General features: G+C 71.7%; 46 protein-coding genes and 1 CRISPR repeat array (1 of these 47 running past the window's edge). Of the genes, 33 read left to right on the top strand and 13 right to left on the bottom strand.

Annotated features, from left to right (window positions below; genetic code table 11):
• Window positions 1-2,816, top strand: the 3' portion of a protein-coding gene (locus R9X44_RS12595; protein WP_319814277.1) for a carbohydrate-binding protein. Its footprint begins 22 nt before the window's first position; 2,816 of the gene's 2,838 nt are visible here — the last part of the coding sequence; its start codon lies beyond the left edge, outside the window; the stop codon is at window positions 2,814-2,816.
• Window positions 2,817-2,873: 57 nt separating this feature from the next.
• Window positions 2,874-4,958 carry a ThuA domain-containing protein gene (locus R9X44_RS12590; RefSeq protein ID WP_319814276.1) on the top strand — a complete coding sequence of 695 codons (2,085 nt, stop codon included), beginning with the start codon at window positions 2,874-2,876 and terminating at the stop codon, window positions 4,956-4,958.
• Between the two features lie 38 nt (window positions 4,959-4,996).
• Here the strand turns inward: R9X44_RS12590 and R9X44_RS12585 are convergent, their stop codons facing one another.
• Together R9X44_RS12585 and R9X44_RS12580 are read right to left on the bottom strand one after the other, a co-directional pair.
• Complete coding sequence (locus R9X44_RS12585; RefSeq protein WP_319814275.1) at window positions 4,997-5,806, bottom strand: DeoR/GlpR family DNA-binding transcription regulator; 810 nt, start codon at window positions 5,804-5,806, stop codon at window positions 4,997-4,999.
• A gap of 139 nt (window positions 5,807-5,945) precedes the next feature.
• Complete coding sequence (locus R9X44_RS12580) at window positions 5,946-6,620, bottom strand: DeoR family transcriptional regulator (RefSeq protein WP_319814274.1); 675 nt, start codon at window positions 6,618-6,620, stop codon at window positions 5,946-5,948.
• Window positions 6,621-6,864: 244 nt separating this feature from the next.
• On the opposite strand from R9X44_RS12580, the gene R9X44_RS12575 reads away from it, so the two are divergent.
• A complete protein-coding gene (locus tag R9X44_RS12575) occupies window positions 6,865-7,572 on the top strand; it encodes a TetR/AcrR family transcriptional regulator (protein ID WP_319814273.1) in 708 nt (235 codons plus the stop codon).
• A gap of 104 nt (window positions 7,573-7,676) precedes the next feature.
• Here the strand turns inward: R9X44_RS12575 and R9X44_RS12570 are convergent, their stop codons facing one another.
• The 4 genes from R9X44_RS12570 to R9X44_RS12555 are packed head-to-tail and all read right to left on the bottom strand — an operon-like array spanning window position 7,677 to window position 12,439.
• Window positions 7,677-8,825 (bottom strand): Gfo/Idh/MocA family oxidoreductase, encoded by a 1,149-nt coding sequence (locus R9X44_RS12570; protein WP_319814272.1) that lies wholly within the window; start codon window positions 8,823-8,825, stop codon window positions 7,677-7,679.
• A 25-nt stretch (window positions 8,826-8,850) separates the two neighbouring features.
• The gene (locus R9X44_RS12565; RefSeq protein ID WP_319814271.1) at window positions 8,851-9,909 is read right to left on the bottom strand and encodes an ABC transporter substrate-binding protein; all 1,059 of its coding nucleotides are present in this window, start codon (window positions 9,907-9,909) and stop codon (window positions 8,851-8,853) included.
• 23 nt (window positions 9,910-9,932) lie between these two features.
• The gene (locus R9X44_RS12560) at window positions 9,933-10,928 is read right to left on the bottom strand and encodes an ABC transporter permease (protein WP_319814270.1); all 996 of its coding nucleotides are present in this window, start codon (window positions 10,926-10,928) and stop codon (window positions 9,933-9,935) included.
• Window positions 10,925-12,439, bottom strand: a complete 1,515-nt coding sequence (locus R9X44_RS12555; protein WP_319814269.1) for a sugar ABC transporter ATP-binding protein — start codon at window positions 12,437-12,439, stop codon at window positions 10,925-10,927. The genes R9X44_RS12560 and R9X44_RS12555 overlap by 4 nt, the downstream gene beginning before the upstream one ends.
• 538 nt (window positions 12,440-12,977) lie before the next feature.
• Between R9X44_RS12555 and R9X44_RS12550 the strand changes: the two genes are divergently transcribed.
• Genes R9X44_RS12550 through R9X44_RS12520 form a run of 7 tightly spaced genes read left to right on the top strand, consistent with a single transcriptional unit; the run spans window position 12,978 to window position 19,840 of the window.
• Window positions 12,978-14,129 carry an inositol-3-phosphate synthase gene (locus R9X44_RS12550; protein WP_319814268.1) on the top strand — a complete coding sequence of 384 codons (1,152 nt, stop codon included), beginning with the start codon at window positions 12,978-12,980 and terminating at the stop codon, window positions 14,127-14,129.
• Window positions 14,126-14,989 carry an SCO3242 family prenyltransferase gene (locus tag R9X44_RS12545; RefSeq protein ID WP_319814267.1) on the top strand — a complete coding sequence of 288 codons (864 nt, stop codon included), beginning with the start codon at window positions 14,126-14,128 and terminating at the stop codon, window positions 14,987-14,989. Before R9X44_RS12550 ends, R9X44_RS12545 begins: the two co-directional genes overlap by 4 nt.
• Window positions 14,986-15,822, top strand: a complete 837-nt coding sequence (locus tag R9X44_RS12540) for a sugar phosphate isomerase/epimerase family protein (RefSeq protein ID WP_319814266.1) — start codon at window positions 14,986-14,988, stop codon at window positions 15,820-15,822. Before R9X44_RS12545 ends, R9X44_RS12540 begins: the two co-directional genes overlap by 4 nt.
• Entirely contained in the window at window positions 15,819-16,457 is a 639-nt protein-coding gene (locus R9X44_RS12535) for an EboA domain-containing protein (protein WP_319814265.1), read from the top strand. Before R9X44_RS12540 ends, R9X44_RS12535 begins: the two co-directional genes overlap by 4 nt.
• Window positions 16,457-17,320, top strand: a complete 864-nt coding sequence (locus tag R9X44_RS12530) for a TatD family hydrolase (protein ID WP_319814264.1) — start codon at window positions 16,457-16,459, stop codon at window positions 17,318-17,320. The genes R9X44_RS12535 and R9X44_RS12530 overlap by 1 nt, the downstream gene beginning before the upstream one ends.
• A gap of 1 nt (window position 17,321) precedes the next feature.
• Complete coding sequence (gene eboE / locus R9X44_RS12525; RefSeq protein ID WP_319814263.1) at window positions 17,322-18,470, top strand: metabolite traffic protein EboE; 1,149 nt, start codon at window positions 17,322-17,324, stop codon at window positions 18,468-18,470.
• A complete protein-coding gene (locus tag R9X44_RS12520; protein ID WP_319814262.1) occupies window positions 18,470-19,840 on the top strand; it encodes an alkaline phosphatase family protein in 1,371 nt (456 codons plus the stop codon). The genes eboE and R9X44_RS12520 overlap by 1 nt, the downstream gene beginning before the upstream one ends.
• A 16-nt stretch (window positions 19,841-19,856) precedes the next feature.
• Here R9X44_RS12520 and R9X44_RS12515 read toward each other — a convergent pair whose 3' ends face one another.
• Window positions 19,857-21,026, bottom strand: a complete 1,170-nt coding sequence (locus R9X44_RS12515) for an ROK family protein (RefSeq protein WP_319814261.1) — start codon at window positions 21,024-21,026, stop codon at window positions 19,857-19,859.
• Window positions 21,027-21,298: 272 nt separating this feature from the next.
• Here R9X44_RS12515 and R9X44_RS12510 point away from each other — a divergent pair, with 272 nt between their 5' ends.
• On the top strand, window positions 21,299-22,321 hold the full coding sequence (locus R9X44_RS12510) for an ABC transporter permease (protein WP_319814260.1): 1,023 nt from the start codon (window positions 21,299-21,301) through the stop codon (window positions 22,319-22,321).
• 35 nt (window positions 22,322-22,356) lie between these two features.
• Window positions 22,357-23,442, top strand: coding sequence for a polyprenyl synthetase family protein (locus tag R9X44_RS12505; RefSeq protein ID WP_319814259.1), 1,086 nt, complete (start codon window positions 22,357-22,359; stop codon window positions 23,440-23,442).
• Between the two features lie 35 nt (window positions 23,443-23,477).
• On the opposite strand, the gene R9X44_RS12500 is transcribed toward R9X44_RS12505, so the two are convergent.
• A complete protein-coding gene (locus R9X44_RS12500; protein WP_319814258.1) occupies window positions 23,478-24,626 on the bottom strand; it encodes an ROK family protein in 1,149 nt (382 codons plus the stop codon).
• Window positions 24,627-24,761: 135 nt separating this feature from the next.
• Window positions 24,762-26,798, bottom strand: coding sequence for an NPCBM/NEW2 domain-containing protein (locus tag R9X44_RS12495; RefSeq protein WP_319814257.1), 2,037 nt, complete (start codon window positions 26,796-26,798; stop codon window positions 24,762-24,764).
• Between the two features lie 276 nt (window positions 26,799-27,074).
• On the opposite strand from R9X44_RS12495, the gene R9X44_RS12490 reads away from it, so the two are divergent.
• The 3 genes from R9X44_RS12490 to R9X44_RS12480 all read left to right on the top strand — a co-directional run bounded on the left by R9X44_RS12490 (window position 27,075) and on the right by R9X44_RS12480 (window position 30,084).
• Window positions 27,075-28,052 carry an NAD(+)/NADH kinase gene (locus tag R9X44_RS12490; RefSeq protein WP_319814256.1) on the top strand — a complete coding sequence of 326 codons (978 nt, stop codon included), beginning with the start codon at window positions 27,075-27,077 and terminating at the stop codon, window positions 28,050-28,052.
• 75 nt (window positions 28,053-28,127) lie between these two features.
• Window positions 28,128-28,565: a MarR family winged helix-turn-helix transcriptional regulator gene (locus R9X44_RS12485; RefSeq protein WP_319814255.1), complete on the top strand. Its 438-nt coding sequence runs from the start codon at window positions 28,128-28,130 to the stop codon at window positions 28,563-28,565.
• A gap of 79 nt (window positions 28,566-28,644) precedes the next feature.
• Window positions 28,645-30,084, top strand: a complete 1,440-nt coding sequence (locus R9X44_RS12480; protein WP_319814254.1) for an MATE family efflux transporter — start codon at window positions 28,645-28,647, stop codon at window positions 30,082-30,084.
• A gap of 42 nt (window positions 30,085-30,126) precedes the next feature.
• Here the strand turns inward: R9X44_RS12480 and R9X44_RS12475 are convergent, their stop codons facing one another.
• Window positions 30,127-30,927: a hypothetical protein gene (locus R9X44_RS12475; RefSeq protein WP_319814253.1), complete on the bottom strand. Its 801-nt coding sequence runs from the start codon at window positions 30,925-30,927 to the stop codon at window positions 30,127-30,129.
• Window positions 30,928-31,230: 303 nt separating this feature from the next.
• Window positions 31,231-34,365 carry an AfsR/SARP family transcriptional regulator gene (locus R9X44_RS12470; RefSeq protein WP_319814252.1) on the bottom strand — a complete coding sequence of 1,045 codons (3,135 nt, stop codon included), beginning with the start codon at window positions 34,363-34,365 and terminating at the stop codon, window positions 31,231-31,233.
• A 293-nt stretch (window positions 34,366-34,658) separates the two neighbouring features.
• Here R9X44_RS12470 and R9X44_RS12465 point away from each other — a divergent pair, with 293 nt between their 5' ends.
• The 3 genes from R9X44_RS12465 (at window position 34,659) to R9X44_RS12455 (ending at window position 36,847) form a co-directional block, all read left to right on the top strand.
• The gene (locus tag R9X44_RS12465; protein ID WP_319814251.1) at window positions 34,659-34,922 is read left to right on the top strand and encodes a hypothetical protein; all 264 of its coding nucleotides are present in this window, start codon (window positions 34,659-34,661) and stop codon (window positions 34,920-34,922) included.
• A 177-nt stretch (window positions 34,923-35,099) separates the two neighbouring features.
• Complete coding sequence (locus tag R9X44_RS12460; RefSeq protein ID WP_319814250.1) at window positions 35,100-36,326, top strand: hypothetical protein; 1,227 nt, start codon at window positions 35,100-35,102, stop codon at window positions 36,324-36,326.
• The gene (locus R9X44_RS12455; protein ID WP_319814249.1) at window positions 36,323-36,847 is read left to right on the top strand and encodes a hypothetical protein; all 525 of its coding nucleotides are present in this window, start codon (window positions 36,323-36,325) and stop codon (window positions 36,845-36,847) included. The genes R9X44_RS12460 and R9X44_RS12455 overlap by 4 nt, the downstream gene beginning before the upstream one ends.
• 2 nt (window positions 36,848-36,849) lie before the next feature.
• On the opposite strand, the gene R9X44_RS12450 is transcribed toward R9X44_RS12455, so the two are convergent.
• Together R9X44_RS12450 and R9X44_RS12445 are read right to left on the bottom strand one after the other, a co-directional pair.
• On the bottom strand, window positions 36,850-38,976 hold the full coding sequence (locus R9X44_RS12450; protein ID WP_319814248.1) for an ATP-binding protein: 2,127 nt from the start codon (window positions 38,974-38,976) through the stop codon (window positions 36,850-36,852).
• Between the two features lie 306 nt (window positions 38,977-39,282).
• Window positions 39,283-40,350 (bottom strand): hypothetical protein, encoded by a 1,068-nt coding sequence (locus R9X44_RS12445; protein WP_319814247.1) that lies wholly within the window; start codon window positions 40,348-40,350, stop codon window positions 39,283-39,285.
• A 1,024-nt stretch (window positions 40,351-41,374) separates the two neighbouring features.
• Between R9X44_RS12445 and R9X44_RS12440 the strand changes: the two genes are divergently transcribed.
• From R9X44_RS12440 to R9X44_RS12370, 15 genes are all read left to right on the top strand, one after another.
• The gene (locus R9X44_RS12440) at window positions 41,375-42,142 is read left to right on the top strand and encodes an SDR family NAD(P)-dependent oxidoreductase (protein ID WP_319814246.1); all 768 of its coding nucleotides are present in this window, start codon (window positions 41,375-41,377) and stop codon (window positions 42,140-42,142) included.
• Window positions 42,143-42,169: 27 nt separating this feature from the next.
• A complete protein-coding gene (locus tag R9X44_RS12435; protein ID WP_319814245.1) occupies window positions 42,170-43,138 on the top strand; it encodes an NADP-dependent oxidoreductase in 969 nt (322 codons plus the stop codon).
• Window positions 43,139-43,169: 31 nt separating this feature from the next.
• The gene (locus tag R9X44_RS12430) at window positions 43,170-43,964 is read left to right on the top strand and encodes an enoyl-CoA hydratase/isomerase family protein (RefSeq protein WP_319814244.1); all 795 of its coding nucleotides are present in this window, start codon (window positions 43,170-43,172) and stop codon (window positions 43,962-43,964) included.
• A gap of 225 nt (window positions 43,965-44,189) precedes the next feature.
• Complete coding sequence (locus R9X44_RS12425; RefSeq protein WP_319814243.1) at window positions 44,190-46,283, top strand: hydantoinase/oxoprolinase family protein; 2,094 nt, start codon at window positions 44,190-44,192, stop codon at window positions 46,281-46,283.
• The gene (locus tag R9X44_RS12420) at window positions 46,280-48,523 is read left to right on the top strand and encodes a hydantoinase B/oxoprolinase family protein (RefSeq protein WP_319814242.1); all 2,244 of its coding nucleotides are present in this window, start codon (window positions 46,280-46,282) and stop codon (window positions 48,521-48,523) included. The genes R9X44_RS12425 and R9X44_RS12420 overlap by 4 nt, the downstream gene beginning before the upstream one ends.
• Window positions 48,523-49,341: a hypothetical protein gene (locus tag R9X44_RS12415; RefSeq protein WP_319814241.1), complete on the top strand. Its 819-nt coding sequence runs from the start codon at window positions 48,523-48,525 to the stop codon at window positions 49,339-49,341. The genes R9X44_RS12420 and R9X44_RS12415 overlap by 1 nt, the downstream gene beginning before the upstream one ends.
• Window positions 49,338-49,589 (top strand): hypothetical protein, encoded by a 252-nt coding sequence (locus R9X44_RS12410; protein WP_319814240.1) that lies wholly within the window; start codon window positions 49,338-49,340, stop codon window positions 49,587-49,589. The genes R9X44_RS12415 and R9X44_RS12410 overlap by 4 nt, the downstream gene beginning before the upstream one ends.
• A 1-nt stretch (window position 49,590) precedes the next feature.
• Window positions 49,591-51,102, top strand: a complete 1,512-nt coding sequence (locus R9X44_RS12405; protein ID WP_319814239.1) for a sugar ABC transporter ATP-binding protein — start codon at window positions 49,591-49,593, stop codon at window positions 51,100-51,102.
• Window positions 51,099-52,070 carry an ABC transporter permease gene (locus R9X44_RS12400; RefSeq protein ID WP_319814238.1) on the top strand — a complete coding sequence of 324 codons (972 nt, stop codon included), beginning with the start codon at window positions 51,099-51,101 and terminating at the stop codon, window positions 52,068-52,070. Before R9X44_RS12405 ends, R9X44_RS12400 begins: the two co-directional genes overlap by 4 nt.
• Before the next feature lie 62 nt (window positions 52,071-52,132).
• The gene (locus tag R9X44_RS12395) at window positions 52,133-53,113 is read left to right on the top strand and encodes a sugar ABC transporter substrate-binding protein (protein ID WP_319814237.1); all 981 of its coding nucleotides are present in this window, start codon (window positions 52,133-52,135) and stop codon (window positions 53,111-53,113) included.
• A gap of 7 nt (window positions 53,114-53,120) precedes the next feature.
• Complete coding sequence (locus R9X44_RS12390) at window positions 53,121-53,921, top strand: IclR family transcriptional regulator (protein WP_319814236.1); 801 nt, start codon at window positions 53,121-53,123, stop codon at window positions 53,919-53,921.
• Window positions 53,922-53,944: 23 nt separating this feature from the next.
• Window positions 53,945-54,691, top strand: a complete 747-nt coding sequence (locus R9X44_RS12385; RefSeq protein ID WP_319814235.1) for a dienelactone hydrolase family protein — start codon at window positions 53,945-53,947, stop codon at window positions 54,689-54,691.
• Entirely contained in the window at window positions 54,688-55,539 is an 852-nt protein-coding gene (locus R9X44_RS12380) for an alpha/beta fold hydrolase (RefSeq protein WP_319814234.1), read from the top strand. Before R9X44_RS12385 ends, R9X44_RS12380 begins: the two co-directional genes overlap by 4 nt.
• A complete protein-coding gene (locus tag R9X44_RS12375; protein ID WP_319814233.1) occupies window positions 55,539-56,414 on the top strand; it encodes an alpha/beta fold hydrolase in 876 nt (291 codons plus the stop codon). Before R9X44_RS12380 ends, R9X44_RS12375 begins: the two co-directional genes overlap by 1 nt.
• Entirely contained in the window at window positions 56,411-57,100 is a 690-nt protein-coding gene (locus R9X44_RS12370) for a class II aldolase/adducin family protein (RefSeq protein ID WP_319814232.1), read from the top strand. Before R9X44_RS12375 ends, R9X44_RS12370 begins: the two co-directional genes overlap by 4 nt.
• A gap of 53 nt (window positions 57,101-57,153) precedes the next feature.
• A CRISPR array of direct repeats spans window positions 57,154-57,670; the repeat unit is 29 nt; unit sequence GGGAACACCCCCGCGTGCGCGGGGAGCAG.
• Between the last annotated feature and the right edge of the window lies 1 nt (window position 57,671).

The following is a 57,671-nucleotide window of genomic DNA, read 5'->3' as shown; positions in this document are numbered from 1 at the left end:
GGTTCCTCCCCACCCGCGCGGCGCTGCGGCGCAGAGCGATGGGCCTCGCACTCCTCCTGGTCGGAGCCTCGCTCGCGGCGGTCACCGCCTCGCCCGCCGAGGCCCATCCGATCAACGCGGCGGACTTCCAGCAGGTGACGCTCGCCAAGGGCGTCGCGGAGACCGGCGAGCCGATGTCGCTCGCGATCCTGCCCGACCGCTCGGTGCTGCACACCGCGCGGGACGGCACGCTGCGCCGCACCGACGCGAACGGCACGACCTCGGTCATCGCGACGATCCCGGTCTACAACCACGACGAGGAGGGACTCCAGGGCGTCGGCGTCGACCCGGGGTTCGCCAGCAACCGGCACATCTACCTGTACTACGCCCCGCCGCTGTCCACCCCCACGGGCGACGCTCCGGCCACCGGAACCAACTGGTCCGCCTGGCAGGGCGTCAACCGGCTGTCCCGGTTCACCCTGAACGCGAACTACACGGTCAACATGGCGAGCCAGGTGAACGTCCTCGACGTTCCCGCAGACCGGGGCATCTGCTGCCACGTCGGCGGCGACATCGACTTCGACGCGGCGGGCAACCTCTACCTGTCGACGGGCGACGACTCCAACCCGTTCTCCTCGGCGGGGTACTCGCCCCTTGACACACGGGCCGACCGGAACCCCGCCTACGACGCCCAGCGGACCTCGGGCAACACCAACGACCTGCGCGGCAAGATCCTCCGGATCAAGGTCAACGCCAACGGCACCTACTCGATCCCTTCGGGGAACCTCTTCGCGCAGGGCACGGCGAACACACGTCCCGAGATCTACGCGATGGGCTTCCGCAACCCGTTCCGGATGAGCGTCGACAAGGCGACCGGCGTCGTCTACGTCGGCGACTACGGGCCCGACGCGGGCTCCACCTCGGCGACGCGCGGCCCGGCGGGACAGGTCGAGTTCAACCGCGTCACCGGCCCGGGGAACTACGGCTGGCCGTACTGCACGGGCACCAACACCACGGCCGAGACCTACAACGCGTGGAACTTCGCCACGGACACCGGCGGAGCCAAGTACAACTGCGCGGGCGGCGCCACCAACAGCTCCCCCCGCAACACCGGGCTGAGCACGCTGCCCCCCGCCAAGCCCTCGTGGATCCGCTACGGCGGCGACGCCGGCAACCCGCCGGAGTTCGGCGGCGGCTCGGAGTCGCCGATGGCGGGACCGGTCTACCGGTACAGCGCGGCGAACCCGTCGCCCACCAAGTTCCCGCAGAGCTTCGAGGGCCACTTCTTCGCCACCGAGTTCGGCCGCGGCTGGATCAAGCCGATCCACGTGGCGGCCGACGGCGGCCCCGGCGAGATCTCGAACTTCCCCTGGACCGGCAAGCAGGTCATGGACTCCGCGTTCGGTCCCGACGGCTCGCTGTACGTCCTTGACTACGGCACCGGCTACTTCAACGGCGACGCCAACTCCGCGCTCTACCGCTTCGACTACGTCGCGGGCGGCAACCGCGCCCCCGTCGCCGCAGCCGCGGCGACCCCGCTCACCGGCCAGGCACCGCTGAACGTGACGTTCAGCTCGGCGGGCTCCGCCGACCCCGACGGCCAGGCCATCACCTACGCGTGGAACTTCGGCGACGGCGCGACCTCTACGGCGGCCAACCCGTCACACACGTACACCGCCAACGGCACATACAACGTGACGCTCACGGTCCGGGACCCCGACAACGCGACGGGAACGGCGAGCCTCCAGATCGGGGTGGGCAACACCGCGCCGACGGTCACCATCAACACGCCGTCGGACGGGCAGCTCTTCTCCTTCGGCGACACGGTGCCCTTCCAGATCACCGCGTCCGACCCCGAGGACGGTTCGGTCAACTGCGCCCGCGCCAAGATGACCTACGTGCTTGGCCATGACAGCCACGGCCACCAGATCACCTCGCAGAACGGCTGTTCCGGCTCCCTCACCATCCCGGTCGACGGCGAGCACGACGAGGCGGCGAACATCTTCGCGGTCTTCGACGCCGAGTACGCCGACAGCCAGGGCCTGATCACCCGCAAGCAGACGATCCTCCAGCCGCGCCACCGCCAGGCCGAGCACTTCAAGAACTCCGCGGGGATCGCGACGTTCGACAAGGCACAGGCCGAGGGCGGCAAGACCGTCGGCGACATCCACAACGGCGACTGGATCTCCTTCGACCCGTACAAGATCAACAACGTGACGTCCTTCAGCGCCAGGGTCTCCTCGGGCGGTGTGGGCGGCACCCTGCAGATCCGCGCGGGCTCCCCGACCGGCACGGTGCTGGGCTCGGCGACGGTCCCGGTGACCGGCGGCTGGGAGACCTTCACCAACGTGTCCGGCGCCATCACCAACCCGCCGGCCGGCACGACGACGCTCTACCTCACCTTCTCCGGCGGCTCGGGCGCACTCTTCGACGTCGACGCCTTCACGTTCACCACGAGCGGCGCCGGGACCGTCACTGGCCTGGCGGGCAAGTGCCTCGACGTCCGCGCGGCGGCCACCGCCGACGGAACACAGATCCAGATCTACACCTGCAACGGCACGGCCGCACAGTCCTGGACGCGATCCGGGGACACCGTGCGCGCGTACGGCAAGTGCCTCGACGTCAACGCCGCGGCGACGGCCGACGGCACCAAGGTGCAGCTGTGGACCTGCAACGGCACGGCAGCCCAACGCTGGACACAGCAGGCGAACGGCTCGCTGGTGAACCCCAACTCCGGCAAGTGCCTCGACGTCTCGGGCAACAACTCCGCCGACAGCACCCCGGTCCACCTGTGGACCTGCAACGGCGGCGCGAACCAGAAGTGGACCTTCAACTAGCCTGACCCGCGGGGGCGTCCCGGCGACGCCCCCGCTCCCCAAAGGGAGAGTTCGTCCATGCACCGACACCTCAGGACGGCGCTCGGCGTCGTCACGGCCGCCGTCACAGCCCTCGCCCTCGCCACCGCCCCCGCCCCGGCGAACGCGGCGGACGCCCCCTACGACGTGCTCGTCTTCTCCAAGACCGCGGGCTTCCGGCACGACTCCATCGCCGCCGGCACCCAGGCGATCCGCGACCTCGGCGCGGCGAACAGCTTCACCGTCACCGCCACCGAGGACGCCGCGAACTTCACCACCGGCAACCTCGCCCAGTACGAGGCCGTGGTCTTCCTCAACACCACGGGTGACGCGCTGAACGGCGCGCAGCAGACCGCCTTCGAGTCCTACATCCGGGGCGGCGGCGGGTACGTCGGCGTCCACGCGGCCGCCGACACCGAGTACGACTGGCCGTTCTACGGCGGTCTCGTCGGCGCGTACTTCGCCTCGCACCCCGCCATCCAGCAGGCCGACATCAAGGTGGAGAACCGGGCGACCGCGGCGACCGCCACGCTTCCGCGCGTCTGGACCCGCACCGACGAGTGGTACAACTACCAGACCAACGCCCGCTCCACCGCCCGGGTGCTGGCGACGCTCGACGAGTCTTCCTACTCCGGCGGCTCGATGGGCGGCGACCACCCGCACGTCTGGTGCAAGACCTACGAGGGCGGCAGGTCGTTCTACACCGGCGGCGGCCACTCGAGCTCGTCCTACGCCGAACCCCACTTCCGCTCGGTGCTGCTCGGCGGCATCCGCTACGCGGCGGGCCGGAGCAAGGCCGACTGCCGGCCCGAGGTCGGCTACACGCCCCTGTACGACGGCTCGACCACCGGCTGGTCGCAGGCGGGCCCCGGCTCCTTCACCAACACCGACGCGACCCTGAAGTCGACCGGCGGGATGGGCCTGTTCTGGTACAGCGCCAAGCAGTACACCTCGTACTCGCTGCGGCTCGACTGGAAGATGGACGGCGACGACAACTCGGGCGTCTTCCTCGGCTTCCCCGCCTCCAGCGACCCGAACTCGGCCGTCAACAACGGCTACGAGGTCCAGATCGACGCCACCGACACCGCGGACCGCACGACCGGCGCGGTCTACAGCTTCAAGGGCGCGGACACCGCGGCCCGCGACGCCGCCCTGAACCCGCCGGGGGAGTGGAACGCCTACGAACTCCTCGTGGAGGGTGAGCGCCTTCAGGTCTTCCTCAACGGCGTCAAGATCAACGACTTCACCAACACCGACCCGGCGCGTGACCTCGCCGGATACATCGGCCTCCAGAACCACGGGTCAGGCGACGACGTCTCGTTCCGCAACGTGCGGATCAAGGAGCTCGGCGGGCCGTCCGGCACCATCCAGGCCGAGGACTTCTCCGCGCAGAGCGGCGTCGAGCCGTTCACCAAGGCGGGGGCCAACGGCGGCCGCACCCTCGGCTACATCGACCCCGGCGACTGGGCCGCCTACAACAACGTCGCCGTCGGCGGCGCGACCTCGTTCCGGGCGAGGGTCGTCTCCGGCGGTCCCGGCGGCACGATCCAGGTCCGCACAGGCTCGCCGACGGGCCCGGTCCTCGGTTCGGCTGCGGTGCCCAACACCGGGAGCTGGACGACCTTCGCCGACGTCACCGCCCCGCTGACCGGCGTCCCGGCGGGCAACGCCAACATCTACCTGACCTTCACCGGATCGGGGTCCGGCCTGTTCGACGTCGACGACTTCACCTTCGTCCAGGCGCCGTCGACCAACCGGGTGACGGGCCTGGCGGGCAAGTGCCTCGACGTCCGCGCGGCGGCCACCGCCGACGGAACACAGATCCAGATCTACACCTGCAACGGCACCGCCGCGCAGTCCTGGACCCGGGTGGGCCAGACGGTGCGCGCCCTCGGCAAGTGCCTCGACGTCAACGGCGCGGGAACGGCCGACGGCACGAAGGTGCAGCTGTGGACCTGCAACGGCTCCGGCGCACAGCAGTGGACGCACCAGGCGAACGGCTCGCTGGTGAACCCCAACTCCGGCAAGTGCCTCGACGTCTCGGGCAACAACTCCGCCGACAGCACCCCGGTCCACCTGTGGACCTGCAACGGCGGCGCGAACCAGAAGTGGACGTTCTCCTGATTTCCGCCTAGGCCGGCGGGTGCGTCCGGTGGAGACCTCTACAGGTCTTCTTCATCCGAAGGGATGACCAGCTCGCACCTGCCGGCCAACACCGAGCGGGCTTCCTCGGGAAGCCCGCCGTCGGTGATGAACCAGCCGATCTGGTCGAGGTCGGCGAAGGTGCTCAGGCCGGTGATGCCCCACTTGGTGTGGTCGGCCACCACGGCCACCCGCCGGGCCCGGGAGACGAAGACGCGGTTGGTCTGCGCCTCGGCGAGGTTCGGGCTGGTCAGCCCTTCGCTCTCGGTGATCCCGTGGGTCCCGAGGATCAGCAGGTCAACGTGGAGCGAGTCGATGGTGCGGTCGGCGATGGGGCCGACGAGGGCCTCGGACCGGGTGGCGGTGCCCCCGGTCAGGAGCACGACCGGGGGATGCGCGCCCTTGTCGCTCGCCGCGCGGACCAGGCGTTCGATGGGCAGCGAGTTGGTGACGATGGTGAGGTCGGGGACGCCGAGCAACTGCTCGGCGACGGCGTACGTCGTGGTCCCGCCGCCGATGGCGACCACCGTGCCCGGCTTGACCAGGGCCGCCGCCGCGCCGGCTATCGCCCCCTTGGCGGTGGATTCGAGACCCGACTTCACCGCGAAGCCAGGCTCCTCGGTCATCCCCACGGCGACCGCGCCGCCGTGGACCTTCTCCAGGGTCCCCGACCGCGAGAGGAGGTCGAGGTCGCGGCGGATGGTCATCTCCGACACGCCGTAGGTGAGGGCGAGATCCGTGACGCGCACAGCCCCGTCGCGCCGCACCGTCTCCAGAATCTGCATACGACGTTGCTCGACGAGCAGCCCTTGTTCTGTCACGGTCTCCACACCTGATGTTGTGCACATGTGTTCGCTGGCGTTGAATATAGCGCAGCGTTCATCCAGGTGTTCGAGTGGTCACCTTCTGTGCTGCGGGCGCCCATGCCGTGGTGTGACCCGGGGGAACCGGGGAAAAGCCCGGTGGGCCTCAGCGCGCGGCGTCCTGACGCGACGTCGGGACCGTGACGAGCTCGCCGACCGCTCCGGCGAGCAGGTCCTGGGCCTCGTCGGGCAGGGCTTCGTCGGTGATGAAGCAGTCGATCTCCTCGAGGGCGGCGAAGCCGCAGAGCCCGATGACGCCCCATTTGGTGTGGTCGGCGACGACGGTGCGGCGGCGGGCGGCGGCCACCAGCGCGCGGTTGGTCTGGGCCTCGGCCATGTTGGGCGTGGTGAGGCCGGCCGTCGCCGAGACGCCGTGCGCGCCGAGGATGAGCAGGTCGACGTGGAGGGAGCGGATGGCGAGATCGGCCAGCGGCCCGACGAGCGCGGCCGAAGGCGTGACCGTGCCGCCGGCCAGCAGGAGCTCGGGGACCGATGGCCTGTCCTCCTGCGCCGCCGTCCGCAGCAGCTCGGCGACCGGCAGGGAGTTGGTGACCACCGTCAGCTCCGGCACGTCGAGCAGCCTGGCGGCCACCGCGTAGGCCGTGCTTCCCGCCGAGATCGCCACGACGCTGCCGGGTGCGACGAGGGCCGCGGCCGCGGCCGCGATCGCCGCCTTCGCTTCAGGTTCCCGCGCGGACTTGACCGCGTACAGGGGTTCTTCGGCGCTCGCGCCGCCGACCGGGACGGCTTCGCCGTGCACCTTCAAACCGTGGTCAGCCATGTACCGTCCCTTTTCCCCACGGCAGGGGAGTGCCGCGCCCGAATGATGCGAGATCCAACAATTTCCAACGTTCGATTTAGTTGAATAAAGCATTCCTCGGGTGCGCGCTGCCGTGAGAGTTTCCGCAGTATCCGCACTGCAGGTGCAGATTTTTATTCGCACCCACAGTGCGATATCTTCGGGGACGCCGTCAAGCCGGTCTCAGGTTCCCGTGGTCGCAAGGCGTCGCAGGAAGGCGGCTCGGATGTCCGGAGGACCTTCGTTGGAGCGGACGGCACGGGGCGCGGACTTCCTCGACTGGGTCGGCCCGGCGCTCGACGGCCGGGTCCGCGCGGAACTCGTCGAGCTTCTCGGGCGCTCGGAGCCGGCTGACGGGCGTGCCGCACGTTCCCATCGTTCTCGGCTGGCGGTGGTCGAGGCCCTGCGCGAGCTGCACGCGGCCGGCGAACTCCGTCCGTCGGCCGACAGGGTCGCCGAGCGCGCCGGTGTCTCGCGGCGCACGGTATGGCAGCAGTTCACCGACATGGAGACGCTCCTTGTCGAAGCGGGCCGCCGGGACATCGAGGTGCTGTTGCAGCTTGTGGAGCCCGCCGCGGAAGGACTTCCGCTGGACGAGCGCGTCGTGTGGTTCGTGCGGCAGCGGGCGAAGGTCTTCGAGCGGATGACTCCCGGCTGGCGTGCCGCACGGCTCTACCAGCCCTTCTCGGCCGAACTGCGCCGCACCCGGCAGCGCACCGCCGCCCTGGCCAGGGCCGAACTCGAGACCGTGTTCGGCCCGGAACTCGGGCGGCTCGCCCCTTCGGCGCGCGCGGACCTCGTCGCTTCCCTGCAGGCACTCACGCTCTGGCCTTTCTGGGACTCACTCCAGGTCGACCTCGGTCTGTCGGGGTCCCAGGCCACGGCGCTCCTCATCAAGATGGTCAACGTCCAGCTCACCGCGGCTCTCGCCTGAGCCCCGCCGCCGACGCGTCAAGCGGGGGAGCGCCGCCGGGTCCCCACTCCCGGCGGCGCCCGCCTCGCTCGCCCGGCACCGAGGCGCACGGACGTTGATCGAGATCAAGCCGCGACGGGGGTCCAGCGGCTCTCTGTCGCGGCGCTGCGCTCGACGGCGTCGATGACGCGTTGGACATGGAGTCCGTCGGTGAAGGACGGGGCGGGATCGCGGTTCTCGGAGATCGCGGCTAGGAAGTCGCGGATCTGGTGGGTGAAGGTGTGCTCGTAGCCGAGGCCGTGTCCCGGCGGCCACCAGGCACCGGCGTAGGGATGGTCGGCTTCGGTGACGAGGACGCGGCGGAAGCCGGACTCGGCCCCGGGGAGCGTGTGGTCGTGGAACTCCAGCTCGTTCATCGCCTCGAAGTCGAACGCGAGGCTTCCCAGGGACCCGTTGATCTCGAGCCGGAGGGAGTTCTTGCGGCCGGTGGCGAAGCGGGTCGCCTCGAAGGAGGCGATCGCGCCGCCGTCGAGCCTGGCCAGGAAGAGCGCCGCGTCGTCGACGGTGACCTCGCCGTGGCCCGAGCCGTCGGGCAGCGGGCGCACCGGGATGAACGTGGTGCTGAGGCCGCTCACCCCGGTGATCGACTGGCCGCTGACGAACTGCGCGGTGTCGATGATGTGAGCGCCGATGTCGCCGAGCGCGCCGGAGCCCGCCTTGTCCTTCCGCAGCCGCCAGACCAGCGGGTGCTCGGGGTCCACGATCCAGTCCTGGAGGTACTGGGCGCGGATGTGGCGGATCTCGCCGAGGCGTCCGGCGGCGACGAGGCTGCGTGCGTAGGCGACGGCGGGCACACGGCGGTAGTTGAACGCCGCCATGTTGCGGATGCCGAGCGGGGCCGCGTCGCGCGCCGCCTCGGCCATGGCCTCGGCTTCGGCGACGGAGTTCGCGAGGGGTTTCTCGCAAAGGACGTGCTTGCCGGCCTCGAGCGCCGCGATGGCTATCTCGGCGTGGGTGTCACCCGGCGTGCAGATGTCGATGATGTGGATGTCGTCGCGCTTGAGGAGTTCTCTCCAATCGCTTTCCGAGGTCGCCCAGCCCAGGCTGTCTGCGGCGGCGGCAGCGCGCTCTCGCGACAGCCCGGACAGGGCGGCCATGACAGGCCGCACTGGCAGGTCGAAGAACGCGCTCACATTCCGCCACGCCTGCGAGTGCACGCGGCCCATGAAGGCGTGCCCGACCATGCCCACCCCGAGCGTGGGCCCGTTTTCCATCACGTTGTTCTCTCCTTCAAAGCTTTCAGGACTCGAAGCCGAGCGGCAGGTACTTGTCGACGTTGTCCTTGGTGATCGTTTCGGAGGCGAGGGTCAGCGACTGCGGCGCCTGGAGCTCGACGAGGTCCGCGAGCCCCTTGTCCTGCGCGATCAGGCGCGCGATCTTGATGGCGGAGGACGCCATGCTCGGGCTGTAGGTGACGGTGGCCTCAAGGACGGAGTCACCCGCCTTGATGGAGCGCATGGCGTTGGCCGAGCCCGCGCCGCCGACCATGAAGAACTCGCTGCGGCCCGCCTCCTTGATGGCGGCCAGGACGCCGATGCCCTGGTCGTCGTCGTGGTTCCACAGGGCGTCGATCTTCTTGTGCGCCTGCAGGAGGCTCGAGGCGACCTTGGTGCCCGACTCGACGGTGAACGCGGCGTCCTGCTTGGCCGTCACCGAGAAGCCGTAGGTCTTGAGCGCGTCCGCGAACCCCGCGCTGCGGTCCTGGGTCAGCGGCAGTGTCGCGATGCCCTGGATCTCCAGGATGACGGGGTTCGACACGCCCTTGTCCTTGAGCTTCGCGCCGATGTAGTGCCCGGCCGCGACGCCCATGCCGTAGTTGTCGCCGCCGATCCAGGTGCGGTACGACAGCTTGTCGGGGAAGACGCGGTCGAGGTTGACGACCGGGATGCCGGCGTCCATCGCCTTGCGGGCGATCTGGTTCAGCTGACCGCCGTCGTTGGGCAGGATGACCAGCGCGTTGACCTTGGCCGAGATCAGCGACTCGACGGCCGAGATCTGCTGGTTGATGTCGTTGGTCGGCTCGACCGGCTTGAACTCGACGTCGGAGTACTGGGCCGCGGTCGCCTCGGCGTTCTTGGCGATGGCGGCGATCCAGCCGTGGTCGGCGGCGGGCGCGGAGAAGCCGATGACGACCTTGGCGCCCGGCTTGTCGTTGTCGCCGCCGCCGACGGGCGCGACGGGAGCGGTCTCCGGCTCGTTGGAGCTGTTGCTGGTGCACGCGGCGAGGACACCCGCGGCGCCGACGGCGAGGCCGCCTACGAGGAAGCCGCGACGGCCGGAAGAGGGGGCGGCGGACATGGGGGATCTCCTTGGGGATGTGGTTATTTACCGGTGCGCTGCTGGAGCAGCACGGCCAAGACGATGATCAGCCCCTTGGCGATGAGCTGGTCGCTGGTGTCGAGGCCGTTGAGAATGAAGAGGTTCGTGATGACCGTGAAGATCATCAGCCCGAGGATCGAGCCGATGATGGTGCCGCGGCCGCCGCTCAGCAGGGTGCCGCCGATGATGACCGCGGCGATGGCGTCGAGTTCGTAGAGGTTGCCGTGGGTGGAGGAGCCGGTCGTCGTCCTCGCCATGATGAGGATCGCGGCGATCCCGCAGCACAGCCCTGACAGCGCGTAGAGCAGGACGGTGTGCTTGCGGACGTCGATTCCGGCGAGGCGCGCGGCCTCGGGGTTGCCGCCGACCGCGAACGTGCGGCGGCCGAACGTCGTGCGGTTGAGCAGGATCCACCCGGCGACCACGACCGCCGCGAACAGGTAGACGAGGATCGGGAGCCCGAGGAAGCGCTCCACCGACAGGTCGACGATCAGCGAGTTCTCGGGGGTGACCAGCTGGGTCTTGCGGTCCGACAGGCGCTGCGCGAGGCCGCTGGCGGCGACCAGCATCGCGAGCGTCGCGATGAAGGGCACCATGCGCCCGTAGGAGACGAGGACGCCGGACACCGCGCCGGCCGCCGCGCCCACGGTCATGGCGCACAGGCACATCACCACGGGTCCGTACTCCTGGGTGGCGACCGTCGTCGCCCAGACCGAGGCGAGCGCCATGACCGAGCCGACCGACAGGTCGATGCCCCCGCCGATGATGACGAAGGTCATGCCGACGGTGATGATGCCGATGGTCGAGGCGAGCGCGAGGATGCTGATGACGTTGGACGTCGTCGCGAACGTGCCGGGCTGGGTGATGACGCCGACGGCCGCGAGGAGCGCCAGGGCCGCCACAAGCCCGAGATGGCGTCCTCCGGAGGTCCTGGTGACCCTTTCGAGCGGGGACACCTTCGGCGAGGGGCGCTTTTCCACGGTGAGCGTGCCGGTCACAGCGCACTCCCTTCCATGATCATGTCGATGACTCGGGGTTCGTCGAGTTCGCGGGCCGGCGCTTCGTGGATGACGCTGCCTTCGCGCAGGACGAGGACGCGGTCGGCGAGCCCGAGGACCTCGGGGACCTCGCTGGAGACCAGCAGGACCGCCACGCCGCTGTCGGCGAGGCGGCGGATGACGGTGTAGAGCTCGGCGCGGGCGCCGATGTCGACGCCGCGGGTGGGCTCGTCGAGGAGCAGGAGCTTCACGTTGCCCAGGAGCCAGCGGGCGATGACCGCCTTCTGCTGGTTGCCGCCGGAGAGGTTGCGGATCGGACGCTCCGGGTCAGCGGGGCGCAGTTCCAGGTCGTCGATCTGCTGTCTGGCGTCCTTGGCCTCTTTCGAGCGGTCGAGCCAGCCGAACCGGCTGTAGCGCTTGAGCGAGCCGAGCGTGATGTTGGCGGTGATCGACTGGTCGAGGAGCAGCGCCTGGGCCTTGCGCTCCTCGGGGGCGAACCCCATGCCGACCCGGACGGCGCTCGACGGCCCCCCGCGGACCGCCTTGCCGTCGAGTTCGACGGTGCCCGTGCAGGCGCGGGCCCGGTAGACGGCCTCGAGGATCTCCGAGCGCCCAGAACCGACGAGCCCGGCGAGCCCCACGATCTCCCCCGCGCGGACCTCGAACGACACGTCCTTGAAGTGGCCGCCTGAACTCAGGCCGGTGACCCGCAGGAGGACCGGCCGGTCGTCGTGCGCGCCGGGCGCGGGCCGCGCGGGGAAGACGTCGTCGACCTCGCGGCCGGTCATCAGCGCGACGAGTTCTGAGGTCGGCGTCTTCTGGGCGTCGAGGTTCATCGCGACGGTTCTGCCGTCCTTGAGGACGGTGATCCGGTGGCCGATGCGCCGGATCTCCTCGAGCCGGTGCGAAATGTAGACGACCGCGACGCCCTTGCCGGTGAGCTCGCCGATGATGCGGAACAGGTTCTCCACCTCGTCGTGGGCGAGCGCGGCGGACGGCTCGTCCATCACGATGAGGCGGGCTTCGTGGGACAGGGCCCGCGCCATCGAGACGACCTGGCGGCCCGCGGGGGGAAGCTCGCGGACCTCGGTGCCCGGGTGGATCTCGCCGTGCCCGAGGCTCGCCAGCAGCCGGGTGGCCTCGCGCTGCGCGGCCCCGGTCCTGGTGAAGCCGAAGGCCGCCTTCTCGTGCCCGAGGAAGATGTTGTCGGCGACGCTCAGCCCGTCGACCAGGTCGAGTTCCTGGTACATCGTCGCGATGCCCGCGTGAATCGCGTCGGTGGGGTTCGCGGGCCGGATCTCCCGGTCGCCGAGCCGGATCGTCCCTTCGTTGGGCTGGTGCACGCCCGCGAGCGTCTTGATGAGGGTGGACTTGCCCGCACCGTTCTGCCCGAGCAGACAGTGCACCTCACCCGGCCGCACCTCCAGGTCCACGCCGTCCAGGGCGCGGACGCCGGGGAACTGCTTGACGATGCCCTTCATGACGAGCAGAGGGTTCATTGAGTCCTGCATGGGTCGGAACCCTAGGGGTGGCTTATGATTTTTGTCAACGTAAATCGGCATGGACTTCGTCGTAACACGGGGGGAGGCCCGGGAACCTGCTGTTTCGTGGGCGTCCGACGCCGTCTCGCTGTCGCACCGCATGATCGACATTGAGCTGACGACGACGGAATCAGCCACTCCTGGTACCAGAGCCGTCATAGTTACATATGTCAATCGGCGAACTTTTGCTTGACTCCCGACGGAAGTCGAATTTACGATCCCGGAAGTCGTGATGGCCACCCGATCGCCAGGAGTGCGACCGCATGCCTCGACCGATCACCCAGTTCGCCGGGCCAGGGCGCGGCCCTCCGCCGCACGTGGGCGCGCCGGCCCCCGCCCCGACCCGCCCCGATCAGCACAGCGCGCAAGGCGCCGCCCACCGCCACAGCGGCCCCACCCCAGCGGATCTGGAAGACACGGGAGCCCCGCACCCGGCGACGGAGGTCGTCTCCGGTGCCCTTCCACTCCGCGCACGCCCGCACAGAGCGACAGCAGGAAGGCACCCATCATGAAAGACGACGACCGCCGAGTCGGTGTCTGGTTCGTCGGCGCGCGCGGGTCGGTCGCGACGACCGCCGTGGTCGGCGCGCTGGCGATCAGGGCAGGGCTCGCCGAGCCGGTCGGCCTGGTGACCGAAACCCCGGATTTCAGCGACCTCGATCTGCCGTCCCTCGACCAGCTGGTCTTCGGGGGGCACGACATCGCGCAGACGCCGCTGGCCAAGCGGGCCGAGGAACTCGCGGACGCCGGCGTCATGCCGCGTGACGTCGTCACGGCGATCCGCGACGAGCTCGTCGGCGTCGAAGGGCGCCTGCGCGTCGGCGCGGCTCCCGGCGACCGGCGGCCCCAGGGGGAGGCGGCCGCCGAGCTCGCCTCCGACATCGCGCACTTCACCGAGGAGAACCGCCTCGACCGGGTCGTCGTGGTCAACGTGTCCTCCACCGAGCCGCCGGTCGCGGCCCGCCCGGCGCACGACTCGCTGCCGGCGCTCGAACTGGCGCTCAAGACCGAGGCGGACGTGCTGCCGACCAGCTCGCTGTACGCCTACGCGGCGCTGCGCGCGGGGGCGTCGTTCGTCGACTTCACCCCGTCGACCGGGATGCGGCTGCCCGCCCTCGCCGAACTCGCGGACGCCAATGCGCTCCCCTACGCGGGCCGTGACGGCAAGACCGGCCAGACCCTCCTGCGGACGGCCCTCGCCCCGATGTTCACCTCGCGGGCGCTGCGCGTGCTGTCCTGGTCGGGGGCCAACCTCCTGGGCGGAGGCGACGGGGCCACCCTCGCCGACCCCGAGGCCGCCGCCAGCAAGACAGCCTCCAAGCAGCGTGGCCTTTCCGCGATGCTCGGCCAGGAGGTCGCCGGCGCGACCCACATCGACTATGTGGCCGACATGGGGGAGTGGAAGACGGCATGGGACCACGTACGGTTCGAAGGGTTCCTCGGCACCCGGATGACCATGCAGGTCACCTGGCAGGGCTGCGACTCCACGCTCGCCGCGCCGCTGGTACTCGACCTCGTGCGGCTCACCGCGTGCGCCCATGAGGCGGGGGCGCGGGGCGACCTGGCGTCGCTCGGCTTCTTCTTCAAGGACCCGCTCGGCGGCGAGCACCGCCTCGCCGAGCAGTACGCGCGGCTGAAGGACTGGGCGGGCGGGCTGTGACCGGCGTCCGCGACCTCGCCGAGCTGGTCCGCGCCCCCGCCGCGCTGACGGTGCCCGGCGACGTCCTCGCCGGGGCCGCCGCGGCGGGCTTTCCCACCGGCGCGCGGTGGCTGGGCAGCGCCGTCGGCTCGGTCTGCCTGTACTGGGCGGGGATGGCGCTCAACGACTACGCCGACCGCGACCTCGACCGCGACGAGCGCCCCGAGCGGCCGATCCCGTCAGGGCGGGTCGGCCCCGGCACCGCGCTCGCGGTGGCGACGGCGCTCACGGCGGCAGGGGTCGGCGCGGCGGCGCTGTCCGGCGGACGCCGGGCACTGCGCACCGCGCTCCCGCTCGCCGGAACTGTGTGGCTGTACGACCTGGCGTTGAAGAACACCCCGGCGGGACCCGTCGGCATGGCGGCCGCCCGGAGCCTGAACGTGCTCATGGGATCGGGCCCGCGCGTCGAAGGACTCGTGCCCGCGCTGGCCGTCGGCGCGCACACGCTCGGGCTGACCGCGCTGTCACTCGGCGAGGTGCACGGCATCCGGCGCGAGGTGCCGCTCGCGGCGCTGGCGGGCACCGGGACCATCGCGGCGGCGGTCGCCGCGGCGGTCCGCCGCCCGTCCCCGGTCCCGGTCTGGCTGAGCACCGCGGGGTTCTGCGCCGCCTACGCCGCCACGGTCGGCGGCCCGCAGTCCGCCGCCGTCCAGCAGCCCACCGGCGGACGGGTGCGGGCCGCCGTCGGCGCGGGAATCCTCGGGTTCGTTCCGCTCCAGGCCGCGCTCACCGCGCGGACCGGCGCGGTCAGGTCAGCGCTCGCGCTCGCCGCCGCCCTGCCCGCCGCCCGCCTGCTGGTGCGCAAGGTGGCGGCGACATGAGATTCGGATACGGCACCAACGGATTCGCCAACCACCGCCTCGACGACGCGCTCCACCTGATCGCCGGACTCGGGTACACCGGGGTCGCGCTGACCCTCGACCACGCCCACCTCGACCCCTTCGCCCCCGGGCTCTCCCGGCGCGTCGCCGACCTGTCCTCCCTGCTGTCCAGGCTCGGGCTCGCCGTGGTCGTGGAGACCGGAGCCCGCTACCTGCTGGACCCGGTGCGCAAGCACGAACCGACCCTGGTTTCCGGCACCGGATCGGAGGTGCGGGTCGCGTTCCTCAAGACCGCCGTCGAGATGGCCGCCGACCTGGGAGCCGAGGCCGTCTCCTTCTGGAGCGGAATCCGTCCGCCCGGCACCTCGGCCAAGACCGCATGGGAACGGCTCGCCGCGAACTGCGAACCCGTGCTGGAGACCGCGGCCCGGCGCGGGGTCAGGCTCGGCTTCGAACCCGAGCCCGGCATGCTCGTGGAGGACCTCGACGGCTACGACAGGCTGCTCGCGATGCTGGGCCGCCCCTTCCACCTGGGGCTGACCCTCGACATCGGCCACTGCCGCTGCAACGAACCGCTGCCGGTGCCCGACTGCGTGCGGCGCGCGGGCGACCGGCTCGTCAACGTCCAGATAGACGACATGCGCCGCGGCGAACACGTCCACCGCGAGTTCGGCGACGGCGAGATCGACTTCCCGCCCGTCCTCGCCGCGCTCGCCGAGATCGGCTACCCCGGCCTGATCTCGGTCGAACTGCCCAGGCACAGCCACGACGCCCCCGGCGTCGCCCGGCGGTCATGGGACTTCCTGACCGCCGCAGGCAAGGAGGCAAGATGAACACCACCCCCACCGCGGTCACCTCCGAGACACTTCACGCGAGCCTCGCCGGCGTCCTGTCCGACGAGGCCCTCACCTGGATCGAGGACGCGCGCGCGACCCTCGGACGGGCCCCCGAGCGCGTCACCTTCTACTCCGCGATCACCGCGCTGCGCTGCGGACGCGCCCCGCTCGGCGCGGCACTCCCCGGCTGGACCGCTGACGACGCCGTCCGCGTCCTCCTGCTCTGCGCCCTGCGCCCGGGCCTGGCCGACGGCCCGCTCGCCGACCGCGTCGAGGAGGTCTACCGGCAGGGCGACAGCGCCGAGCGGCGCGCGGTCCTGCGCGCGCTTCCGCTGCTCAAGCTCGCGCGGCACTGCCAGTCCCTGCTCCGCGACGCCCTGCGCACCAACGACCCGCGCCTCATCGGCGCGGCGCTGGGACCCTGCGCCACCGCCCTCGACCAGCGGGCCTGGCGGGACGGCGTCCTCAAGTGCGTGTTCGTCGGCGTGCCGCTCACGGAGGTCGCCGGCCTCCGCGAGCGGATGGACGCCGACCTGCTCCGCATGTTCGGCGACTACGCCGCCGAACGCCGCGCCGCGGGCCGTCCGGTGCCCGACGACCTCGCCGCCTTCCTCGACCTCAAGGAGGACTAGTGCCGATCTTCGACCCGCACATCCACATGACCTCCCGGACGACCCGCGACTACGAGGAGATGTTCCACGCGGGCGTCCGCGCCGTGGTCGAGCCCGCGTTCTGGCTCGGCCAGCCCCGCACCAGCCCCGGGTCCTTCATCGACTACTTCGACGGGCTCATCGGCTGGGAGCCGTTCCGCGCCTCCCAGTTCGGGATCACCCACCACTGCACCATCGCGCTGAACCCGAAGGAGGCGAACGACCCGCGCCTCGCCGAAGTGATCGACCTGCTGCCGCGCTACCTGGTGAAGGACCAGGTCGTGGCCGTCGGCGAGATCGGGTACGACGCGATGACGCCCGAGGAGGACCTCGCGTTCTCCCGCCAGCTCGCGCTCGCGATCGAGTACGGCCTGCCCGCCCTGGTCCACACCCCGCACCGGGACAAGGCCGCGGGCACCCGCCGCACCCTCGACGTGGTGAAGGAGTCGGGGATCGCGCCGGAACGGGTGACCGTCGACCACCTCAACGAGCTGACCGTCCGGATGGTCCTGGAGTCCGGCTGCTGGGCGGGCTTCTCGGTCTACCCCGACACCAAGATGGACGAGGACCGCATGGTCGCCATCCTCAAGGAGTACGGCACCGAGCGGGTCCTGGTGAACTCGGCGGCGGACTGGGGCCGCAGCGACCCGCTGAAGACGCGCAAGGTCGGCGACGCGATGCTCGCCGCGGGCTTCACCGAGGACGACGTTCAGACCGTGCTCTGGCACAACCCGCGGGCCTTCTACGCGCAGAGCGGGCGGCTCGACCTGCCGGGCGGGCATGACGCCGACGCCGTCGAGTACGCCGGGAACTCGGTGCTGCGCGGCGTCGCGAAGGAGGCATGAGATGCGGCTGCTGCATCCGGGCGGCGACGTCGTCCACCTCGCCTACTGCACCAACGTGCACCAGGCCGAGGACGCCGCCGGCATCGTCGCCCAGCTCGATCGCTTCGCCGCGCCGATCCGCGCCGCGCTCGACGTCCCGGTGCTGGGACTCGGGCTGTGGCTCGCCGCCGACGTCGCCCACGCGCTCGCCAGGGACGCCGCCGCGACGCGCAGGCTGAAGCGCGAGCTCGACGTCCGGGGCCTTGAGGTCGTCACCCTCAACGCCTTCCCCTACCGGGGCTTCCAGGACCCCGTGGTGAAGAAGCGGGTGTACCACCCGGACTGGACGACCGAAGAGCGCCTGGCCTACACGCTCGACGCGGCGACGGTACTCGCCGGGCTCCTGCCCGACGACGTCGGGCGGGGCAGCGTGTCGACGCTGCCGCTCGCCTGGCGCGAACCGTGGGACCTGGTACGCGCGCGCGTCGCGCGGGCGCGTCTTGCCGAACTCGCCGCCGGGCTCGCCGAGCTCGCCGCCATGACCGGCCGTGCCATCCGGGTGGGCCTCGAGCCCGAGCCCGGCTGCGTCGTCGCCACCCTGCGCGACGCCGTGGAGGTCCTCGACTTCCTGGACACCGCGTGGCTCGGCGTCTGCGTGGACGCCTGCCACCTCGCCGTCGAGTTCGAAGAGCCGCACGAGGCGCTCAGCCGTCTCGCGGACGCCGGTCTGCCCGTCGTGAAGGCGCAGGCGTCGTCCGCGATGGAGGCCCGCGACCCGGCCGACCCGGAGACCCGCAGGGTGCTCGCGGGATACCGGGAGCCCCGGTTCCTGCACCAGACGCGTGAGAGGGGGGTCGGCGAGGTCGACGATCTCGATCTCGCGCTGGACGGCGGGCTGCCCGGCGCGTCGCCGTGGCGGATCCACTACCACCTGCCCGTGCACGCGAGCCCGAGACCGCCGCTGTCGAGCACCGCGCACGAGCTCGAACGGGTCATCGACGCGCTGTTCGGCGGCCCGGTCCCGGTGACCGGGCACCTCGAGGTCGAGACCTACACCTGGGATGTCCTGCCCGACCGTCCGCCGGGGGACGCCGGGCTCGTGGCCGGCCTCGCCGCCGAACTCGCCTGGACCCGCGACCGCCTGCTCGCCCTCGGCCTGAAGGAGCTGTGATGCGACCCCTCGTGGTGGTGAACGCCGTCGGCGTGACCCCGAAGCTGCTGCCCCACATGCCGAACCTGCGACGCCTGTCCGAGCTGGGCTTCGGCGCGAGCCTGAACCCGATCCTGCCCGCGGTCACCTGCTCGGTGCAGGCGACGTTCCTGACCGGGCGGCTGCCCCGCGACCACGGCGTCGTCGGGAACGGCTGGTACTTCCGCGACCTCGGCGAGGTGTTCCTGTGGCGGCAGCACAACGCGCTCATCCAGGGCGACAAGCTGTGGGACCACGCCCGCAGGGACCGCGCCGACTGGCGGGTCGCGAACGTGTGCTGGTGGTACGCGATGGGCGCGGCGACCGACCTGCTCGTCACCCCCCGTCCGATCTACCACGCCGACGGCCGCAAGTCCCCGGACTGCTACACCCGGCCGCCCGAACTCCATGACGAGCTCGTCGGCGACCTCGGCGCGTTCCCGCTGTTCACCTACTGGGGGCCGACCGCCGACATCACCTCGTCGCGCTGGATCGTCGCCGCCGCCCGCAGGGTCCTCGCCGGGCACCGGCCGGACTGCATGCTGGTCTACGTCCCGCACCTCGACTACGACCTCCAGCGGTTCGGGCCCGACTCGCCCCAGGCCGTCAAGGCGGCCGCGGATCTCGACACGGTCCTCGGCCCGCTGCTCGACGACGCCCTCGCCGCCGACGCGAGCGTCGTGGTCCTGTCCGAATACGGGATCACCGACGCCGCGCGGCCGGTCGACGTGAACCGCGCGCTGCGCCGCGCGGGCCTCCTCGACGTGCACGTCCAGGAGGGGCGTGAGCTGCTCGACCCGTGGGCGTCGCGGGCCTTCGCCGTCGCCGACCACCAGATCGCCCACGTGTACGTCCGCGACCCGGGCGACCTCAAACGCGTCGCCGACGTGTGCGCCGAGCTGCCCGGCGTCGCGGAGGTCATGGACCTCGACGCGAAGGCGCGCCACGGGCTCGACCACGAGCGGTCCGGCGAGCTCGTCCTCCTCGCCGACCCCGACGCCTGGTTCACCTACTACTACTGGCTTGACGACGACCGTGCCCCCGACTTCGCGCGGTCGGTCGACATCCACCGCAAGCCCGGCTACGACCCCGCCGAGCTGTTCTTCGACCCCCGCGATCCGCTGGTCAAGGCGCGCGCCGCGACGGCGCTGGCCCGCAAGAAGCTCGGCCTGCGCTACACCACGCAGGTCGTCCCGCTCGACCCCACATGCGTGCGGGGCAGCCACGGGAGGCTGCCCGACGATCCGGCGGACGGGCCGGTCTTCCTGTGCTCGGATCCGGGGGTGGGCCGCGAGTCGATCAGGGCGACCGAGGTGATGGGCGTGCTCCTGGAGCTCACGGGGCGGCGCTGAGCACCGCGCTCGGGCCTCAGGAAAGCGTGGTGCGGCCGACGCGCTCCGGCGTCAGGGTCTCCTCGATGACCATGACCGCCGCGCCGATGACGCCGACGCGCTCACCCAGCTCGGAGGCGCGGATCTGCAGGTGCGCCGTGGCCAGCGGCAGCGACCGGCTGTAGACGCGTTCCCGGACGCCGGCGAGCAGGTGCTCGCCGGCGTCCACCAGCTCGCCCCCGATGACGATCACCGTCGGGTTGAAGAAGTTCACCAGCGACGCCAGAACGTCGCCGAGCTCCCGGCCGGCCTGCCGGACGAGGGTCAGCGCGGCCTGGTCGCCCCTGCGGACCAGCCGGACGACGTCCCACGCGTGGCGGGTGTCCTTGCCGTCCGCGCGGAGCCGGTCCGCGATGGCCGCGCCGCCCGCGACCGCCTCGAGGCAGCCGACGTTGCCGCACCGGCATGCCGCGTCGGAGTGCTCGCCCCTGACCCGGATGTGCCCGATGTCCCCCGCGGCCCCCTGCATGCCCCGGTGCAGCCGGTGGCCGCTGATGATGCCCGAGCCGATGCCGGTGCCGATCTTGACGAAGAGCATGTGCTCGATCGTCTGGCCCGTGGACCAGTGCTCGCCGAGGGCCATGATGTTCACGTCGTTGTCGACGAGGACGGGGACGTGCAGTCGCTCGCTCAGCCAGCCCGGCACGTCGAAGTCGTCCCAGCCCGGCATGATCGGCGGGTTCACCGGGCGGCCCGACTCGTGCGCGACCGGGCCTGGCAGCCCGACCCCGACCCCGCTGACGTCTCCCGTGGTGCGGCCCTGCTCCTGGAGGAGTTCCTCGAAGGCGGTCACGAGCCAGCCGAGCACCTTCTCCGGACCCTCGGAGATCGCGATCTCCACCCGCCGCTGGGCGAGGATGTTCGCCGACAGGTCGGTGATGGCCGCCCGCGCGTGCATGGCGCCCAGGTCGGCGGCCAGCACCACCCGCGCGGTCGGGTTGAACGCGAACGCGGCGGCCGGCCTGCCGCCCGAGGACAGGGACTCCCCGGACGGAACGATCCACTTCTGTTCGAGCAGCGCGTCAAGGCGTGCGGTCACGGTCGACCTCGCCATGCCCGTCAGCTTCACAAGATCGCTCCGCGTGCGGGCCTGGCCGTCGCGCAGGAGTGCCAGCAGCTCGCCGACTCCCGTTGCTTCCGTCGTCACGTCTCGCTCCTTGGGTTGTTCCGATGATTCCACATTTTGTTCTGATGTTCCTGAACATAGTTATGCTTGACACTCGTCATAAGTCGATCCTAGTCTGCCGAAGTATGGTTGCTCGATCCGTCAGAAGCATCGGATTTATTGGCAACCGGCACCTGAACTAGCCGACCTCCTCGTCCCCGACCACTCCGAGGTGAACCGGTCCCCCCGAGCCAAGGCCGCGGTAGGTGCGCCTGCGACGGCCCTGGCGTCCACCCTCCCGGAAGGCGGTCACCATGACCCCCACCCCGATCAACGACCCACGGGACGCGCGGGCCACCACCCCCGGCGTCCCGCGGCATCGGCTCGAGGGAGAACCCCAGACCGGTCGCGCGCTGCCGGGCGGACGGACACTGCCCATCTTCGTGGTGCTCGCCGTCCTGCTCGTCGCCATCGCGTTCTCCAGCCCCCACTTCCTCGAGCCGCAGGGGTTCCTGTCCTTCGTGCGCAGGGCCGCCCCGCTCGCCGTCCTCGCCGTCGGCCAGTACCTCGTCATCGTGTCGGGCGAGTTCGACCTGTCGGTGGGCGCGCTGGTCACCGCCGAGGTCGTGGTCGCCGCGCAGCTCATCGACGGCGACGCCTCCGCGACCTTTCCTGTGCTGCTGCTCATGCTGGCCATCGGGGCGCTGGTGGGCCTGGCCAACGGACTCGTCACGACCGCGCTGCGGGTGCCCGCGTTCATCGCGACGCTCGGCATGATGCTGATCATCAACGGCCTCATCACCATGTGGAACGGCGGTGCGCCCAAGGGCGCGCTGTCCGAGCCCTTCCGCGAGCTCGGCCGCGGGAACATCGGGCCGATACCGTGGTCGGTCGTCGTGCTGGCGGCCGTCGCCGTCGGCTTCGTCACCCTCATGCGCACGGACTTCGGCAAGAACCTCGTCGCGACGGGCGAGAACCACCGCGCCGCAGCCCAGTCCGGCATCCGGGTCACCAGGACCAAGACCATCGCCTTCGTCCTGTCCGGCCTCACCGCGGCGATCTGCGCGATCCTGCTGGGCGGCTACGCGGGCGTCTCCTCCCAGCTCGGCCAGGGGCTCGAGTTCCAGGCGGTCACCGCGGTCGTCGTCGGCGGCGTCGCCCTGGGCGGCGGCCGCGGCTCGATCGTCGCCGCGCTGGCCGGCGCGTTCACCCTCGAGGCCCTGTTCACCCTGCTCAACCTGCACGGCATCGCGGGGGCCGTGGAGTTCACCGTGCAGGGGGTCATCCTCATCGCGGCCGTCGCGCTGGGAGCCGTCCGGCTTCCCTGGCGGACCTAGGCGGCCCGGCCCCGCACTCCGGGAAGGATCCACCGATGCACTCCATCCAAGGCGCCCGGCCCGAGGGCGGGGACGACGAACAGCCGACTCCCGACCGGATCACGGCCGACCTCCTCATCCGGGCCAGAGAACTGACCGGGCCCGCCCATAGCGCCGCCGTCGGCGGGCTGCCCGAGGCGTTGCGGCTCGTCGCCGGATACAGCGCGGGCTGGTGGGACGCCGACGGCGTGCCGACCGCCGCGTCGGGCAAATCGGTGCGCTCGGCGCTGGCACTCCTGTGCGCGGGCGCTGCGGCCGCCGCCGACCCAGACGACGCGATGCGCGCGGCGGTGCCGGCGGCGGTGGCCGTCGAGCTCGTCCACGAGTTCTCGCTGCTGCACGACGACGTGATGGACGGCGACCGGACGCGGCGGCACCGTCCCGCGGCGTGGACGGTCTTCGGGACCGCCTCGGCGCTCCTCACCGGCGACGCGCTCCTCGCGCTCGCCTTCCAGGTGCTCGCCCGCAAGTCCGGCGACACGGACGCGACGCGGGTGCTGGCCGCTGCCGTGGTCGAGCTGTGCCGGGGACAGGCCGCGGACCTGCGGTTCGCGTCAGGGCGCGACGATCCGCCGGTGGGCGTCGGCGACTGCCTCGCCATGATCGAAGGCAAGACGGGGTCACTCCTGGCGGCGGCGTGCGAACTCGGCGCGCGCTCGGCCGGCGCGCCGCCGCCCACGGCGTCCCGGTACGGCATGTTCGGGCGCGAGCTCGGCGTCGCCTACCAGCTCGTCGACGACCTGCTCGGCATCCGCGGCGACCCCGGGCGGACGGGCAAGCCCGTCGGCGCGGACCTCGCGGCACGCAAGCTCTCCATGCCGGTCGTCGCCGCGCTGAGGTCGGGGACCAAGGCCGGAGCGCGTCTCGCGGATCTGTACGGCGAGCCAGACGACCTGACCGAGGAGCAGATCCTGGAGGCGGCCGACCTGGTGCGCGCGGCGGGCGGAACCGCCTTCGCCCGCGAGCACGCCCGCCACCACACCGAGCTCGCCCTGCGCGCGTTGGCGGACGCGAGTCCCCGGCCGAGCGCGGCCGCCGACCTGCGCCTCCTGGCGGACCGGCTCATCGGAAGGGACCACTGACGCCCGGGCGACGCGCACCGGTCCGCCGCCGACCATCAGCCGAGGGACGTGCCCGCCAGCGCGTTCTCCACGACCATGACCGCCCCTCCGACGACGCCCGCGCGCTCCCCGAGCCCGCTGGCACGGATCTGCAGATGCTGGGTGGCGAGCGGCAGCGACCGCCGGTAGACGGTCTCCCGTATCCCGGCAAGGAGGTGCTCGCCCGCCCGGCTCAGATCGCCGCCCAAGACGATGGCCGTGGGATTGAGGAAGTTGACGAGCCCGGCGAGCACCTCGCCGACGTCACGTCCGGCCTGGCGGTCCAGCCTGACGGCGTCGTCGTGACCGGCCCGGACGAGCCGCGCCACGTCACGGGCCCCCCGGGCGTTCTCGCCCAGCTCCCGCAGCCGGCCGGCCAGGACCGCGCCGCCCGCCAGCGCCTCGAGACAACCGATGTTCCCGCAGGCGCAGACCAGGTCGTCGGGCGCGGAAGCCGCGCGCACATGGCCGATGTCGCCTGCCGCGCCCTGGGCCCCGCGGTGGAGCTGCCCGTCGGTGATGACGCCGCCGCCGATGCCGGTTCCGTGCTTGACGAACATGAGCTGGTCGACCGCCGGCGCCGTCGCCCGGTGCTCGCCCAGCGCCATCATGTTCACCTCGTTGTCGACGAGCACGGGCGCGCCGAGCGCGTCGTGCAGATGGCGGACGACGTCGAAGCCGTTCCAGCCGGGCATCACTGGCGGGCTCACCGGCCGCCCCGTCTCGTGCTCCGCCGGCCCGGGGAGCCCCACCCCGACGCCGCACAGGTCAGTGAGGTCGCGCCCCAGCCCGGACAGGAGCTCGGACGCCGTCTCGATCACCCAGCCGAGCACGGATCGCGGCCCTTGGACGACGGCGATCTCGGCGCTGGACTCGGCGATGATCGCGGCGTTGAGGTCGGCCACGGCGAGGCGGGCGTGGGTGACGCCGAGGTCGGCGGAGAGCGCGAGTTTGGCCCCGGGGTTGAAGGCGAACGCGGTGGCGGGTCTGCCGCCCGAGGCGACCGCCTCCCGCTGGGGAACGATCCACCGTTCGGACAGCAGGACGTCGAGCCGTCCGGCGACGGTGGAGCGGGCGAGCCCCGTCATCTCCACGAGCTCGGCCCGCGTGCGCGCCCCTCCGTCGCGGAGGATCGCCAGAAGGCCGGCCTTCGCGTCGGTCGTCAAGATCGCCCCCAGGGTAATGCGTGTCGCGTTTACGGTGACCGCCCGGACCTGCCGGCCGCGACGACTGCCGCGTCGCCGCGAGGGAACGCCGGTGGCCCGGTCCCGCGGGCAGGTGCGGGACCGGGCCTGTCTCGGTCAGTCGCAGGACAGGCGGGCGCCCGCCCAGTCCGCGTGGTCGGCGTTCTTGCCGTCCGCGGTGGCGCGCACGACGAGCGACACCGACGCGGGCCTGCGCAACGGCACAGCGACCTGTGCCGTCTCGCCGGGCCGCAGGACCGGGCTGGTGTACAGCGTGGTGCCGTCGGCGATGACCTCGAAGATCACGCTGGCGGCGCTGCCCGCTTCGGCGTCGACCCCGACCAGGGCGTCGAAGCCGTGGCATGCGCCGTTGACCGGCAGCGTCACCGTGCTGTCGGCGTGGGCGCCGATGCCGTGCCGGTAGCGCACCCCGCCGAGGGTGAGCACTGTGCCGTCACGCGCCGGGGTCTCGCCGTTGCTGACGTTCCGCTCGACGGGGCCCCAGCCGTTGGTGGACGACGTCCAGGTGCGGTCGCCCGCGTAGGAGCCGTTCGACGGGTTCTGGCCGCAGGAGATCTGCGCGTCGGCCCAGTCGGCGTGGTCGTTGTCGATGCCGTTGCGGGAGTCGGTGGTCCGCAGCTCGAGATTGCGGTAGCCCTTGGTGGGCACCGAGATCGTGACCGGGCCCGCGCCGCCCCTCAGCACGTCGGTGTAGGCGAGCAGCACGCCGTCGCCGTACACCTGGAAGCGGACGCTGCCGTTCGTGCCGACCTCGGCGTCGACGCCCACCTTGGCCTCGAAGCGGTGGCAGGCTCTGCCGAGGTAGACGTGCACCGCGCTGTCGGCGTGCACGCCGATGCCCTTGGCGTAGACCGTGCCGCCGATGGTCAGCGGCTGGCCGTCGCCCGCCGCGGAACCGCCGTTGCTGCGGTTGCGCTCGACCGGGCCCCAGCCGTTGGAGGAGGCGAGCCAGGGCAGGTCGCCGACCTGGTGGGTGCCCGCGCCGGGCGCGGCGGCGGTGGTGGTGCCGGTCCGGGTGACCTTGAACACCGCGACGCCGTGGCCGGCGACCGAGGCGCTGATGGCGCCCGTGGTGGTGGACTCGGCCTTCGACCACAGGTCCTTGAGCTGGTAGGAGCTCGACCCGCCGAGCCCGATCTCGGCCGCCGTGGTGCTCACGGTGGTGGTCGCGGTGTTGCGGTTGAACAGGACCGCGACGACCGAGCCGTCCGACATCGGCTTGCCCCACACCTGGGTGCCGTTGCCGAAGTCGCGCAGCAGCCTGCCCTGCGAGCCGCCCCAGTCCTGGTTCACCGCGATGAGGTCGGTGTTGGTCAGGATGGTCTTGGTGGCCGCGTCCATGGCCGAGAGGTCGTTGCCGGCGAGCAGCGGCGCGTTGAGCAGCGCCCACAGGCTGAAGTGGCTGCGGTACTCGGTGTCGGTCATGCCGCCGTTGCCGACCTCGAGCATGTCGGGGTCGTTCCATGCGCCGACCTTGGCGAACGGCTCAAGGCCCTTCTGCTGGTCGAGCAGGCTGAGGGTCTTGGGCCAGTTGTCCGCGATGTCACCCGTGGTGCGCCACAGGTTGGCGGCCACGGTGGGGCCGAACTCCCACGGCGCGCTCTGGCCCCAGTTGCACACGCTGTAGACGATGTCGCGGCCGGTGTTGCGCAGCGCGGTGCCCATGGCGGTGTACCGCTGCAGGGCGCTCTGCCCCTTGCGGTCGCCGCAGTTGTCGTACTTCAGGTAGTCGATGCCCCAGGACGCCCACAGGTCGGCGTCCTTCTGCTCGAAGCCGATGGAGCCGGGCTGCGGTCCGACGCCGGTCGGGCCGGTGCACGTCCGGTCGCCCGCGCTGGAGTAGATGCCGACCTTCAGCCCCTTGCTGTGGATGTAGTCGGCGACCGCTTTGATCCCGTTGGGGAACTTGGTCTTGTGCGGCACAAGGTTGCCGTCCGCGTCACGGTTGCGTTCGGCCCAGCAGTCGTCGATGTTGACGTAGTTGTAGCCGGCGGCGGCCATCCCGGACGAGACGAGCGCGTCGGCGGCGGCCGTCACGCGGGCGAGCCTCGTCATCTCCACGAGCTCGGCCCGCGTGCGCGCCCCTCCGTCGCGGAGGATCGCCAGAAGGCCGGCCTTCGCGTCGGCCGTCAAGATCGCCCCCAGGGGTAATACGGGTAATTCGTCAATTGCGGCGCAAAGAATTGGTCTTGAGAGTGATTGAAACTTGTCGGATTGATGTCGGGTGTGCGGCCTTGGGGGCGGTGTCTGAAGCGCGGGGGCGCTGACAGGGCTCAGGACGGGGGCGTCGAACGGCTGGGTGAAATGTCGGGATGGCCGTGTTCGCCTGGAGAAATGTGCCGTATGGGGGTGTCGGGGGTGGTCTGGGGCGGCGGAGGGGGTGGTGTGGTGGCGGGTTAGGTTGGGGGGATGGGGTCCGCGCATCGGGGGAGCGCGGCCGGTCTTGTGCTTCATCCGTCGAAGCCGGTGGACCGGTCGGTGGAGACGATCATGGCGTTCACCAGGACGCATGAGGTTCGGGTGGTGGCGCGGGAGGTCGACCGGGACAGGGTTCCGGGCGGGGTCGACCTTGTTTCTGAGGGTGAGTTCGTGGGCGGGGTGGACTTCGTCGTCGCGCTGGGGGGCGACGGGACGATGCTCGGGGCGATGCGGCTGATGGTCGGCAGGCCGGTGCCGGTGCTCGGGGTGAACCACGGGAACCTCGGGTTCCTCGTCGAGGTGATCCCCGAGGCGCTGCCGTCGGCGTTGGAGCGGCTGACCGAGGGGGATTTCACGATCGAGCGGCACGCCTGCCTCGAGGCCGAGGGCACAGGGGGGATCGCGACGCGGTTCGGGTTCAACGACGTGGTGCTCGGCAGGCCGGGGCGGGTCGGCGCGGTCTCGGTCGACCTGATCGTGAACGACCAGCGGTTCGGGTACTACCGGTGCGACGCCGTCGTCGTCTCGACGCCCACGGGGTCGACGGCCTACAGCTACGCGGCGGGAGGGCCGATCCTGTCGCCGTCCTCCGACGCGGTCGTCATCACGCCGGTCGCGCCCATGTCGGGCGTCAGCCGTCCCGTCGTGCTCGGCGCGCAGGACCGGGTGCGGTTCACCGTCGCGCAGGACAGCGCGCCGGTCGCGGTCGACGTCGACGGGATACCGTCCGGCGCGCTGGGGCACGGCGACGAACTCGCCGCGGTCCTGCGCCGCGAGGCAGCCCACGTCGTGCGCTTCTCCTCCGCCGAGCACGCGGGCCGCAGCAGCGTCAAGCTGAGCCTGCTCGACCTCCCCCTCCGCCCCGACCAGCTCCTCGAGCTCATCCCGCCCGACCTCCGCCGCGACGCCGCCCGCCTGCGCGACCGCGCCCCGGGCACTTCCTGGCACCCGCCCCCGGACGAACCCTGACGCCGATCCCGGCGGGAGGCGGCGAAGGTAGTTCGAGCTTTGACAGTTAGAACTCTAATGGTTAGAGTCCTGACTATGGACGCACCGAGGCTTGCCGGCACGCTCGAGCTGGCGCGATGGATCACATGGGCGCAGCGCAAGGCCGCCGAGGACTGGATCAAGGAACGCGGGCTCAGCTTCGAGCAGGGCTTCGTGCTCGGCTACCTGGTGCAGAAGCCGGGGGAGATCCAGCGCGACATCGCCAGGACCACCCGGACGAGCGCGGCGAGCGTGTCGAGCCTGCTCCAGGGGCTCGAGCGGCGCGGCCTCGTCGAACGGCGCACCGAGCCCGGCGACGAGCGCAGCAAGCGCGTCTACGCGACCCAGGCGGGCGCGGATCTCATCGCCGGGCTCGAGTCCGCGATGCTCGCCGCCGACGAGATGATCCTCGCGCCGCTGGACGACGCCGAGCGGGCCACCCTCCACGCCCTGCTGACGAAGATCACCGCGGAGCTGCCGCAGCCGACCCGGTAACCGGGAACGCGCGTCCCCCCAACCACGCCGCGCCGGCTTCCGCCGACGCGCGCTCGACCCTGCCCGGAAAGAAGCAGTCATGAACCCCACAAGTCCCGAATCACCCGTGCAGGGCGACGCCGTCGGCACCAACCGCTGGTATCTGTCCGGCGCGCCGATCATCCGCTCCCTCGTGCACCTGTGCGTGCCGATGGCCGCCGGAATGGTCATCAGCGCCCTCTACAACGTCATCAACGCGGGCTTCATCGGCTCGCTGCACGACTCGACGCTGCTCGCCGCGATCACGTTCGGCACGCCGCTGCTCGGCCTCGTCCTCGCGTTCGGCGGGGTGTTCGGCGTCGGCGGCAGCGCGCTCATCTCACGGCTGCTGGGCGCGGCGGAGCACGACCCCGCCAAGGCCGCTGAGATCAGGCATGTCTCCTCGTTCTCCGTCTGGGGCTCGGTGCTCGCCGGGGTCGTGGTCGGCGGCCTCGGACTGCTGCTGCTCGATCCGCTCGTGGCGCTGCTCGGGGCCGACGGGGCGGCGGCGTCCCCGACCAAGGCGTTCGTCGCGGTCATGCTCGCCTCGGTCCCCGTGCTGTGCGCGGCGCTCTGCCTCGAGCACCTCGTGCGGTCCGAGGGCGCGGCGCGGCAGGCGATGATCGGGCTCATCGTGTCCACGATCGCGAACCTGGTGTTCGACGTGCTGTTCATCCTCGTCCTGCACTGGGGTGTCGCGGGCGCGGCGCTCGCGGTCGGCCTGGGCAACCTGCTCAGCGCCGCGTACTGGGCCCTGTGGCTGCACCGCAACAGCGAGCACGTGAGCCTCGCGCCGCGCTGGTTCACGCTGCGGCTCTCCGTCGTCAAGCCGGTCCTCGGCGTGGGCGTCGGCCAGCTCTTCCAGTCGGCCTTCATCGTCGTCACCGCGCTGGTGCTCAACAACCTCGCGGCCGCCTACGGCGACGACCCGCTCGCCGCCATGGGCGTCGCGGTCCGCATCGCGCAGGTGCCGGAGTTCCTGGTGATGGGCGTGACGATCGGCGTGCTGCCGCTGCTCGCCTACTCCTACGGCAAGGGCGACAGGCAGCGGCTGACGGCGGCGCTGCGCGGCTCGGCGATCGCGGTCGGCGGCATGGCCGTCGGATTCTCCGCGCTGGTGTTCGTGTTCCGCGAGCCCGTGCTGTCGCTGTTCACCGCCGACCACGCGGTCCTCGCGGTCGCCGTCACGATCCTCGTCGCCCAGCTCGTCGCCATGGTCGCGAACGGGTTCACGGGGCTCATCACCTCGCTGTTCCAGGCGACCGGGCGCGTGGTGCCCGCGACGGTGATGTCCACCGCGCAGGGCGTCCTGTTCATCCCGATCGTGCTGCTCGGCAACCTCTGGTTCGGGCTCGCCGGGATCATCTGGGCGCTCACCCTCACCGAGGGCATCGTGCTCGTCGTCGGGATCGTGATGTGGTTCGCGACGCGTCAGGCGATCGAGCGGGGGCTCGCCGAGGGCAGCCCGGAGCGCGCGGAGGAGATGCTCGTGGAGGCGTGAACACCTGTCAGGCCCACGCCGCGCGGCGTGGGCCTGACGCGTTCAGGGGGCGGGTTGCGCGGTGAGGCGTCCGGTGAAGAAGGCGGCGAGGGCCGTGGTGTCGCCGGGGTCCCGGGTGCCGCCCTTGAGCAGGGCGAGCGCGCCCTTGGCCAGGACGTCGGCGAGGACGTCGAGGTCGTGGCCGAACTCGGCGGGACGGGCCAGGTACCGCAGAGCCAGCCCCTCTTCGAGGGCCGTCATGAGCATGGCGAACGTGTGGAGCGGGATCTCCGGGCGCAGCTCACGGCCCATGGCGGCGATGACGCTGGCATAAGCGCCGCTCCACCACGTGGTGGCGGCGTCGTAGAAGCGGGCGAGCGGCTCCTCGAACGCCTTCGGGACGGGCTGGCTCACACAGATCAGCAGCTTGATCCGCAGGACCGGGGTGCCGAACACCGTGTTGAGGTCGGCGCGTGCGATCTGGAAGGCCGCGTCGCCGAAGTCGGGGACCGCCTCCACGACCCCCGGGGCCTCCTCGGACAGCTGCTGCTCGACCGCGTAGTGCGCGGGGTGCAGGGCCCAGGCGAACAGGTCGGCGTAGAAGTCGGGCATGCACTTCCAGCGGTACTCCATCACCGCACGGGTGACGCGCCGGTCGCCCACGCGTTCGCGGTAGCGCTCCATCACGCTGTCCTGGCTCGGCCAGACCACGGCGAGCGGCATGTCCTGCGACTGCGGGCGGTCCTGGAACGCGGCGGTCACCGCGTCGAGTCCTGCTTCCAGGAGGAGCCGGGTCTTGTCGTCCGGAAGGGACGGCCTCGGCTGGAGATGGCGCAGCGCGGAGAGCGGGTCGTCTTCGTCCACCGGACGATCATCACGTGCCGCACCGCAACAAGCAAGATCGCTTGTTGCCCGGCCGTACCCGCCTTCGCGAGAATCTTCCGCGACGGCGGGGGCGTCGTCGGTCCACGCAAGGCGCCTAAGCGCCGGGAACGCTCGGAGGCGGGCCCGGTGGGGGGCCGCGTCGTCCGGATGCCCGCAGGGCGCCGCCGACGCGCCGGAGCAGCGCGCGGACACGCGGAACCGGCCGCGGCGGCACCCACCCGCCGCGGCCGCGACCTTCCCTCGCGATCATATTCGGGAGCAGGTCCGGCTAGTCCGGGCCCGTCAGGACTCCCGGGGGTTCGTCCGTGACCCGGCCGTGCGGAGCCGGAGCGCGAGGATGGCGGCCTCGGGTGCGCCTATCCCCTCGAAGAGGTCGAGCGCCTGCCGCCAGTGGATGCGCGCGGCGTCCGGGCCGCTCGTGTCAAGGACGACCGATCCGATCCCGTCATGGATTCTCGCCTGCTGGAGCGGGTCGCCCATCTCCTGGGCGAGCCGGAGAGCACGCTCGTAGTTCGCCAGCGCCGACGCGTGCCGGCCGAGCCCGCCCTCGGCGTCGCCGATGCCGGCGAGCGCGCGGGTCAGCTCGTAGAGTTCGCCGAGGGATTCGGCGATCTCCTTGGCCTCGGTGTGGTGGATGATCGCCTCGCTGTGCATCTCGAGTTCGCGGTAGGTCGCGCCGATGCTGTTGAGTGCGCTGGCGATGTTGCGGCGGTCGCCGGTGTCCCGGAACGTGGAAAGGGCGTGCCGGTAGCGGCGGAGCGCCTCGCGGTGGTTGCCCTTGTAGTGTTCGATGCGCCCGAGGTTGTTCTGGACGATCGCCAGCGCCTGCCTGCCGGTGATCGTCTCGTAGATGGCCATCGCCTCCCGGTAGCGGTCGACGGCGTCACGGTGCAGGCCGCGTCGGCGGTGCACCTCCCCGAGGTTGTTGAGGGTCATCGCCTCACCCCGCAGGTCGCCGATCCTCCGGAAGATGGCGAGGGACGCGGTGAAGCTCTCCACCGCCTCCGGATAGCGGCCCAGGTGGCAGTACGCGATGCCGCTGTGCCCGAGCGCCTCGGCCTCGCCGCGCACGTCACCGACGCCCAGGTAGATGACGTGCGCCTCCTGGTGGTGGGCGAGCGCCTCGCGGATGCGTCCGTTCGACCAGTGGACGATGCCCATCCAGTCGAGGGTCTCGGCCTCCGCGCCCCGGTCGGCCAGGCTCCGGAAGAGGCTTCCCGCCTCCCGGAAGTTGTCGAGGGCCGCGCCGTGGTGACCCGTCCTGAACAGGACGTGGCCGAGTTCGAACATGGCCTGGGCGACGCCGCGCGGCTCGTCGAGGGAGCGGTAGGCGGTGAGCGCCATCCGCACGCAGGACGCGCACTCCTCCCACAGGCCGGACGTCTCGAGGTACGTCGAGATCGCGATGGCGAGGTCCGCGCCCTTCCGCTTCCCCTCCTGGCGGACGGTGTGCTGGGCGACCGTCAGGATGTTCCGCCACTCGCCCGCCAGAAGCTCGCGGTAGGCGGCTTCGGAGGCCGGTGGGCTGGAATCCGCCTTCCCCGGGTTCTTCGTGCGGCGGCGGTGGGGGTGCAGCGCCCGATCCGCCTCACGGGTGACGTCGAGATAGTACGAGGCGAGCCGTTCGATGCCTCGGCGGTGCTCTCCGGTCCTGCCCTCCCTGACCCCGCGGTCACGGGCGAACAGCCGGGTCAGGTCGTGCAGCGCGTACCCGTCGCGGGCCTCCCCGGAGAGGAGATGGTGCTCGACCAGCGCCTCGAGGTCGGCCCGCACCTCCTCCGCCGGGACCTCGGTGAGCACCGCGGCGGAGCGCTCGGTGATCCGCGGACAGGGGCTCGCCGCGATCTGGCGGAGCAGCCGGCGCTGCCGCTCGGTCAGCTGCTGGTAGGACAGTTCGAAGGCCGCGTTCAGCGCCGAGTCGGTGTGCCACTCGTCGTCGCCAGGGCCGCTGGAGACCAGGTCGGCCATGAGGGCGGCCGCGTCATTGGCGTAGGTGTCGCGGAGGCTGGCGGCGGCCAGCTTGATCGCCAGGGGGAGGTTGCCGAGGCGCGCGACGATCTGGGCGGCGACGGGGTCGTCCTCCGGCTGGCCCGCGGTCCGCACGAAGAGCGTCCTCGCCTCCTCCGAGGTGAGGACGTCGAGGTTGACGCGCCGGACCCCGGTGAGGGAACGCAGGCGTCTGCGCGTGGTCACCAGGACGCGGCTGCCCTGGCCCCGGGGGAGGATCGGCGCGATCTGCGCCGGATCGGTGACGTCGTCGAGGACGACGACGAGCCGCCGGTGCGCGATCTCGCGCTGCCAGAGCTCGGCGCGCCGCGGCAGCGCGTCGGGCAGCCGGGTCGGCGGCACGTCGAGCATCCGCAGGAGTTCGGCGAGCGCGGCGGACGGGCTGAGCGGGCTGCCGCCCGGCTCGTGCTCGCGCAGGTTGAGGTAGAGCTGCGCGTCCGGGTACTGACGGCTCAGCTGGTGCGCCGCGTAGGACGCGAGCGCCGACTTCCCGACGCCGGGCATGCCCGCGATGACGTCGACCGTCGTCCCCGGGCCGGGTCTGCCGGTGAGGACGGCGAGCTCGGCCGCCCGTCCTGTGAAGCCGTCCGGCGGCGGGGGGAGCGTGCGGGGCTGGTCGGCCCGGCCGGTCCTGCGGTACATGGGGGTGACGGCGAGGTCGAGGTCCTGGCGCAGGATCTTCTGATGGAGGTCGCGCAGCCTGCTCCCGGGTTCCGAGCCGTAGGAGTCACGCAGGAGGCGGCGTGTCTCCTGGTAGACGCGCAGCGCGTCGGCCTGCCGGTCGCAGCGGTACAGCGCGACCATGAGGTGGCCCACGAGGCGCTCGTCCTCGGGGTGCCGGGCGAGCAGCCTGTGCAGCTCGCCGATGACGTCGGCGTGCCTGCCGAGGCGGAGTTCCACCTCGATCCGTTCCAGCCGCGCGGCGCGTATCTCCTCGGCGAGGCCGAGCCGTATCCGCTGCGTCCAGCTGCCGGAGAGCCCGGCCAGGGGTTCTGCGCCGCACTCCGCCTCGGCCGCGGCGAACAGGGTGAGGGCCTTGTCCCCGTCGCCGCTCTCGGCGATGGACACCGCCTGACGTCGCAGGCGGCGGAACCGGAAGAGGTCGATGACGTCCTCGTGGTCCGCCACGACGACGGTGTAGGTCCCGGCGTGCGCCCTGATCTGGACGGCGTCGCCGGTCGCCCGCGCGAGCCTGCGGCGGGCGCGTGACAGGTAGCTGATCAGCGTCTCGCGGGCCTGTTCCGGCGCGTCGTCGTCCCAGACCTGGGCGATGAGGGCGTCGGCCGACACCGGGCGGCCGCACTCCAGGAGCAGGGCGGCGAGGACCTTCTGCTCGCGGAGCGATCCCAGGGGGTGTGTGCTCCCGCGCCAGGACAGCTCCAACGGACCCAGCAGTCGAATGGCGTCCATCCGCGGCCTCCGCACCCACCGTCCCCAGCACCCTCGTGAGATTCTCTCATTGATATGGGGGATTTGCCAGGGAATGGCGGCGTTTGCGGTTAATGGCCATTGGTGCATGGCTATCTCGGGCGGTGCTCGGAAAGTCGGTTTTTCTGCTTCCACCTGCGTGAACTCTTGCAACATCCGACATGGCGGACGTAGGGGAAATGAGGAACTTAGTGGACGGTCTCCGCTAGAGTGCCGGTACCGCCCAGTTCCGGGCGGGGAGAAATTCCTATTACTTCCAAGAGGATTAGTAACGGATGACCGATATCGTCTCCTGCGCACTCGGCGCAATCGCCGCGACGGCCGTCGCCGCGGCCCTCACCTTCACCGCGGCGGCTTCGCCCGCTGAAGCGGAGGTCGGGCCTGAGCGGACCACGACCATTCCCGTGACGACGGAGACTCCGGAAGGCCGGGACACCTGCGAAGGCGCCGACTACCGTGCGGTGATCTTCATCGTAGGCTACAGGTCCGGTGAAACGGTTTCCACCACGGGCGACTGCCAGAAGCAGGCGTCCGTCTGACCCGATGAGTCCAAGAGGACCGGACGATCCACACCGGTCCTCTTGCCGTATCGAAGCGCCGAGAAGGGCGCAGGCAAAGCATCCAGGAAAGCACAGGCGAGGCATCCAGAACCCCCGCGCAGACTGGCGCTCCGGCCGTTGGAGCCGGGCAAGGCCGTCGCGAGCGGAGGTCGGAACATGGATATCGGCTGGAGGCGCGGGCCCTTCGGGCTCGACGCGGAGAAAGGCGCGACAGTACCCGGTCTGAAAAGGGTGCTCGCGGTCGTCCACCACCTGACGGCGGCCACCCGGCTCGCCGACGTCCTGCCGTTGGTGGAGCGGGACAGACGCATTCAGGTCGTTTACACGGTGGCCCCCGCATCGGTGCTGTCCGGCGGGACCGCCGGGTACCTCGAACGGCTGGGCGCGGCGGTGATCCCGTGGGCCCAGGCCACGAGCACTGCCTTCGACCTCGCCGTCGCCGCAGGCAACGGGGGCCTCGAGCAGGTGCACGCGCCGGTCCTGTGGCTGCCGCACGGAGTCGGCCCCCACACGCTCATCCACCGGTGGTCAGGGCACGGACTGCCCGCGCCCCGCCCGGTGGCGGGGCTTCGGCCCGAGGCGATCGTGGCGGGCGGCCGCGTCATCCCCTCGGTCATCGCGGTGGCGCGGGAGGAACACGGCGAGGAGGTCAGACGTGTCTGCCCCGAGGCCGCGCCGGCCATCGTGGTGACCGGCGATCCGGCCTACGACCGGATCGCCGCGAGCGTCGGATCGCGTGCGGCCTTCCGCGCCGCCCTTGGCGTTTCGCCGGGTCAGCGGCTCGTCCTCTTGTCCTCGACGTGGGGGCCGCGCAGCCTGCTCGGGCGGCATCCCGACCTGCCCGACCGCCTCGCCGCGGAACTGCCCGCGCACGATTACCGCGTGGTCGTCGCGGCGCACCCGAACATGTTCACCTGGCATGGCCGTAGGCAGGTCGAATCATGGTATTCCCGGCATGGCAGCGGGCTGCTGAACCCGGAGGAAGGATGGGGAGGTGCCCTGATCGCCGCCGACCTCGTCGTCGGCGACCACGGGTCGGTCACGTACTACTCGGCGGCGCTCGGCGTGCCCGTGGTCCTCGGCGCGTTTCCGGACGGGGACGTCATGCCCGGCTCGCCGGTCGGCCTCCTCGGCAGGGTCAGGCCGCGCCTCGACCTCGGCGCGCCGCTGCGCGGCCAGCTTGAGGAGGCCCTGGGGCGGGACGGTTCCACGACGCATGACGTCTTCCGCGCAAGGCTCACCTCGAACCCCGGCCGGTCGGCGGAGATCCTGCGCCGGACCATGTACCGGCTGCTTGGTCTGAGCGAACCCGGTGACCCGGCGCGTCCGGCCGTCCTTCCGCCGCCGAGGCTCATACGCGAGCAGGGGAGTGCGGCAGGATGAGCGCGCTCCTCACCGTCGTGCGCGTCGGCGGTATCGGGGATTTCGCCACGGGACCGGCCGCGCACGCGACCCTCGTGTCGGTCATGACCGACGGCACGTCCCTGTCCGCGCTGCTCGAACGGTTCCCCCACCCGGGGGATGGCGGCCCGGCGCACGGTGTGGACCAGCACCTCGTGGCGCTCCTCGACGCGGCGCGGCCAGCCTGGGCGGCGATCGCCGACGTGCTGGTCCTGCACGCCCGCGAGGCCCAGCTCCTCGATGACGTCTGCACCGGGTGGGCGGTGGCCGTCGTCAGGGACTCCGACGGCGACGTCCGCGTGCTGACCCGCGCGGGCTGGTCGGCCGACCTGGTCAAGGCGGCCGGAGCCGGGACCGCGTTCGTGACCCTGGCGTCCTACGGCTCGCTGGTGCACGCGTGGCAGGTCGGGGGACGTCGGCTCGAGGATCTCGACGACGCCGTGCTCTCCGTCGGGAGGGACCGCCGCCGTGTCCGGAGCCGCTCATGTTCCGGCCGTCCCTGAGGTCACCGGCCCGGGGCGTCGAGAGCGGACAGCCGTTCGGCCACCTGGTGCCGCTGCGGCGCGTCGAGGTCTTCGTAGATGTCCAGCGCCGAGCGCAGATGGCCGCGCAGCGCGTCGCCGTCGCCGAGATGCTCGGCCACGGCGGCCATGCCGACGTGGACGCCCGCCAGCACATGCCTGGCCCCGGCCTGTTCCGCGACGACCAGGGCGCGGTCCAGGGCCCGCTGTGCCTCGGGCGCTCGCGCGAGGCGCAGGTGGACCTGGGCGATCGTGGTGAGGATCTTCGCCTCGTTGTAGGAGTCCGCGGTCCCCGCGAAGTACTCGCGGGCGACCTCCAAGTGCGCGGCGGACTCCGCGTCGCGGCCGAGGGCGTGCAGGGTCTCGCCGAGCCTGCGGGTGATCAGCGCGATGCCCCGGGGACGGCCGAGCCGTCGGTGCAGCGCGAGAGCCGGGACGAACGCCTCGGCCGCGCGCTCCGGCTGCGCCAGGCCGAGGTGGGCCACGCCGAGCCCTTCCAGGGCCGCCGCCTCCGCGAGCGGGTGGGAGATCTCGCGGGCCAGGCGCACGGCCTCGGTGTAGAGGTCGGCCGCCACCCCGAACTCCTCGAGGTTCAGGTGCGCGGACGCGAGCCCGCTGAGCATCCGGGCCTCGACGGCGGGCTCACCGCACGCCCGCGCCGCGTCAAGGCCGAGCCGGTAGCACACCAGCCAAGACCGGTAGTGCTTGCGGTTGACGAACAGCCCCCACAGCGCCTCGCTCATGGCCCACACGGACGCGTGGAGCGCACGGTCATGGGCGTGCCGCTGGAGGGCGAGCAGGTTGACGAGGTTGCCTTCGAGCCATCGCACCGCCTCGGCCTTGTCGGCGAAGTGCCGGATCGGGGGCCGTGTGTAGAGGGGGCCGAGATGCCATCGGTCGGGGATCAGGACGCCGTCGGCCGCCACCGCCGTCGCGAGGTGGTGCTGAAGAAGCCGGTCGAACGCCGCGTCACCGTCGTCGGCGGCCGCGGAGAGTTCGGCGAGGTCGCGGGAGTACAGGCGCAGAAGGTCGTGGAACCGGTACCTTCCCGACTCCTCCTCGATGATCAGGTTCGCGCCGACGAGCCCGTCGAGCAGGCGCGCCGCCTCGCTGCCGCCGACCGCCGCGAGGACCGCCGCGGACTCCACGTCGAAGTCGTCGCCGGGATGCAGGGACAGCAGGCGGAAGATCCGCGCCATGTCGGGCGTGAGCTCCTGGTAGGAGACGTCGAACACCGCGCGTACCGAGTGGTCCTCGTCGGAGCTCAGGACGGCGAGCCGGTGCCGCTCGTCGGAGAGTTCGTCCACCATCCGGGCGATCGGCCAGTTCGCGCGGACCTTCAGCCGGGCGGCGGAGGTGCACAGGGCGAGGGGCAGCCTGCCGCAGAGCTCGACCAGCGCGCGGGCGGCGTGCGGTTCGGCGCGGGTGCGCTGCGCGCCGAGGATTCCGTCGAGCAGCCGGACCGCGTCCTCCTCATCGAGCGGGCTGACGGGCAGGAACGACGCGCCCTCCAGCGCCAGACCGGACAGCCGCAGCCGCGTCGTGACCACCACGAGGGCTTCGCCGTGGCCGGGCAGGAGCGGTCTGACCTGTGCGGCGGAGACCGCGTTCTCGAGCATGATGATCAGTCGGCGTCCCGCCGTCACCGACCGGTACAGCGCGGCCTGCTCGTCGACTCTCGGGGGTATCTGCTCGGGGCCCACGCCCAGCGCGCGCAGGAATCCCTCGAGTGGTTCACTCGGCTGGGCGGGATCGCCGCTGGAGAATCCGCGGAGGTCGGCGTAGAGCTGGCCGTCCGGGAACTGCTCGCGGATCTGGTGCAGCCACGACAGGCCCAATGAGGTCTTCCCGACGCCGCCGGAACCGGTCAGGACGACCAGCCCCGGCCGTCCTTCCGCTCTGACGGCGTCGCTTACCCGCCGCAACGCCGACAGTTCCGCGCGCCGATTGGTGAAATGCGGGGGACGGGCCCGCAGTTGTGCCGGCACGGGAAGGCGTCGGGACGCTCCGACGTGCACGTCGCCCGTGATGTGCCCTGCCTGCACGACGGAGCCGGAGACCGCGCCCGCGAAGTCGTTGTCTGCGGCGGCGCCGGGATCGTCGTCGGCCATCAACGTCGTCACCTTTGGTTATCGCGAAATTATTGCTGAGCCAATCAGGGGCTGTGCTCGTCGCGCCGACAACAATCTACCTCAGGCGGCGACATTCACCTCACCCCCCGTTATCGATCATTGCATTAGCGGTGACATTGATCTTGTTTCCCGGCCATTCCGGCCCGATTCCAGGGCCTGGCAAGCTGGTCGGCTGCCGATAATACGACCCCGTCGCGCACATTCGAATGGCGGGGCGGCAGCGTCTCGGGTGGTTGATGATCGACCCTACCTTACTGCGTAAAGGCCGCGGCCCGGTGACTGGTGTTATAGGGGGACTGTGTCGGCATAGGTGAGGCGGGAGGTTCGGGTGGCGAGCGTGGGGATCGGGCCGAGAACATGGGACATTTCGCCCATTAGGTGTCTGAGGGGGGAGATGCCGTGGGTGTTCTGGTCGAAGTGCATCATGTCGCCGCTTTCCGCGCCCATGTCGCAGGCTCCCCAGCGGAGGCGTCCCACGTCGCAGAGCGCGATGACGAGCTCGCGGCGCAGGGACAGGAAGCCGCGCACCGGGTTCCGTGTCGCGGCGGGGTTCAGCGACAGACTGCCGAACACCATCGGGACGCGGACGAGCTCGTAGTCCCGCAGGATCTGGTGGTACTGCTGCTCGGCGGTCAGCGGCCAGAGCGGATGGTTCAGCCGGAACTCGGTGCTCGCCATGAACGACGTCAGGTCGGCGACCGCGGCGGCCTTGTCGCGCCGCTCCGCGCCGAGAGCCGACTCCAGGGCGGACGGCGTCGCGCTCTCGGCGTTCGGCACGGGCACGCGGTCGATCCTGCTGAGCGTGCTCGCGCAGCCGAACGACAGGTAGGACGTGAGCAGCTCGGACACCAGGGCGAAACGGTCGAAGCATGACGCGGTGGACTCGCCGCTCCTGCGGTTGCCGACGTCCGCCGCGGCGAGCGGCGACCGCATGAACTGGATCGCGCGGTCGTACGCCGACACGGCGGCCGCCCGGATCTGGCCGACCTCGACCGCGCTGAGCGGGTGGGCGCTCGCCGGCCGCTCCCCGCCGAAGACGATCCCGGCCGGGCTGACCGTCCGCGTCGCGATGTACGGGTTGCTCGCCGTGTCGAGGTCGATGGCCGACCCCGACGAGTGGAAGTTCGCCTGTTTCCGCCAGGTTCCTGGTGCTTCGCGTAGGCCGGCCCACTCCGCGACGGTGCCCGCGACCTGCCCCGTCACCGGGTTGATCCGCTGGTCGGGCGGCAACGCGAGGAACTGGGCGGTCAGCGCGGCCTCCACCGCGCCGAGCACGGCGAGCATCCCCGGATTCACCCCGGGACTCAGCTGCCGTCCGAGGAACGACCCGGCCACCAGATAGCCAGGCGGCACACGACCACCTCCCCCTGTTACCTCCCCGGATGTCCCCGACCTCTCCCCAAACCGAACCCCGCCGACAGTTCCCCTCAGGGAGATCCGCTCCTTCCCCCGAGGGCGCGTTTCCGACGGAATCGCCCCGCGGAGGGGGCTCGATCGTCCGGGGAAGTTCTTTGCCCTGGGAGGCCGCCGGGGGTAAGCGCGGGTTCGGCGTCGGGAAGGCGATCTCGGTGAGGTCGGCGGGGGCCGGGGGAGGGAGCGGACGGCGCGGCACGGCGTCGGCGCGGAAGGCGTCGAGCAGGTAGCCGACGAGACGCTGTGACGCTGCGGTGGGGGTGCGGGCATGGCCGACGACGCCGCCATTGGCCATGAGCACCAGGGCGAGGTCGTCAAGAGAGAAGTCACGACGCAGCCGGCCCGCCAGCTTCGCGCGCTCCACAAGCCGCTGGAACCCGACAACGCCCTGCCGCAGCTTCCGCTGGACCGTCGCGGCCTCGGGAAGGTGCGCCACGAACGCGGCGCTGAACCCGTGGTCGGCGGCCTGCATCGCGGCGAGCCCCTCGATCGCGGAACGCAGCCCGCGCCACGGGTCGGGATCGGCCAACGCCTCCTCAATGATCGCCGCACACCGCGCGAACTGCTCGGCGAAGACCTCGGCGAGCAGATCCTGACGGGTCGGGAACCGCCGGTACAGGGTGGCGAGGCCGACCCCGGCGTGCCTGGCGATCGCCGCCATCGGGACGTCGACGCCGCGCGCCGCGAACAGCTGCCGCGCGGAGTCCAGGATCCGCTGCCGGTTCTCCCGCGCGTCGCCCCGCAGCGCGGCCTGGCCCCCGTCCCCGTCTCCGGGCATCTGAGACTTTTTCGCCGCCATTCCTTCTCACTTGTCCCTTTGCTTGGAGAGTCCCGTCCTGGCTCCTGATTATAGTTGGCGTGTCCTCGTGGAATGTCAATTCGGTGCCGACGGGTGTTTTTATTTCCCGTCGCGGCACCGGGTGAATTGCGGGGAAATTCGATTCTAGGAATGGGGAGTGCCTTTATGTCCACCGCAGTGATCGTCGGGGCGGGGTCCGGCCTCGGGTATGCGATGGCCAGGCGGTTCGGCCGCGAGGGATACCGGATCGCCCTGGTCTCGCGCGATCCCGGGCGGCACGCGGACGTCCTGCGCGACCTCGGCGCGCTCGGCGTCACGGCCGAGGCTTTCGCCGCCGACGTGCGCGACACCGAGGCCATGGACAGGGCGCTGGATTTTGTGGTGGAAAGACTCGGTGAAATCGACCTCGTCTACTACGGACCCGCGCCGCACGGCATTTCCGGGGAACCGATCGACAAGATCACGGGAGCCGACATAGAAGAGACGATGGCGCTGGTGCGTCCGGCGGCGGACGTCGTCAGAAAGGTCATGCCGTCGATGCGGGAACGCGGGACCGGCGTCTTTCTGTTCACCAGCGCCGTCACCGCGCTCGTTCCCGTGCCCGAACTCGGCGCGCTGACCGTCGCCGCGGCGGCGTCCCGCAACTACGCGGTGACCCTCAACGCCGCCCTCGCCCCGCACGGCCTCTACGCCGGCGTCCTGCTCATCGGCGGCCTCATCGCCGACAGCGCCATCCACAGGGCGACGCCCTCCGCCGCGCCCTCCTCCCTCCTCGACCCCGACCGCGTCGCCGACGCCGCCTGGGACCTGGCCGCCCGCCGCCGCTCCGCCGAGGCGCTCGTCATGCCGGGCCGCCAGGCCCTCGCCCTGACCCCCCTCCTGATCAACCGCCTCCTCCGCACCCGAAGACACAACGCCCGCCCCCACCGCTGAAACACCACCACACAAGGAGCGAAGATTATGAAAGCGATCGGTTTCACCGTCCCCGGCGGACCCGAGGTCCTCACCGAACTCGACCTGCCGACCCCCGAGGCGGGCCCCGGCGAGCTGCGCGTGCGCGTCCACGCCGCGGCCGTCAACCCGGCGGACATCCTCGTGCGCCGGGGCGACGTCGACCTCAGCCGGCTGCCCGCCCCCTATGTGCCGGGCATGGACGTCGCGGGAGTGGTCGAGCAGGTAGGCCCCGGCACCGAGACCGACCTCGCCGTCGGCGACCGCGTCATGGCCGTCGTCATGCCCGACCGCCCCCACAGCGGCGGCTACGCCGAGGCAGCGGTCGTCCCCGCACGCCAGGCCGTGGCCGCCCCCGCGAATGTCAGCCTCGCCGAGGCGGCGACCATCCCGATGAACGGCCTCACCGCTCTGCGCGCCCTGCACGTCCTGGGGGTGCGGGACGGCTCGACCGTGGCGGTGACGGGCGCGGCCGGGGTGTTCGGCGGCTTCTTCGTCGAACTCGCCAAGCTCGCGGGTGCCCGCGTCGTCGCGGACTCCAGCGAGCGGGACGAACCGCTCCTGCGACGCCTTGGCGCCGACCTGATCGTCCGCCGCGGCCCAACCTGGGCCACCGAGGTCCGCCGCTTCCTCCCCACCGGCGTGGACGCCCTCGCCGACGCCGCCCTGCTCGGCCCCTCCGCCTTGGACGCCGTCGCCGACAACGGCCGCTACGCGAGCCTCCGCACCCCCGGCGAACCCGGCACCACCCCCCTCCCCACTCCCGCCCCCCGTGCCATCACCTACCACCCCGTCGCCTTCTACGAGCACCCCGACTTCCAGTCCGCCCTCCACCACCTCCGCGACGCCGTCGAAGCCACCCGCCTCACCCCCCGAATCCACGCCGTCGTCGCCCCCACCGACGCCCCCCACGCCCACACCACCCTCCAGGCCGGCGGCACCCGAGGCCGCATCGTCCTCGACTTCTCGCCCTCCTGACCCACCCCACCTCGAAGAACGGACCACGCCCATGTCAAAGCTGACGCGCTTCGCCGACTACAAGGACAGATACGACAACGTGCGGTTCGACCGCACGCCCGACGGCGTCCTCACCATGACGCTGCACACCGACGGCGACAGCATCGTCTGGGCCCCCGGCAACGCCCACGACGAGATCGCCTTCGCGTTCTCCGACGTCGCAGGCGACCCGGAAGTCGAGGTCCTCATCCTCACCGGAGCGGGCGACGACTTCATCGTGCACTACACCTACGGCGATGCGGGCGAGCCCGTGCCCGCCGTCGTGATGGAACGTCTGGGCTGGTCGGGCTACCAGCTGATCACCAACTTCCTCGACATCCAGGTGCCCTGTATCGCCGCCCTCAACGGCCCGACCGAACTGCACTCCGAACTCGCCCTCATGTGCGACGTCGTCATCGCGGCCGAGGACGCCACGCTGATGGACCGGGCGCACTTCGCGCAGGGGGTCGTCCCCGGAGACGGCATCCACCTGGTCTGGCCGCTGGTCGTCGGGCAGAACCGGGCACGCTACTTCCTCACCACTGACCTGAAGCTGACCGCTCGGGAAGCCATGGCGTGGGGCGCGGTCAACGAGGTGGTCCCCAAGGCCGAGGTTCTCGGCCGGGCCCACGAGATCGCGGCGAAGCTCCTGGCCAAGCCGACTACCACCCGGCGGTTCACGCGGCACCTGCTGACCCAGCCGTTCCGCAAGGCGGCGGCCGCCGAGCTCAACCACGGCCTGTTCGTGGAGGGGTACGGCATGCAGATCTTCACGCCTCGCGGGGATCGGCCTCTGTACGGGGACTGACCCGAGCCCTCGACCACGAACCCCCGCCGATTGTCGGTGGGGGTTTGGGGTGTTCCGCGATGCGGACTGGGGCGTTGTGGGGGGTGTGGGGCGCGGATCACAGTGGGGGCCGGTCGTAACACGGGCGTCATTTCGGTGGCGGATCGGGGTTGGGGCCGACGGATTCGCGTCGAGTTTGGTGAGGGAAGTGTGGAGAGTAATTCGGGTTCCAGCCCGCGGTTCTTCGTGGGGACGGACGTGGGCGGGACGTTCACCGACCTCGTCGTGCTGCGGGACGGGCGGCCGCCGCGGCTGTTCAAGTCGCCGACGACGCCGGAGGACAGGTCCGAGGGCGTGGTGAACGCGCTCGAACTCGCGGCGGCGTCCTACGGGATGGGCCTCGCGGAGTTCTGCGCGTCCGTCGAGTACTTCGCGCACGGCACCACCGCCGCGACTAACGCGCTGATCGAGCGGAAGGGCGCGCCGACGGCCCTGCTCACCACGCGCGGCTTCGCCGACACGATGCTCATCCAGCGGTCCATGACGTCATGGGTCGGCATGGGCGCGGCGACCGGCCACTACAGCACGCGCCGCAACCCCGACCAGATCGTGCCGCGCGCGCGGATCGCCGAGATCACCGAGCGGAGCTACGCGGCGGGCGAGGAGATCGTCCCGCTCGACGAGGAAGAGGTGCGCGCGACCCTGCGCCGCCTGCGCGCCGACGGCGTCAAGGCGCTCGCCGTGTCCTTCTTGTGGTCGTTCGTCAACGGCGCGCACGAGTCGCGCGTCGCGGAGATCGTCGCCGAGGAGTGGCCCGAGGTCTACCTGACGCTCTCGCACGAGGTCGCCCCCGTCATCGGCGAGTACGAGCGGTCCGCGACCACGGTCGTCAACAGCTACCTCGGCCCCGTCATCCGCGACTACGTCGCCAACCTCGAAGGACGCCTGCGCTCGCACGGCTTCACCGGCGACTTCTCCATCATGGACTCCGGCGGCGGCGTCATGCGCGCCGAGGACGCCGCGCGCAGGTCCGCGTCGATGCTCACCTCGGGCCCGGCGGGCGGCGTCCTCGCCTCGACGGCCCTCGCCGCACGCCTAGGCCACCGCGACGTCATCACCTCCGACATGGGCGGGACCAGCTTCGACGTCGGCCTGATCATCGACGGCGAGCCGCTGGTCGAGCGGGTCAGCGAGGTCGGCGACCTGCACCTGGCGATGCCAAGGATCAAGGTGACGGCGATCGGCGCGGGCGGCGGCTCCATCGCCGCCGTGGACGAGTCGGGCGTCCTGGTCGTCGGCCCGGAGAGCGCGGGTTCGGTGCCGGGCCCCGCCTGCTACGGGCGCGGCGGCGACCGCCCGACCGTCACCGACGCCGACGTCGTCCTCGGCATCATCGACCCCGCGCGTTTCCTCGGCGGCCGGATGCCGCTGGACATGTCGCTCGCCGAGAAGGCGATCCGCGAGCACGTCGCCGACCCGCTCGGCCTGTCCGTCGAGGACGCCGCCGCCGGCATCCGGAAGGTCGCCGACAACCAGATGGCCGATCTCCTGCGCAAGGTGACGGTCGAGCAGGGCCACGACCCGCGCGACTTCGTCGTCTACGCCTACGGCGGCGCGGGCCCGACCCACGCCTACGCCTACACCGAGGCGGCCGGGATCGCGACGCTCGTGGTGCCTCCGACGTCGACGGTCCACTCCGCCTACGGCACAGTCACGTCCGACAGGTTCCGCGCGGTGCAGACCACCGAGGTGCACCGGACCCCGCCCGGCGCGGCCGACCCCGCCGCCCACCTCGACGCCGCGCGGATCACCGCCGCGTTCGACGCCCTCGCGGCCCGCTGCCGCGCCGACCTCGACGACGACCCGCGCGCCCGCCTGACCCGCGTCGCCTACCTGAAGTTCCGCCGCCAGTCGCACGAACTGCCGCTCCCCGTTCCGGACGGCCCGGTCACGACCGACGTCCTGCGCGCGCTGATCGCGGACTTCCGCGGCGCCTACGAGCGGATCTACGGCGCGGGCACCGCCCTGCTCGGCGCGGGCGTCGAGATCCACACGCTGCGCGTCGAGGGCAGGGTGAAGGTCACCGACGTCCGCGAGGGCCAGTACCCCGGCGCGGCCGACCCCGACGCCGCCCTCCTCGGCGAGCGCGACGTGCACTTCCCCGAGACCGGACGGGTCGCGACCCGTGTGTTCCGGGGCGAGGGCCTCGGCGCGGGCGCGGCAATGCGCGGCCCGGCGATCTTGGAGTTCGCGGGCACGACGGTCGTGCTCGGCCCGTCCCAGTCGCTCCTCGTCGACCACCACAGCAACCTCGTCATCGACTGCAAGGGGGAGGCGTGACCACCACCGCCGACACCACCACCGCCGACACCACGAACGCCGACACCACCACCATCGACCCGATCACCTTCGAGGTCATCAGGCACCGGCTCCTGGCCATCACCGACGAGCAGGGCGCGACGCTCGCCGCGATCTCCGGCTCCACCCACGTGGTCGAGGCCAGCGACTACAACGTCGGCCTCTACCTGCCGGACGGCTCGGTCGCCGCGATGGGCCGCACGATCCTGTCGCACGCCTCGTCCATGGCCGCGATCACCAGGTCGGTCATCGAGGACTGCGGGCGGAGCCCCGGCATCAACCCCGGCGACATGTTCATCGTGAACGACCCGTGGAAGGGCACGGTCCACGCCCAGGACGTCGGCCTCGTCGCGCCCATCTACTACAGGGGCGAGCTGCTCGCCTGGACCGGCGCGATGTGCCACATGGTCGACGTCGGCGGCATGACCCCCGGCAGCTTCTGCATCGACGCGACCGACTCCTACCAGGAGGGCCTGCAGATGCCGCCGACCAAGCTGGTCGACGGCGGCGAGGTGCGCACCGACGTGTGGAACCTCATCCTCGGCCACACCCGCATGGCCCCGACCGTCAACCTGGACCTGCGCGCGCTCATCGGGGCGAACAACACCGCGGTCCGCGCGATGACGGCGCTCGCCGACAAGTACGGCGCGCGGACCGTCCGCACCGTCATGGCCAACCTGATCGAGCTGTCGGAGCGGCGGCTGCGCAACCGGCTCGCCCTGCTGCCCGACGCGCGGCTGCACTCCAAGGCGTTCCTCGACAACGACGGCGGCCTCGCCCGGTCGTCGGAGAACGCCACCTACGAGGTCGACCTCGTGCTGACCAAGCGGGGCGACACCCTGAGCTTCGACTTCTCGGCCTCCTCCCCGCAGGTCGACGGGTACGTCAACTGCGCCTACTCCGGGCTGATGGCCGGGATCGCCGCCGCGCTCCTGCCGACCCTCGCCTTCGACGCGCCATGGAACGAGGGCCTGTTCAAGCCGGTCGAGGTCACCTGCCCCGACGGCCTGATCTGCAACGCGGCACGTCCCGCGGCCGTCAGCGGCGGCGCGCTTGAGGCGGGCTGGCTCGTGGAGATGACCGCGACGGAGTGCCTGTCGAAGCTCGCGGCCTGCTCCGACGGGCTGCTGCGCGAGGCGCAGGCCACCCCGGCGGGCGGGCCCGACAAGTTCGTCCTCACCGGCGCGGGCGACAACGGCGCGCGCCAGACCTACGTGATCATGGACTGCCTCGCGACGGGCGGGGCCGCCTACGCCCACCGCGACGGGGCCTGGACGCAGGGCCAGCACAACATCGAGCGGCAGAAGATCTCCAACGTCGAGGCCGTCGAGATGGACTCGCCGCTGCTGTACCTGTGGCGCGGCCTGGTCGCCGACTCCGGCGGCGCGGGACGCAACCGCGGCGGCATGAGCATGGGCGCGGTCTACACCGTGCACGGCGGCCGGGACGTCACCGCGCTCAACTCCGCGCACGGCTGGGAGGTGCCGAACTCCTACGGGATCTTCGGCGGCTACCCGGGCGCGCAGAACACCAGGACCGTCGTGCACGGCAGCGACGTCAGGGCGCGGCTCGCGGCCGGGACGATCCCGTCGGTGGACGAGCTGTCCGGCGACCGTCCCGTCATGCGCGGCCGTCAGGGCCTGTACCACCTCGGCGACGACGACGTCCTCGCGACGGTCCCGCAGGCCGGCGGCGGCTGGGGCGACCCGCTCGACCGTCCCGCAGCCGCCCTCCAGGACGACCTCGACTTCGGCGCGGTGACGCCCGAGGCGGCCGTTCGCGTCTACGGCGCGGTCCTCACCGGCGATGGCCGGATCGACGCGGCGGCGACCGAGACCTCGCGCGCGGCCGTCCGCGCCCGTCGGCGGAACCTGCCCGCCGAACTCCCGCTGCCGGAGGCACCCGCAGGGCCGCGCGTCAGGGTCCACCCGATGGGCGACGGCCTCGACATCGTGGAGGCCGGGGGAGCCCGCTGGGTCGCCTGCGCGTGCGGCTGCGTCATCGCGCCCGCCGACGAGCCGTGGCGCGCCCGCGCCGCCCTGGAGACCAGCCGCGACGTCCACGCCTTCGGCCACGCGACAAGGCTTGACGAGGGCCTTGAGCTGCGCCGCTACGCCTGCCCCGGCTGCGGCAGCCTCAAGGCCACCGACGTGGTCCGCGTCGGCGCGCCCCACCCCGACGACATCCGGCTGCTCACGGCCGACACCTCCGGGGAGGCGTGATGGGCCACCTTGCCTTGGCCGCGGCCACGTCGCATGTCGGCGCGATCGTCAAGAACCCGCACGCCGATCCCGAGGTCTCCGACGTGCTGCACGAGGCGTGGCGGCGGCTCGACGCCGACATCGCCGCCGCCCGGCTCGACGCCGTCGTGCTGGTCGCGACCGACCACTACGAGACGTTCGGCCTGGAGAACTACCCGGCCTTCTGCCTCGGCGTCGCCGACGCGCACACCGGATGGGCCGAGTTCGGCAACCCGGGCGGCACCGTGCGGGGCGGTCCAGAACTCGCGGCGCGCCTGCTCGACGGCCTCACCGAGCGCGGTTTCGACCTCGCCAGGTCGCACACGATGCGGCTCGACCACAGCTTCATGGTCCCGCTCGCCAAGCTCCCGGCGGCGGCCGAGGCGGGTGTGATCCCCCTGTTCGTCAACTGCAACACCGCGCCGCTGCCGACGCTGCGCCGCTGCCTCGACCTGGGCAGGGCGCTGCGCGAGACCGTGCGCGCGCTGCCCGGCGACGCCCGCGTCGGCATCATCGGAACGGGCGGCCTCTCCCACTGGGTCGGCCTGCCCCGCTTCGGCGACGTCAACGAGGACTTCGACCGCGGCCTGCTCGACCTCCTCACGCGCGGCGACGCCGAAGCCGTCCTCGCCTGGGACGACGCGCAGATCCTTGACGAGGCGGGCAACGGCGCGCTGGAGATCCGCACCTGGCTCGTCGCGGCCGGCGCCGCCGACGGGCCCGCGCGGGTCTACGCCTACCGGCCGATGCCCGCCTGGACCGTCGGCATCGGGATCAGCGGATTCGAGGTCGCGCCATGAGCGTCGTCGGCCTCAACCGCCTGGCCAGGGACCTCGAGCACACGCCCGATCTGCTCGCCGCCTACACGGCAGCGCCGGAAGACGTGCTCACGGACTACCCGCTTACCGCCGACGAGGGGGCCGCGGTCCTGCAACGCGACGCCACATGGCTGCTCGGCCACGGGATGAACCCCGTCGCGCTGCGCAACCTCATGGTCGTCCTCGGCGTCGGCCACCACGAGATGTACGCGTCACGGGACGGGTCATGACATGACCGGCAACGACCAGACGCAGAACCGGCGTCCCGTGCTCGAACTGCGCGGCGTGCGCAAGGCGTTCGGCGGCGCGCAGGCGCTCGCGGGCGTCGACTTCACCCTGCTGCCCGGCGAGGTCCACGCCGTCGTCGGCATGAACGGCGCGGGCAAGTCCACCCTCGTGGAGCTGGTCTGCGGCTCGTTCGCCCCGGACGAGGGCAAGATCGTCATCGACGGCACGGCGCGGCACTCGCTGACCCCGCGGCGCGCCCACGCGGCGGGCGTGAGCATCGTCCACCAGAAGCGGACCCTCGTCGCCGGGCTGACCGTCGCGGAGAACATCCTCCTCGGCCGCCTGCCCACCCGGGCGGGACGCGTCGTGTGGGGGAGGGTCCGCAGGGAGGCCGCCGACGCCCTCGCCGGGCTCGGCATCGACGTCGACCCCGGCACCCGGGCCGGGGACCTCGGCCCCGCAGAACAGACCCTCGTGGAGATCGCCCGCGAGGTCCACGCGGGCGGCCGCGTCCTCGTCCTCGACGAGCCCACCGCGTCGCTCGGCGGCGACGACGCGCTGCGAATCCACACCCTGGTCCGCACGCTGCGCGACCGGGGCACCGCGATCATCTACATCTCCCACCACCTTGACGAGGTCCTCGACCTCGCCGACCGGATCACCGTCCTGCGCGACGGCCGCGAGGTCGCCACGGTCAGCCCCGCCGACGTGGACCTGCCCGCGCTGGTCCGCGCCATGGTCGGCGACAGGCTCGTGCACGAGCGGGTCGAACGCGTCAGGTCGGCGGGGGAGAAGGTGCTGGAGATCGCGGCGCTCACCTCGGGCCGCCTCACCGGCTTCGACCTGACGGTCCGCGCGGGCGAGATCGTCGCGGTGCTCGGCCCCGCGGGCGACGGCCAGACCGAGCTGTTCCGCGTGCTCAGCGGCCTGCGCCGACCTCAGACCGGACGGCTCACCCTGCACGGCGAGGAGATCGCCACGGGCAGGGCGGGGGCGGTGCTCGGCGCGGGTCTGCGCTGCGTCACCGGCGACCGGCTGACGTTCGGCCTGGTCCCAGGGCTGACGGTGAACGAGAACCTTGACCTCGTCCGGCGCGGCCGTCACCGTCCGTGGCTTGTGCGGTGGCGAAGGCTGCACGCGGAAGGCCGCCGCTCCCGAGCGCGCTACGGCGTCACCACCCTGCACGAGGACCCCGCCGTCGTAACGCTGTCCGGAGGCAACCAGCAGAAGGTGCTGCTCGCCGCATGGCTCGCCGACGACCCCGTCGCCTGCCTGCTCGAGGAGCCCACCAACGGCGTCGACGTCGCGGCCAAGGCCGACATCCACCGGCTCGTCGACGGGCTCGCCGACCGGGGCGCGGCGGTCCTGCTCAGCTCCTCGGACGTGGACGAGGTCGTCAGGCTCGCCGACCGGGTCGTCGTCGTCCGCGCGGGCCGGGTCGTCGCCGACCTGCCCATGGACCTGACCACCAGGGACGACCTGATCACGCTCACCGCAGGAGGAGACCACAGATGACCACCACAGCCCTGCGCGCCAGACCCGGCGTCGGCCTGCCCCCGGGCGTCTCCCGGCATGTCGGACTCCTCGCCGTCCTCCTCGCGCTCTCGGCGGTCACCGCGCTGAACAGCGACGTCTTCCTGACCGGCGCGAACCTCATCAACGTCTCCCAGCAGATCGCCGTGGTCGCGGTCCTCGCCGCCGGGCTCACCCTGCTCATGACGGCGGGCGGCATCGACTTCTCGCTCGGCGCGATCGCCGCCGTCACCCACGGCGTCACCGCCCAGCTCATCGTCGCGGGCGTCGGCCAGTGGACGGCGGTCGCGCTCGCCCTCGCGCTCGGCGCGGCCATCGGCCTGGTCAACGGGCTCGCCGTGACGCTGCTGAAGGTCGTGCCGTTCGTCGCGACCCTCGCCACCTCAACGATCCTCGGCGGCGTGGCCCTGCTCGTCATCGACGGCAAGAGCATCTCCATCGGCGACAACCTGATGGCGCTCGGCTTCGGCGAACTCGCGGGGACCGTGCCCGCGCTCGTCGTCGTCGCCGTCGCGGTGTGCGTCGCGGCCGGGCTCGTCCTGCGCTGGACGGCGTTCGGGCGCAACGCGTTCGCCATCGGCGGCAACGAGAACGCCGCACGGCTCGCGGGCATCCCCGTCGTCCGCACGAAACTGCTGCTCTACACCCTCGGCGGGCTGCTCGCCGGGCTCGGCGGGGTCATGCTCGTCGCCAGGCTCGGCGCGGCGAGCCCCGGCACCGGCGGCCTCCACCTCGAGCTGACGGTCGTCGCCGCGGTCGTCATCGGCGGGACCGCGCTGCACGGCGGCAGCGGCACCCTCGTCGGCACGGTCCTGGGCGTGCTGCTCCTCGGCGTCGTCACCAACGCGCTCAACCTCCTGCAGATCAACGCGCACTTCCAGGACGTGGCCGTCGGCTCCGTGCTGCTCGTCGCGGCGATCACCAACCACCTGCGCGGCAGCACCCACTGACCGCGCTCCCCGGCCACCACCACCCCGCAACCCACCCCACCCCTGGTCCGGAAGGAATCCCCATGTTCGGCATCAACGGTCGACGCGGCATCCCCCTGCGCGGCGTCGCCGCGCTCTCCCTCGCCGCGAGCGCCGTGCTCGCCGGCTGCACCGTCGACGGCGGCGACGGGCCCGCCAAGCCAGCCCCGTCCGACGGCGACCTCACCATCGGCTTCGTCAACGGCAACTCGATCGAGTTCCACACCTGCCTCCAGCGGGCCATGCAGGCGCGCGCCGACGGCGCGGGCGTCAAGCTCCTCACGGCCAACTCCGCGATGGACCCCGCCAAGGAGCTGTCCAACATAGACGACATGATCGTCAAGGGCGTCGACGCGATCGTCGTCCAGACGGTCAACATCGACTCCCTGGAAGGCGGGATCAACCGCGCCAACCGGGCGAAGATCCCGATCTTCCTGACCTCCGTCGCGTCGGTGGACCAGAGCAAGATCCTCGGCGCGGTCGTCACCGACGTGGTGAAGGTCGGGCGCGACCTCGGCGCGTGGCTTGTCGAGGACAGCGGCGGCAAGGCCGTCAAGGTCGGGATCGTGGGCGGCGCGCCGGGCGCGGCGGCCGACCTGATGAACGACGCCTTCAAGGAGAGCCTCGGTGACGCCGCCGAGGTCGTCTTCGACCAGCCCGCGCTCTGGCAGCGCGCCAAGGCCCAGGACGTCGCCGACAACCTCCTGCAGGCACAGCCCGGCGTCTCCTACGTCTTCGTGCACAACGAGGACATGGCCTTCGGCGTCCTGGCCGCGCTCAAGGCCGCAGGCCGCACCGACATCAAGATCCTCACGAACGGCGGCAGTGAGGCGGGGGTGAAGGCGATCCGCGACGGGGACTTCGCCGTCACCGTCAGCAACACGCCAAAGAGCGTCGGCGAACTCGCCGTGGACAACGTCGTCGGGCTGCTGCGCGGCACGCCAGGCGTGACGAAGATCGACGCGGTCCCCGAGACCGTCGTGACCAGCGAGAATGCGAGCCAGGCACCGCCCTACTGCTCGTGAGGTCACCATGAACGCATCTCCCAGCCCGACCTCCGGCGGCCCGCGCCGCCGGGGCGTCCAGTCCGTCGACCGCGCCCTTGACGTGCTCGGCGCGTTCAGCGCGGCGCACCCCCGCTTCCAGCTCTCCGAGCTTGCCGAGGCGGCGGGACTGCCGAAGGCGAGCACCCACCGGATCGCGGTGACGCTCGTCGACCGGGGGTTCCTGCGCCAGGAGGCCGACGGCGCGTACGTCCTTGGCAACCGGCTGCTCGAACTCGGCAGCCTCGTGTCCGCGACGACCGCGCTCGCCCACCTCACGCAGGGCGCGGCCGAGGAGCTGATCCGCTCCACCGGCGAGACCGTCCTTGTCGCGGAGATCGACTGGCGGGACAGGTCGCTGCTCATCACCGGCAAACGCGAAGCGCCGCACTCGCCCGAGACCCTGTCGCCGCTCGGCAGGCGCTCGGTCCTGGCGAACGGCTGCATCAGCCGGGCGATCCTCAGCGGCCTGCCGCGCGAGGAGGGCGAGGAGATCGTCGCACGGCTCGCGCTCGCGCAGCGCACCCCCGTCAGCGTCACCGACCCGGCGACGCTGCTGCGGGAGATCGACACATGCCGTCGCTACGGCTACGCGATCGAGATCAACGAGTTCATCCCGGGGATCGCGGGCGTCGCGGTCCCCGTGATGGTCGCCGGACGGCCCGCGGGCGCGGTCGCGGTGTGCGGGCAGTCCGCCCGCATGCCGCGCCGCCGCCTCGAGGCGCTCGGCACGCACATCAAGTACCTGCTCGGCCGGGCCTCCGCCGCGCAGCCGCCCGGCCCCCCGTGACCGGGCCGACAGATGGAGAAGACATGCAGCACACCGAAGCCGCCTGGGTGACGTTCCCCAGCGGCGCCGACACGATCCGGGGCTACCTCGCGCTCCCGGTGCGGGCGCAGGAGCCGCCCCCGGTCGTCGTCATGGCGCACGAGAACCTCGGGGTGACCGAGCACCGGGAACGCGTCACCGAACGCCTCGCCGCCGAGGGGTTCGCCTGCCTGACCGTCGACCTGTACAGCAGGATCGGGGGGCGGCCGCCGCAGGACTTCACGACGGCCGACGAGCGGCGCGCCAAGGCGTTCCTCGCCGCACGTGACGAACAGGCGGTGCCCGACCTCGAAGCGGGCCTCGATCACCTCGCCTCCCGCGCCGACGTGGACGCGTCGCGCGCGGCGGTCGTCGGGTTCTGTCTGGGCGGCGGGCTCGCGCTGGCCTGGGCCGTCCAGACCGACCGGCTGGCCTGCGCCGTTCCGCTCTACGGACTGCCGGAACTGCCGGCCGCCTACAGCCCGACGGGACGTGTGCGCTCCCGGATCGACGTCGCCGACCGCGTCAGGTGCCCGGTGCAGGCGCACTTCGGGGGCGCGGACGAGGTCATCCCGCTCGACCAGGTCGCGCGGCTGGGCGACGCGCTCAAGCTCTCCGGGCAGCGGACCGAGGTGCACGTCTACGACGGGGCTGGTCACGCCTACCACGACGACACGCACCCGAACCACCATGCGGAGGCCGCGCGGCTTACCTGGGAACGGACCCTCGAGTTCCTGCGGGCGCACCTGTGAGCCTGTGGACCGAGTTGCTCGGCGCGGAGGTCGGGTTCGTGCACGCGGGCGGGGTGAGGACGCGGGTCGTCTCGCTGGGGGAAGGGCCGCCCGTGGTCCTGCTGCACGGGCGGGGCGGGCATCTTGAGACATTTGCCCGGAATCTTCCGGCGCTCGCGGGTGCGGGGCGGCGGGCTGTCGCGTTCGATCTGCTCGGGCACGGGCTCACCGGACGGCTCGCCGACGCTTCCTACACCGTGGGGGAGTTGGCGGACCATGCGCTCGGCGTGCTTGACGCGCTCGGGCTCGGGCGGGTCGATCTCGTCGGGCAGTCGCTCGGGGGGTGGGCGGCGGCGCTGCTGGCGTTGCGTGCGCCTGAGCGGGTGCGCGGGCTTGCGCTGATCGAGCCCGCCGGGCTTCAGTCGGAGGCTGAGCGGCTCGCGGATGGTGCCGTCCGGGCGGCTTATGAGCGTGGTGGGCGGGCCTATGCCGAGCCGACGCCGGAGGCGGTGCGGACCCGGCTCGCGGGGCTGCTGGCCGATCCCGTCGGGGTGGATTCCGAGCTCGTGGCGGTGCGGACCGCGCTGTACCGGCCGGAGGAGGCGCGGCGGGTGCACCGGCTCGTCAGGGCGGCGGACAACACGCCTTATCTGCTCACGCCCGAACGGCTTTCCCAGCTTGACCTGCCCGTCCTCTTGCTGCGCGGCGAACACGGGCACACCCCGGACGCCGTCGTGGCGGCCGCGCGGGCGGCGCTGCCCCGGGGGCGTCGCCTTGACGTCCCCGGAGCCAAACAGTGGCCGCAGTACGAGCGGCCCGACCTCGTCAACGACGCACTCATCGACTTTTTCGGCAAGGAGAACCCCTGATGTCGTTCTGGACCGACGCCCTCGGCACCGAGACCCGCTTCCGCGACGCCGCCGGATGGCGCACCCGCTCGATCGAGGCGGGCGACGGCGACCCCGTCATCCTGATGGGCGGGCTCACCGGGCACGCCGAGGCGTTCCTGCGCAACCTCGTGCCGCTCGCGGAGCGCGGCCTGCGCGTCTACGCGATCGACGCCCTCGGCCACGGCCTCACCGCACGCCCGACCGACGTGACCTACCACGCGCCGGTCTTCACCGAACACCTCATCGGCTTCCTCGACGCGATCGGCGCGCGGCGGGCCCACCTCGTCGGACAGTCGCTCGGCGGGTGGACGGCGCTGTACACGGCGCTGAAGCACCCCGACCGCGTCGGCAAGGTGGTGTCCGTGACCGGCGCGGGGCTGCTGCTGTCGGACGACGGCCGCGCCGAGGAGAGCGAGAAGGTGCACGCCAAGGTCAGGTCGGTGACGGCCAAGGCCGCCGCCGCGCCGACCCGCGAGAGCGTCAGGCAGCGGCTCGAGTGGCTGATGGTCGACCCGGCGACGGTCACCGACGAACTCGTCGAGTGCCGCTACCGGTACTACACCCTGCCCGGCGCGGAGGCCGCGCTGGCCAAGCTCGTCGCGGAGCAGCCGAGCGAGGAGAACCGCGCGCACCTTCTTGACGAGGACGCCCTGAAGCGCATCACCCACGAGACCCTCGTCGTCTGGACCGACCACAACCCCACGACCCCCGCCGAGGTCGGCCGCCGCGCCTCCCAGATCCTGCCGAACGCCTCGTTCGACATGATCACCGACGCGGGCCACTGGCCGATGTTCGAGCAGCCCGACCAGTTCAACCGCATCGTCGGCGACTTCCTCACCGCGGACCCGCGATGACCCCCGCAGAAGAGGTCGCCCAAGGCTGCCGCGTCCTCGCCGCCAACGGCAACAGCGACATGATCTGGGGCCACCTCTCCCTCCGCGACCCCAACGGCTCAGGCATCTGGCTCAAAGAAGCAGGCTACGGCCTGAACGAAATCACCCCCGACCGAGTAGTCCACATAGACGAAACCGGCACCCCCCTCACCAAGCCAGGCAAAGTCCACCTGGAATACCCCATCCACACCGAGATCATGGCAGCCCGCCCCGACGTCAACGCGGTGGTCCACAGCCACGCAGAATCCGCCGTCGTCTTCGCCTCCACCGGCCTCCCCCTCCTCCCCATAGGCCACGAAGGCACCCTCTTCTGGCCCCCCGACATCCCCCGCTTCACCCGCACCGGCGACCTCATACACACCCCCGCCCTAGGCGCCGAGGTCGCCCAAACCCTCTCCACCCGCAACGCCCTACTCCTCATCAACCACGGCCTAATCACCGTAGGCCCCGACATCCCCACCGCAGTCCTAACGGCAATCTTCCTAGAAAAAGCCTGCAGAATGCAGCTCCAAGCCACCTCCATAACCCCCACCCCCACCCACTCCCCCCACCCCGAATCCCTCACCAAACGCACCCGCTGCTACCCCCCCACCCAACTAACCCCCGCCTACCACCACCTAACCCGAACCCTCCCCCCACCCCCCTAACCCCACCCACACGCGGAGCAGCTCCACATGACGTCCACGGGCGCGCCGACCAGGGGAACACCCCCGCGTGCGCGGGGAGCAGCGTACAGCGCCCCGACACCTGGCGGCCAGTCGGGGAACACCCCCGCGTGCGCGGGGAGCAGACCGCCCTCGTCTGGGTGGCGCGCGGTGAGGAGGGAACACCCCCGCGTGCGCGGGGAGCAGGACAGCATGTTCGTGCTGTTGATCCGCACGACGGGAACACCCCCGCGTGCGCGGGGAGCAGACCGCCGCGGCGCGGCCGTGCAGGATGGCGGTGGGAACACCCCCGCGTGCGCGGGGAGCAGCCAGTAACGGCCTAACTCCCCGCCCACGGGGAGGGAACACCCCCGCGTGCGCGGGGAGCAGCTGACCAGGCACTCTCTCATCGTTACCGTCCCGGGAACACCCCCGCGTGCGCGGGGAGCAGCGCGCACGAGCGCGCACCAGGAGGCGAGGACGGGGAACACCCCCGCGTGCGCGGGGAGCAGGTGGGCGGGACGATGGCCCGCATCGACACGCTGGGAACACCCCCGCGTGCGCGGGGAGCAGG

It is taken from the genome of Actinocorallia sp. A-T 12471, from assembly GCF_033875155.1.
In the GTDB taxonomy this organism is placed as follows: Bacteria; Actinomycetota; Actinomycetes; order Streptosporangiales; family Streptosporangiaceae; genus Actinocorallia.
The sequence above is the reverse complement of the archived record's forward strand: the minus strand, read 5'-3'. Positions and strand labels throughout refer to the sequence as shown.

Bases quoted from the DNA above. Each gene is read 5' to 3' on its own strand.
- R9X44_RS12590 (WP_319814276.1), top strand. From the start codon at position 2,874: ATGCACCGACACCTCAGGACGGCGCTCGGCGTCGTCACGGCCGCCGTC.
- R9X44_RS12580 (WP_319814274.1), bottom strand. From the start codon at position 6,620: ATGGCTGACCACGGTTTGAAGGTGCACGGCGAAGCCGTCCCGGTCGGC.
- R9X44_RS12575 (WP_319814273.1), top strand. From the start codon at position 6,865: ATGTCCGGAGGACCTTCGTTGGAGCGGACGGCACGGGGCGCGGACTTC.
- R9X44_RS12570 (WP_319814272.1), bottom strand. From the start codon at position 8,825: ATGGAAAACGGGCCCACGCTCGGGGTGGGCATGGTCGGGCACGCCTTC.
- R9X44_RS12565 (WP_319814271.1), bottom strand. From the start codon at position 9,909: ATGTCCGCCGCCCCCTCTTCCGGCCGTCGCGGCTTCCTCGTAGGCGGC.
- R9X44_RS12555 (WP_319814269.1), bottom strand. From the start codon at position 12,439: ATGCAGGACTCAATGAACCCTCTGCTCGTCATGAAGGGCATCGTCAAG.
- R9X44_RS12550 (WP_319814268.1), top strand. From the start codon at position 12,978: ATGAAAGACGACGACCGCCGAGTCGGTGTCTGGTTCGTCGGCGCGCGC.
- R9X44_RS12540 (WP_319814266.1), top strand. From the start codon at position 14,986: ATGAGATTCGGATACGGCACCAACGGATTCGCCAACCACCGCCTCGAC.
- R9X44_RS12535 (WP_319814265.1), top strand. From the start codon at position 15,819: ATGAACACCACCCCCACCGCGGTCACCTCCGAGACACTTCACGCGAGC.
- eboE (WP_319814263.1), top strand. From the start codon at position 17,322: ATGCGGCTGCTGCATCCGGGCGGCGACGTCGTCCACCTCGCCTACTGC.
- R9X44_RS12520 (WP_319814262.1), top strand. From the start codon at position 18,470: ATGCGACCCCTCGTGGTGGTGAACGCCGTCGGCGTGACCCCGAAGCTG.
- R9X44_RS12510 (WP_319814260.1), top strand. From the start codon at position 21,299: ATGACCCCCACCCCGATCAACGACCCACGGGACGCGCGGGCCACCACC.
- R9X44_RS12505 (WP_319814259.1), top strand. From the start codon at position 22,357: ATGCACTCCATCCAAGGCGCCCGGCCCGAGGGCGGGGACGACGAACAG.
- R9X44_RS12490 (WP_319814256.1), top strand. From the start codon at position 27,075: ATGGGGTCCGCGCATCGGGGGAGCGCGGCCGGTCTTGTGCTTCATCCG.
- R9X44_RS12485 (WP_319814255.1), top strand. From the start codon at position 28,128: ATGGACGCACCGAGGCTTGCCGGCACGCTCGAGCTGGCGCGATGGATC.
- R9X44_RS12480 (WP_319814254.1), top strand. From the start codon at position 28,645: ATGAACCCCACAAGTCCCGAATCACCCGTGCAGGGCGACGCCGTCGGC.
- R9X44_RS12470 (WP_319814252.1), bottom strand. From the start codon at position 34,365: ATGGACGCCATTCGACTGCTGGGTCCGTTGGAGCTGTCCTGGCGCGGG.
- R9X44_RS12465 (WP_319814251.1), top strand. From the start codon at position 34,659: ATGACCGATATCGTCTCCTGCGCACTCGGCGCAATCGCCGCGACGGCC.
- R9X44_RS12460 (WP_319814250.1), top strand. From the start codon at position 35,100: ATGGATATCGGCTGGAGGCGCGGGCCCTTCGGGCTCGACGCGGAGAAA.
- R9X44_RS12455 (WP_319814249.1), top strand. From the start codon at position 36,323: ATGAGCGCGCTCCTCACCGTCGTGCGCGTCGGCGGTATCGGGGATTTC.
- R9X44_RS12450 (WP_319814248.1), bottom strand. From the start codon at position 38,976: ATGGCCGACGACGATCCCGGCGCCGCCGCAGACAACGACTTCGCGGGC.
- R9X44_RS12440 (WP_319814246.1), top strand. From the start codon at position 41,375: ATGTCCACCGCAGTGATCGTCGGGGCGGGGTCCGGCCTCGGGTATGCG.
- R9X44_RS12435 (WP_319814245.1), top strand. From the start codon at position 42,170: ATGAAAGCGATCGGTTTCACCGTCCCCGGCGGACCCGAGGTCCTCACC.
- R9X44_RS12430 (WP_319814244.1), top strand. From the start codon at position 43,170: ATGTCAAAGCTGACGCGCTTCGCCGACTACAAGGACAGATACGACAAC.
- R9X44_RS12415 (WP_319814241.1), top strand. From the start codon at position 48,523: ATGGGCCACCTTGCCTTGGCCGCGGCCACGTCGCATGTCGGCGCGATC.
- R9X44_RS12410 (WP_319814240.1), top strand. From the start codon at position 49,338: ATGAGCGTCGTCGGCCTCAACCGCCTGGCCAGGGACCTCGAGCACACG.
- R9X44_RS12405 (WP_319814239.1), top strand. From the start codon at position 49,591: ATGACCGGCAACGACCAGACGCAGAACCGGCGTCCCGTGCTCGAACTG.
- R9X44_RS12400 (WP_319814238.1), top strand. From the start codon at position 51,099: ATGACCACCACAGCCCTGCGCGCCAGACCCGGCGTCGGCCTGCCCCCG.
- R9X44_RS12395 (WP_319814237.1), top strand. From the start codon at position 52,133: ATGTTCGGCATCAACGGTCGACGCGGCATCCCCCTGCGCGGCGTCGCC.
- R9X44_RS12390 (WP_319814236.1), top strand. From the start codon at position 53,121: ATGAACGCATCTCCCAGCCCGACCTCCGGCGGCCCGCGCCGCCGGGGC.
- R9X44_RS12385 (WP_319814235.1), top strand. From the start codon at position 53,945: ATGCAGCACACCGAAGCCGCCTGGGTGACGTTCCCCAGCGGCGCCGAC.
- R9X44_RS12375 (WP_319814233.1), top strand. From the start codon at position 55,539: ATGTCGTTCTGGACCGACGCCCTCGGCACCGAGACCCGCTTCCGCGAC.
- R9X44_RS12370 (WP_319814232.1), top strand. From the start codon at position 56,411: ATGACCCCCGCAGAAGAGGTCGCCCAAGGCTGCCGCGTCCTCGCCGCC.